Raw genomic sequence first — 57,671 nt, 5'->3', positions numbered from 1 at the left:
TTTCCGTCCAGCTGTCCTTGAGCAGCTTCTAATTGGGCAAGGAGCTGATCAACCTCTTCCTGGGTGAGCTTACTGGTTACGCCTGTTTGGGCATTGGTCAGTGCTAGCTGATAGCCTGCCTTGCGGGATTCGCTGGCATTGTAGAAGGCAGCCGTCTGGAGGACCTTGTCCGCCTGCGTAATCGAAGAGAGCAAGGAAACTTTCGAAACGACCTTTAAGTAGACACGATTGGTTTTTCCTGCTAGGACTGAAATCTGATCGATATCCCCATAGAGCTCATAACCGGTCGGCAAGCTTGCCACCAAGCGGTACACTCCTGTCGCAACAGACTTGCCGAAGGAGTTCTTCCCATATTTTTCACTTGGGAGACTGACAAAGTTGCCATCTTCATCTTCAAGGATCAGTGTGGTGGATTTTGGTACCGCCTGGTCAAATACCACACTGAGGGGAGCTAGGGTAACCTCTTTAACCAAGAATTCAATCGTCTGGAAGCTATTTTCTTCTGTCAAGTTGAGAGGGAGTACCTTGGCACTCTTCAAGCGAAGATCACCTGTATTATAGGTAAACAGTTCAATCTCATACTGACCAAACGGCAAGAAATTGATGGCTTTCGACTTGTCTACTGTTACGTATTGTCCTTGCGCATTTTTGACACGATAGACAAAGGCGGTGTCCACTTGTTCATGCGTATCTGCATCCGCAAGAATGACTTGTACCCGACCACTATGTTGGTCCCCTACCAATTCTGACAAGGATATCAGATCGCTATTGCCTGCATAGTCCTCTACGATATAGTAAAGATCTGCGATTGCGATTCCTTCTGGGAGCGTGAAACCACCGTCAGCATTCGCCGTCACGTAAATCCGTTCTTCATAGGTGTGCACCTGTCCTAATGCGTCTCGTCCTTGGTAAGTATAAGAACCATCCTCTTGTGCCTTGATATAGAAGACTTTTTGGCTCAGCACACCTCCATTTCCTGGATCTTTAGCTGCACGCGCATAGAAGTAGCGTTGCCCATCCTTCTCTGTGATGTAGCCCGTGGTAATGACAGGCTTTTGGGTATCAATCTGGATGGTAAAGCGGGTGACTTGGTCTTCTGCGCCTGGAACAGCAGGAGTCATACGGATGACATACACATACGTCCCGTCAGCCAACAAGCGACCTTGGCTATCTTCTCCTCCCCAAATCGTATTGCTCAAGGCATAGGATTTTGGATTTTGCGGATTGCCATCATAATAATTCGGACGTGCATCCACCGTTGCACTTTCCCAGAGCGGATGCGTCCATTCGGTATCGTCTGCTGCGTAGACTTCTGCCTTCACATTGTAAGCAGTCCGGTAAAAGACACTGCGATAGAAGATTTGATCTTGGTTGTCATCCCCATTTGGTGAGATCGCAAAGCGGACCTGTCCATTCTCATCCAAGGCCAGGAGATAGCGGCCGTCCTCTTGCTCAACAGAGCCCAGCAGGGTCAATCCTTGATAGGAGTTTGTTCCTGTGCTGACCAATCGCTTGCTGACACCAGTCGCCACATAGGAAGCTGGGGCATTGGCTGGGATCTCATGATCTGCAGGAATGGTGTAATAAAAACCATTTTTCCCATCCCGAATCAAATTGTAGATTGGTTGTTCTGCAACAGGTAAATCTTGAAAGGCTCCCCTAAAGCCGATAAATGGTAAACTGACGACATCTCCATCATCTGCAGGGTCGACGAATCGAACAAACCCTTCTAAGAAATAGCCATTTGGCATGAGAGTCGTCAACTCCTCTGCAAAGCGTGAAGCATCTATCTTCACTGTGACCGTCTCGCTAGATCCAGCTTTGATCGTCACTTCCGGCCAAACGGTCTCTGTTAGCTTGCGCGGTGTCAAGGTAAAGCGACCATTTTCGACCTGATCTGTATCTGTATTGACAATCATCTTGAGGGTTCGGTCTTGCTGGCTCACATTGTGCACCACTACATCAAAGCTAAAGCTGTCTCCTACATTTCCCATGGAAACACTCGGATAGCCATCAAGTCCTGTTATATATAGACCTGTTGAGACTGCAGCAGCAACATCTACCACCCCAGCGCCTTGTTGGCGAGGAGAGGTATAGGCTCCCGTCTCCGCATTGACATGAAGTTTGGCAGTAGACATGATCAACCCTTTGACCAAGGCAGAGATTTCCTCTGGCGCCTTATCCGGGTAGGTTTTTTTGACATATTCTGTCACCAAGGCCGCCACACCAGCGACATGAGGAGAGGCCATCGAAGTCCCGTTCATACTACCATAGGTCTCATCGTTTAAGGATGAATAGATATAGCCACCAGGAGCTGTGACATCCGGCTTGAGGGCGCCATCAATGGTGACTCCCCAACTAGAGAAGGCAGACATCTTTTGCGCATCAGTAGCGGTCACATCCGCGACATTTTGATTGAAACTGAGTTTGTAGGGATGATCTTTCAGAGCTTCTCCATAAGCCTTGCTGATAAAGATCGCAGGAGCCTGTGCAGCCTCTCCCGATAAGCCCATGGTCACATTGGCTCCATCGACGTTGTTATAGACAACGACACCCACAGCCCCATGTCGAAGGGCATTGAGCACCTTATCCCCAAAGGTAATCATTCCCCGTTGGACAAGGGCAATCTTCCCCTTCACATCAAGAGACGCGAAATCTCCTTCTTGTCCTAGACCCGCATAAACATAGTCATAGGCTTTCCCTTTTTCGAATCGACCATTTGTCACCGCGTAGGTAAAGTTCCATTTGCCACGATTTTGTTGGACATCGTCTTCTAAGCCGATGACTTCCATCACTTCCGTTGTCAAGACAGAGTTATTGACAGAGGCGACAGAAATGGTCCCCTCCACGGTAGATGGATTCCCGACAGTTCCGTAGTCCGGGTTTTCTGCTAGAGGCTGGCTATAACCATCCCCGTAGACATTACTATTTCCGGCAGAAATGAGAACAGAAACCCCATTTTGTCGTGCATACTCTACCGCTTCTTGGATCATGCTTCCGGCATTTACCTGAGATCCAGTCACGCTTCCCAAACTTAAGTTGATACTATCTGCTCCAAGATCAACAGCATCTCGAATGGCTTTTGCATAGATCGATTCACTGGTCGAACCTGAACGATCAGAGAAGACCCGCATGAACATAACTTGAGCTTCTGGTGCCACCCCGAAGACATACTCTCCGGAGCTGATCGGTTTACTTGGATTCCCAGCAGCGATACCGGTCACATGCATCCCATGAGAGGATTGCTTTTGCTCCTTGATTTGATCATCCGCATCCATGTAGTCGTAAGCAAAAACAACCTTATCACTATACCATTTGCCATAGTCGATTCCAGCCTTTTCTTTCACCGCATCCATCTCTGCCGCAGATTTGTACTTAGCCTTAGCGACATCCGTAATCCGCAAGACATCATGCTCCAAGTCTAGACCAGAGTCAATCACAGCGATGACGGTTCCTTCTCCCTTATAACCCAAATCCCAGGATTGAGAAGCGTGGATGATCTCATTACTGGAAGTACTCTTCGGGGTGACCGCTTCAGTAGGGTTGCTCTTTTCGCTTATTTCAGCAGACTGCTTTTCCGTGCCATCGGATGCTTTCTCACTTGTTTCGCTAGAAGCTATGGCAGCCTGAGGTGTCTGGCCGACCTCTTCTGTCTGAGAAGATTCTGGGCTTGTTTCTTCTGTTCCTTCCTGTGGATTAGTTGCTGCATCTGTCTTCGGAGTGACAGCTGTCTCTTGGCGGCCCCCTTCAGAAGGAGTGATTTCTTCATCCGTGACAGCTGTGGTTGCCCCTTCCGCCTGACCAGTCGCAGACACGACCTGAACCTGATCCGCTGATGAAACCAGTTCATCGGCTTGTGCAACTGCATTTCCAACCACAAATACAGATCCCAACAATACTGAGGCAAGTCCAAATTTGTACTTTCTCAGTGAAAACCGTTCTTTTTTCATCTCTATCTCCTTATTTTAAAATAGTATAAAACCATTATAGTACAAAATTTTCTGAATCTTTCGGCAAGGTTTCATTTGTAACACTTTTGTAATAGTACGATAGTTCGTTTTATAAAAAAATATGCCTTTTAAAACCTTTTAAGCTGATAACTAGACAGATATAACCGAACTTTCTATTTGATTTAACTATAAGTTGTTCCTTCTTTTCCCTATATCTATCCAGCATCTTCATATGAGTACCTCAGCTTTTCTGCCTTCTTTCTAGGACTCGTCAGGAAATCCTCACCCCCACCTCTTTCACACAGCCAGCATTTCCCTGCATAAAAATAAATCAATCTATCCTTTCTGGTAAACAAAAAAGAGATTTTCATCTCCCATGACCTCTCAGATGAGGATTTCAATGGGGATGAAAATCACTTTTATGTTTTAAGACGTGACCAGATATCGTTTCAACTGACCTGAAAATTGAGCGATATTTAAACTTTGAACGTAGATTTCTCCTGTTCCTGTAAAGGTATTTACGACTCCTTCACCGGTCCCGATGGATTGCCAAAAGCCGTTTTCCAGATGGATGTTATAGTCGAGACTAGTACTCCAGGCTACCACATGAGCATTGTCAATCGTGATGGTTTGTTGATTCAGGTCGATCCTCCGGATGGAGCCAAAGGCATTGGCTAAGAGTGTTCCATATCCTTCAGTCGTCATGATGTAAAAGCCACCTTGGCCACCAAACAAGGCCCGACCCACAGATTGGCGTTCCATATGGTATTGGGCTGAGCCATCCATAGCAAGGAAGGCCCCATCATTCAAGCGATACTGCCTGACTCCTAAATCCAGGGAGATAACCTGTCCTGGAACATTGGGTGCAATGGCCAATACACCGGGACCTTGATTCGCAACAGCCTCTGTGATAAACATAGCTTCATCAGAAGTGATCGAGCGGCCAATGGCTCCGACAAACTTCCCAAGACCATTTCCACGACCGTTTAATCGGGTATTAAGGGTGACCGTTGGAGAATGGTAGACCATCGACCCTTGTTGGATATATACATTCTGTCCACCTGCTAGATTGATCTCGACAAGCGGAAACTGCATATTACTATCAATAGTATAGTCCATGCTAAACCTCCTTTTGCTTTTTCGAGTCTATCATATCATATGTTGCACATTTTTTAAACAGCTCTCTTGGTAACGGATTCAAGAAATGCAAAAAAGAGAGCAGAAGGCTAATCTGCTCTCGCCTGTACATCCTTTTTGAGACTTCATCTATCATCCATTCCATCTCTTAAAATGCTTCCTCACAATAGACGGCAGACATCTTCCCCGTGTCCACATCATAGACAGCACCAGAAATTTCCACATCTTCTGGAATCAAGGGCGATTCCTTGAGGAGCCGCATGTCTTCCCGAACACTTTCTTCTACATCTGTAAACGGTAGAAAGTCTTGATGCTGAACGTCCACTCCCAACTCCTGTTGCAAATGTGCGACAAACTCGTGATTCGTAAAGGTTTGAGCCCCACAATCTGTATGATGCAAAATCACGATTTCGCGTGTCCCCATTTGCTGTTGAGAGATGACCAGAGAACGAATCATATCCTCCGTCACGCGCCCACCGGCATTTCGCAAGATATGGGCATCTCCAAGCGCTAAGCCCAAAGCTTGCGCCACATGTAGACGGGAGTCCATACAGGTCACGATGGCAACCCGCATTTTTGGCTTGATAGGTAGGTGAAGATTGCCATGCAATTCCACATAGGCTTGATTGGCCTTCATAAACTGTTCAAAATAAGACACACCTTTTCACCTCGATGGTTTGATATTCAAATATTTCTATCATCATATCACTTTTAAGACAATTTGTCACTTCTTAGGCAAAGACCTTTTTGAGAACTTCCTGAATCGTTGTCACTCCGACCACCTGGATCCCCGAGGGGGGCGTGATGCCGGTCAGCGAATTCTTCGGCACGTAGATCTTAGTAAAGCCAAGCTTTGCGGCTTCATTGATGCGCTGTTCGATCCGATTAACCCGCCGAACTTCTCCCGTCAGGCCCAGCTCCCCTACAAAACATTCCTGCGGATTGGTGGGCTTGTCCTTGTAGCTGGAGGCAATAGCGACGGCTACGGCCAAGTCAATGGCAGGCTCATCGAGCTTAACCCCACCAGCAGACTTGAGATAAGCATCCTGATTTTGCAAGAGCAGTCCAGCCCGTTTTTCCAAAACAGCCATGATGAGACTGGCTCGGTTGAAGTCCAACCCTGTCGTCGTGCGCTTGGCATTTCCAAACATGGTCGGTGTCACCAAGGCCTGAACCTCTGCCAAAATCGGTCGTGTCCCTTCCATAGTCACAACGATTGAGGACCCAGTTGCTCCGTCCAACCGTTCCTCTAGAAAGACCTCACTGGGATTGGTAACCTCCACCAAACCACCTGACTGCATTTCAAAGATGCCAATCTCATTAGTCGAGCCAAACCGGTTTTTAACCGCTCTCAAGATACGGAAGGTATGGTGGCGCTCCCCCTCAAAGTAAAGGACTGTATCCACCATGTGCTCCAGCATCCGCGGACCAGCAAGCGTCCCTTCCTTGGTCACATGTCCCACGATAAAAATGGCAATGTTATTGGTCTTGGCCAACTGCATGAGCTCAGCCGTCACCTCCCGCACCTGAGAAACCGATCCTTGCACCCCAGAAATCTCTGGACTCATAATGGTCTGGATAGAGTCGATGATGAGAAAGTCTGGCTGGATCTTTTCAACTTCTGCTCGTACACTCTGCATATTGGTCTCGGCATAGAGGTAAAACTCACTCTCGATATCGCCCAAGCGCTCTGCTCGAAGCTTAATCTGCTGGGCGGATTCTTCCCCAGAAACATAGAGAACGGTTCCTACTTGAGACAGCTGGGTAGAGACCTGTAAGAGCAAGGTGGACTTCCCAATCCCCGGATCCCCTCCGATAAGGACAAGACTGCCCGGAACTACTCCTCCTCCAAGCACACGGTTGAATTCCTCCATTTCGGTCTTGGTCCGATCGACATAGATGGAGGTCACCTCAGCCAGTTTCATAGGTTTGGTTTTCTCACCTGTCAAGGACACTCGGGCATTTTTGACTTCCGCAACCTCAACCTCCTCGACAAAGGACGACCAGGCGCCACAGTTGGGACAGCGACCTAGGTACTTGGGCGAATGGTAGTCACAATTTTGACAAACAAATGTCGCTTTTTTCTTTGCGATGATACACCTCTTTCTAGATTTCAAACGATCTACTGTCCAGTAGAACCAAATCCACCCGTCCGCACACCGTCGGCTTCATCTCCGTCTGCAATTAAGAAAGGAGCAAAGACAGCTTGGACCACCCGTTCTCCCACTTCTAGAACCACTTCTTGGTCAGTGATATTTTTCATCTGAGCAAAGATATGTCCCTCATTTCCAGGATTTCCATAATAATCCCCATCAATGACCCCAACGGAATTGATCAAAACCAAACCCTTTTTACGAGGGTTGGAGGAGCGATCATAGAGATACAATACTTCTCCTGATTGCATATAGGCCTTGACTCCAGTTGGAACCAGAACGATCTCTCCTGGAGCGATAACGGTGCGGACTGCAACCTTCAGGTCATAACCAGCTGCATGAGCTGTCTCCCGCTTCGGCAATAATTTTTCATCTGTAAACTGTGATACCAGCTCAAATCCTCTGACTTTCATTTCCCCTTCTCCTCTTTTATATTGGGCCACACGCCCATCCTCTATCATTATACTATATCCTCTAGACTCTGATGGGATTTTAAACAAAAATAGCTCATTTATTTATTCGAAAGTCCCTAATCTTACTATCCAATAGAAATTGGAAGAGGAGCTTCTCCTCGGGCGGTCATTCAATAGAAGAGCAATGAAAATCCGACCAATCTATGCTATAATGGGAATGAACCGTTCCCATAAAGAGGAGAAAGATATGGAAAAACAAAAAATTGCCGTTTTAGGACCTGGTTCCTGGGGAACTGCCCTATCACAAGTTCTGAATGACAACGGTCACGAAGTCAGAATCTGGGGAAATATCCCGGAACAGATTGATGAAATCAACGAAAAACACACGAATACACGCTATTTTAAAGAGGTCGTCTTGGACGCTAATATTAGGGCTTACAAGGATCTGACCGAAACCCTGACCGGAGTAGATGCAGTGCTCTTTGTCGTCCCTACCAAAGTCACTCGCTTAGTGGCCAAACAAGTCGCTCAAGTATTGGCTACATTGGACCAAAAAGTAGTGATCATTCACGCCTCCAAAGGGCTAGAACCTGGTACTCATGAGCGCCTTTCTACCATCCTCGAAGAGGAAATTCCTGCTCGCTATCGCTCTGAGATCGTTGTCGTCTCTGGACCAAGCCATGCGGAGGAAGCCATCGTACGCGACATTACCTTGATTACATCTGCATCCCAAAATCTGGAAACTGCAGCCTATGTCCAACGATTATTTAGCAATCAGTATTTCCGTCTTTACACCAATGACGATGTGATTGGCGTCGAGACAGCTGGAGCACTGAAAAACATCATTGCCGTCGGTGCTGGTATCTTACATGGATTGGGCTATGGGGACAACGCTAAAGCCGCAATCATCGCACGTGGTCTGACCGAAATCACTCGGCTAGGTGTCAAAATGGGTGCCAACCCCTTGACCTATAGCGGATTGTCCGGTGTGGGTGACTTGATTGTCACCGGGACCTCTGTTCATTCTCGCAACTGGCGAGCTGGAGATGCACTTGGAAGAGGCGAAAAGCTCGAAGAGATCGAAGCCAATATGGGCATGATCATCGAAGGAATCTCAACTACGAAGGTCGCCCACGAGCTGGCACAAGAATTAAATGTTTACATGCCCATCACAGAGGCGATCTATCAGGTCATCTACCAAGGTGCGGACATCGATAAGACAATCAAGGCCCTTATGGCAGGTGAGGTCCGCCAAGAAAACGAATGGTCTTAAAGGAGAAATACATGGCACAGAAAGTTAGAAAAGCGGTCATCCCGGCAGCTGGTCTTGGAACCCGTTTCCTCCCTGCGACAAAGGCGCTAGCAAAAGAGATGCTCCCCATCGTTGACAAACCAACGATTCAGTTTATCGTAGAAGAAGCTCTAAAATCCGGTATCGAAGATATCCTAGTGGTTACCGGAAAGTCCAAACGTTCGATCGAGGATCACTTCGACTCCAACTTTGAACTCGAATACAATCTAAAAGAAAAAGGGAAAAACGATCTTCTGAAACTAGTCGATGAGACAACAGGGATTCGCTTGCATTTTATCCGTCAAAGTCATCCTCGTGGACTTGGAGATGCCGTTCTTCAAGCCAAGGCTTTTGTGGGCAATGAACCCTTCGTTGTCATGCTAGGGGACGACCTCATGGATATCACAAACGACAAGGCAATCCCTTTGACCAAACAACTCATGAACGACTACGAGCAAACGCACGCATCCACCATCGCTGTCATGCCAGTTCCTCACGAAGACGTCTCTTCTTATGGAGTTATCGCCCCTCAAGGCGAAGGAGTCAACGGTCTCTACAGCGTCGAAACCTTTGTCGAAAAGCCAAAGCCAGAAGATGCTCCAAGTGACTTAGCGATCATTGGACGGTATTTATTAACACCGGAAATCTTTAAAATTTTGGAAACGCAAGAACCTGGTGCCGGCAACGAGATCCAATTAACCGATGCGATTGATACCTTGAACAAAACACAGCGGGTGTTTGCACGGGAATTTACCGGAAGCCGATACGATGTCGGAGACAAATTTGGATTCATGAAAACCTCCATCGACTATGCCCTCAAGCATCCTCAGGTAAAAGACGACTTAAAGCAATACCTCATTAACTTGGGTCACGAGCTCAACCAAGAAGAGGATTGATAAAACACAACAACCCTTTCGGAAATCCGAAAGGGTTGTTTTTTCACTTCAATAGCATTAGCGACCCGATAAGAGAGGAGAAAGACCGATAATCAAAAGAAGAAGATAGACCCCGATGGCTAATACCCGTTCCCTCTGAGTAAAAGCTCTTTCCTCTCCACGAATGGGAATCATCATGGCACAAAGGACTCCACCGATAGCACCTCCCAGGTGACCTGTGACACTGATACCAGGAGCCGTAAAGGTCACGACAATATTGATAATCAGTAAACTGATATAGGAATTGCTCAAATACTGCAAATAGGGACTCCGAGTAAAGAAGCGCAGGGTCGCTGCAAAGGCAAACAAGCCAAAAATAGAGGTAGAAGCCCCTGCTGAGACGACTTCTGGACTAAAGAAGAAGGTTGCCAGATTGCCCATTAAACCAGATAAGAAATATAGCATCAGGAATTTCCACGGTCCCAAAATACCTTCCAACTGGCTTCCCACGTAGTATAGAGCAATGGCATTAAACAAGATATGCTGAAAACCAATGTGGACAAAAACAGGACTGATTAAGCGCCATATCTGACTTGGATCTGCTATCAGGGCCTTTCCAAAGAGTCCACCAAAATCATAAACGGTTCTGGAACTTGCAAAACTACTTGGATGGCTTAGCACCATCAAGATAAAAACAGCAATCGTCACAACAAGTAAGCTATAGGTCACTGGATACCGAATAGTCCCTTTATTCACTCGTCAACACCTCCTGTACTGGGATATCAAACGCTTGGGGAGAAAATATCTGCCGTTGAAAAGGATATACGATACTGATCGTCGCCCCTTGATAATCCGCTAAATAACGATCATAAAAGCCGCCTCCATATCCGATGCGATATCCTTCCGAATTCCAGGCTAAGCCTGGGACTAAAATCAAATCGATTTCTTCCTTGGCACAGGCCTGATCACTATTTGGCTCTAATACGCCAAAGGAAGAAGGCGTTAGCTCCCCTGGCTGATAAGGGAAAAAGGCCATCTTCCCCTTTCCCAATACTTTCGGTAGCACCACCTCTTTTTGGTCCTCTAAAGCCCGGGCTAGCAGGGGGGAAGTATTCACTTCAAAGTCCATGGACATAAAAAGAGCGATTCGTTGACTTTTTTGATAGGCTGTAGACTGCCAAAATTGCTGAGCCAAGACTTCATCCCACTGGCCTTTTTGAATCGGATCCACGGTCTTTAGACTTTGAATCATCTGCTTACGGAACTCTTGCTTCATTCCAAATCGCCTCTTTCCTGTTTATTTACTTTATGCGCTAAAAAGGCACTAATCGTTTCGACCGCAAAGGGAAGGACTGCTTCATCCGGACTCATCTGAGGGTGGTGCAGGGCGTAAGGGGTGTCCACTCCCAGCCAAAACATGACCCCCGGCACCTGATGGAGGAGATAGCCGAAGTCCTCTCCTGTCATTGCGGGTTCAATCTCTATCAGATGCACCGCCTCATCTGCCTCAAAATAGTTCATCAGTTCTGCTGCCAAAGCAGGATCGTTTTCAACTGGTAGATAGCCACCCTGGTTCAACTCGATCACCACTTCCAGCCCAAAAGAAGCCGCCACCCCTTCAGCGATCGTTCGCAGACGATCTTGAACCAAGAGATTCATCTCCTGTGTCAGAGCTCGAATCGTCCCATGCAAGAAAGCTTCATCAGCGATGACATTGTTGGTCGTTCCCGCTCTCATAGCCCCAAAGGTTACGACCGCTCCTTCTATCGGATCCACATTTCGGCTGACCACCGTCTGTACCTGGGTCACAAAGTAGGCTGCTGCTACCAGGGCATCCTTGGTCTTATGCGGAAAGGCTGCATGTCCTCCGATCCCCTTAAAGGTTAGCTTCACTTCACAAGTTCCCGCAAATAGCGTCCCCCGGTTCGTCGCGATGTCGCCCACTTGAAGATCCGGTCTCACATGAAGACCATAAAACTCATCTGGCAACCAGTCGCCAAAAGCTCCATCCTCATACATGAGCATGCCTCCTGCTAGATTTTCCTCCGCTGGTTGAAAGAGGAACAAGAGATTCTCCTTGGGTTGTTGCTGGAGTGCTTGCTCTAACAAACCCAAGGCCGTAGTCATATGGATATCATGTCCACAGGCATGCATCCGACCTTGATGCTGGGAAGAAAAGGGAAGGCCCGTTTGCTCCGTGATCGGAAGACCGTCCATGTCCGTCCGCCAGCCAATTGTCTTTTCTGGATTGGTCCCTTTTAGAAAGACCAAGATCCCTGTTTTCCACGTCTTCTGCTCTACAAAAGGCTTATCCACTGTTAGTTCAGCAATCCGCTCTAAAAGATAAGCCTGGGTTTTGTACTCCTCTAATCCCAGCTCTGGTATCTGGTGAAGATCTCTCCGGATTTGGATTAAATCAAGCGTCATTTTCTAGTCTCCTTAATGAAAGAAGCAAAAACTCTGCAGTTTCTCTTCTCTCTCCTCTTCGTCTATTGATTTAAAAAAAGGAGAAGCCGTCCACATCCTTGGCTACTCAGGGACCGGCTCTACTTCTCCTTTGCTACTTCTTAAAGATGACGTAATGCGTCTTCTAGGGCCGTTTTTTGTTGGGTTTGCGCATCAATGGCTTTAATGATCCGAGCCGGAACGCCTGCCACAACGACATTTTCAGGGACATCCTGAGTCACGATAGCTCCTGCTGCCACGACTGATCCGCTTCCTACTTGCACCCCTTCAATGACAACCGCATTGGCTCCCACTAAGACATTGTCGCCGATACGGACAGGCTCTGCAGAAGCTGGCTCAATCACACCAGCCAAAACAGCCCCTGCGCCAATATGGCTATTTTTGCCCACTGTCGCACGGCCACCTAGGATAGCCCCCATATCAATCATCGTTCCCTCACCGATTTCTGCACCGATGTTGATCACAGCCCCCATCATGATGACGGCATTATCCCCAATGGCAACCTGGTCCCGAATAATCGCACCTGGCTCGATTCGGGCATTTATCTCACGCTTATCCAGCAGAGGAACCGCTGAATTTCGACCGTCTTGCTCTACGACATAGTCTTTGTTTTCTGTCAGTTCTGAAAGCAGAGGGGCAATCTCTGCCCAGTCCCCAAAAAGGACATTGCCTAATTTTGTCACAGTCTCAGGGATCGATCCCTTCAAGTCTCCTTCAAAGGTCACTTTGACGTTGGTTTTTTTCGTTGCATTGCCGATAAAGGCGATAATTTCTTGGGCTGTCATTTTTTGTGCTGTCATGTGGATTCCTCATTCCTTCTAACTTTCTACTAGTATACCAAAAAACGAGAGGGTTTTCGATTAGAAGCCTGGTTCATGCCCTCCTGGGTCATCTGATTGATGTGGATAAGTAAAAAAAAGCCCTCCCAACGGAAGGACTGTCTATTCCCGGACTCCCAAATATTAGCTAAGGGCGTCGTAGGCTTGTTGCAACATCGATGCTGCTGTTTGGTTGGTTGTTTTCAAGGTAGAAGCTAAGCTATCCCGAACTGTAGCAGGGATTTCTGTCGTGTCTGATCCCAGTTGGGACAGGCTACTATCAAAGGTTTGTTTTGAAGAATCAAGTGTTGACTTCATTTGTTCAATTTGCTCATCGTAAGAAGCTTTTGCAGATGCTGGCAATCTCTTTCCAATTTCGTTTGCATGCTTCAGATAGTTGTTGATCATTGTTTCATAGAGTTTTTTATAGTCGCCAACTGTCTTCGCATTGTCAATCTCTGCATCTGTCAACAAGGTTACATCTGTCTCAGTTTTTTCAGAAGCTGATGAAGATGAGCTCTCTGTTGAAGAGCTGTCAACCGTTGAACTTGAGCTACTTGCTTCCGATGAAGAGCTTGATGACTGACTTGCAGAAGATGAAGAAGCTTGCGTTTGGGAACTATTGTTTGAGCAAGCAGCCAAGGCTACTACTGCAAACAAGGCAATACCAGCGGTAAGATATTTTTTCATAATCGTCTCCTAAAAATAATTTTTGATAGGAATAATTCTAACATAATATTATTTTTTTGTCAAAGTATTCCCCGGGGGGAGTCGTTGAGGGAGAATCAGAAAATTTTTCAGGGAAATTTTTAATTTCTATACAAAAAAAGACATCCAAGAAAAAATTCTTGAATGTCTGTAAACGTTGATCTATCACTGATAATTAGCGTTAAGAGGCAACTGACTTTGTCAGCTTGCAGCCGTATTTGTAAGTGGCTAAAGCCACAACAACTACGTCAACTGCACCAATTTAGTCAGAAAGTATAAAAAAAGAACACCTTGAAAGGTGCTATTTGTAAGCATAGTAATTCTCTCGAATTAACGTTTACTAAATTGTGAAGCTTTACGAGCTTTCTTAAGACCAGGTTAATTCTACATCATGATATAAATATGGTAAATTATCACTAAAATCAAGTAATTTTAAGAGATAAATCCTCAATCTTTACATATATAACCCTTTTAAAAATCGAGAGGTTATCAAAGGGTTATCACTTTTTTAGTTTTCGGAGCTTATGTAATTGAGAAATATGAACTACTGTATCATAAAGATGGTGTACAGTTTAGCTACAACTGTACAGTTTCTTCGTGCCAATGCAATTTCATTTTCTATCCTGAAGATATTTAAATATCCCTAGATGTTATTTTCAAAAAAATGAAAACAATTGGACAAATAAAATATTATTTCTAAATATTTGAAAATAATGTCTATTTGTATTATACTATCTTTGAGGTATCTATTTATGAACTATATTAAAAGACCGCATTATTTAGACTTTTTAAGAAGGCATCGTGACCACCAAATCATTAAAGTTGTGAGTGGAGTTCGACGAGCTGGTAAATCTGTTCTCTTTCAACTATATCAAGAGGAGTTACTAGCAACTGGAGTAGACGAGGATCAGATTATATGCATCAATTTCGAAGATTTGAGTTACTATGAACTGCGACATTTTCAAACATTATTTGCTTATATAAAAGAGCGGTTAGTTGAGGAGAAAACATACTATATCTTTTTAGATGAAATTCAACATGTTGAAAAATTTGAACTGGTAGCAGATAGTCTATTCATCTTCCCAAATGTAGACCTCTATTTGACTGGATCTAACGCCTACTTTATGAGTAGTCAATTAGCTACAAACTTGACTGGTCGGTATGTTGAGATAGAGGTCCTTCCTTTGTCATTTGAAGAATACCTATCAGGTCAATCTCTCTCAGAGAATCTGAACACAACAGAAATTTTTAACAATTATCTCTTTAGTGCTTTCCCTTACTTATTGCAAACATCATCTTACGCTGAAAAAATTGACTATCTCAGAGGAATATATAACTCAATACTGTTAAATGATATTGTCACTAGATTGGGAAATCCAAATCCTACTATTATTGAGCGCATTGTCCGAACCCTTCTCAGTAGTACAGGTAGCTTAATATCAACAAATAAGATTCGCAATACCCTTGTCAGCCAAAATGTTTCAATATCCCACAATACTTTGGAAAATTATTTGACAACTTTGACAGATAGTTTACTTTTTTATTCCGTTCCACGTTTTGATGTAAAAGGTCGAGCATTATTGCAACGCTTAGAAAAATATTATCCCGTTGATTTAGGTTTACGACATCTCTTATTACCAGACCACAAAGAAGATATTGGGCATATCTTGGAAAATATTGTGTATTTGGAATTGAGACGTAGATATTCACAAGTATATGTTGGTAATTTAGATAAATATGAAGTTGATTTTGTTGTTGTAACTGATCTGGGTCACTACGCTTATTATCAAGTCAGTGAAACAACACTTGCTCCAGAAACACTAGACAGAGAACTTAGACCACTTGAAGCCATTAAAGATCAATTCCCCAAATATCTATTAACAATGGATACGATTCAGCCAACAGCAAATTACAATGGTATTGAGAAGAAAAATATCATAGATTGGTTACTAGAAAAATAGATATGTACTGAACCTATAAATTGAGACACAAGAAAAACACTCCTGTCAAAATCTAGTGAAACTATGAACAGGAGTGTTTTGTTATGGCCGAAAAAGCTTATTCAGTAGAAACTAATACTAGACTAAAAATCAATGATGGAAACTCTTGATTTCTATACAAAAAAGACATCCAAGAAAGAATTCTTGAATGTCTGTAAACGTTGATTTATCGCTGATAATTAACGTTAAGAGAACTGGCTAGCTTTACGAGCTTTCTTAAGACCTGGTTTGACACGGTTGAATTTCATATACTTTTAGAACCCCTTTAAATCAATCCTGAGCATAGCTGTACTGCTTTTTTATTTTAAAATTTTTGAATATATTTGATTGAATGAGGGGAATTTTTTATTTTATTTCTTAAACCATCTGTTGTACATAATAATATTACTTAATTTATAGTATATAATAGAAGAAAGGAGGTCAATAATGATAGATAAACGTCTGAAATCATCTAGCATCCCTGCTTCAGTAATATTGAATAATTTCGTAACGAATGAACCCGAATCAAATTACGAATATTTCCTATTAGATTTTCTCAATCATTCAAAATACTTCCAGGAGAAAACTAATCATCAAACATATCAAAAACCATTAACTGAAAGCAATTCTGAATGTGACGCAATAAATTCTCGATATAGTATCGATTTTAAACTTCTAGCAACCAATACATATCTTCGAGGACTGAGACTAACTAGTATTAGTGTGTCAAGAATTTCAGATGGATTTATTACGTATGGTGTTCCCAAAAGGCCCAATGAAGATTTTCTTGTAACTGAAATACATAAAGTTTTTAGACCACTATCACTGAAAGACATGACTAGTATTCGTCATAAACGGAATATAATAAAACTTAGTCTTGAAGATGACATCTATAACGTTCTAACAACTATGGAAACTAACAAGAATTTACTTTTATTTTTCCCATATAAATTTCACATTGACGAAAATATAGAATTATCACAGATGACTAAAATAATAAGAGAAGCGCTAGAAAATGATTTTCATAACCTTTCAATTTATAGAGAACAACATGCTTACAAATTTGAAACCTTTTTGATGACTGTCTACAAAAACTATTTTCTTCTCTTTTCCTTTAAAAAATCAGAATTTGATCTTCTAGAAGTATTCGACACCCAAAAATCACATAGATATATTAAGCTTACCGACTACTCCAACCCGTTTAAACGTTTTAACGATAATTAACATTCAGAAAAATAAGTCTTTTTCTGAAAAAAGTGATTGCTCGTTATAGTCCATAGCATATTTTAGTTTTTAAACACTAATTGTGTTATTTTTCATAGGAGGAACAAATGAACGATTTTGAATACGGCTTGCCTGTAACTTGGCTAATAGAATTTACAGAGGCTTTAAACGAAGCTTTAGACTTTAAAAAATTCGATGTAACTTTAGATAGTCTGAATTTAAAACCAAGTCAAGAAAACAATAGACTAGTTGATAAAATTAAGGATGAGCTATCAAACTTCCTTTCTTATGGACAATTGAAAAGTAATAGAAGTCCAATCTATTTTGACTTAAACTATCCAGATGATTGCTTGGGTATAGTATTGTTTAATAGCAGAAACTACATTGATGCCGACTTATTACATGAATACTTTGAAAAAATGGATTTGCTGAAGGAGGATGCACCAAAAAATTATTACAGCGCTCTTATCAAGCAATGGATTAATGATGCTGAAATTATTGAAAGTGAAGTCCAACTACTAGTTCATCAAATCACAAAAAGACATTTGAATCAGTAGAACTTAAGTTCCAATTTTATATTGAAGGAATATAGTTTGTTAAAAAAACAGACTACCTTAGGCCAATAAAAAAGAGGATTCGCATCCTCATTTTTGTTGGTAAAGATAGATAATCATTATTTCCCATATCAATCCCACTTACCTTCTAGTACTTTTTTCAAAAATTTCTTAGGAATCCAAAAAGAGTGCTTTGTGATGTGTCGTCCATCTGGAAGGACATCTGTATCAGACAACTTCCCTTTACCGACAAATTCTCCAGGCTTTAATTCATAAAGTGTGTTCTGAGCATGGATTTTCGTAAAGAGAACTTGATTAATCTTACTCTGTGGGAAGTTTGTTGAAATGCGATGTCCATTTTGAGTTAATTGAAGACCATTCATTAAAATCTGTCTAGTCTCTTTCCATACACGCTGAACTTCATCTAATTGTCTATCAGGAAATCCCCAGAATTTGATATTATCTAAAACAAACTCTTTAGGAGCAACCTCTTTGAATACGACAAATAAGAAACGTTTGTTATAAATTTCTAAATAAGGATGGGATTCTTCCCACTCTTCTACATCAATCAACTCTTGGAAATTATAAGTTTTAAACGGAGAATCTTCCTTTGGTAAATTATTTTCATCTACACGAATAACCCTCAAATTCATATTTGCTTTTTGAAATTCTTTGGTCTTATCCAAATCACCTGTTAAACCTAAAATCTTCCGAATCAGAGTACTATTCTTACCTTTTGCCTTGGGATTCACTTCAAACAGTTCGTACAATTCTTTCTCAGAGAAACCTTTATATGCAAGTATCTTATCTGCAATAACTTCCGTAAAAGCCTTTTTCTCGCCCTTAAAATTAGCTAGAACACTTTCTTGATCTGACTGGTTAAAAATTTTATTGTTGATCAGATAGGTCATATAGCTGGACTTTAATTCCCAAGCTCGTTGTTTTGCCAATTCATTACTGAAAGGTTGTTGTCTTAAATCTTTTCCTTTACCTGTTCCCTTCGTACAAGTGGACAAATAATTTCCATCTGATTCGGATAATTCATGAGCCTTTCCTTGTCTGATTTTTCCTGTTATTCTCTTAAAATCTTCTAGAATGACAGGCATATCCTCTTCAAACCATTCATATAGAAAAATTTTTTCAATCTCATAGTCTGCCATCGTCTGATCAGGAATTAAACCATTGTAGAACAACAACAGAATTTTGGCACATTTTTTCCATAAATGAGTGGAGTAAAAATCCTCTAAATTCTCCTCCATATAGTTTAGTATTGTTAATACAAGTCGTTCTTTAGCACTAAGCGTTCCATTTTTATTTATTTTAAATGGCGTAACTTTTAATTCTACACCTATTTTTCCAAAATCAGCTTCTGAGTCGCTATTAGGTGGGTACCCATAAAAATATTTCTCAATGTAATTACCGTATTGACCTTTCGATTTCATGCTGATTGGCTTATCTGCCACTTCAGAGACAACTTTTTCAACATAATTTTCGTAAGTCTTATAAAGTGAATGATTATATTCTTCCATAATGTCAGAAAATTTTCTATTCAATAATTGAGTAGAATAATCAATAACACTCTGAAGTTCACTGTCATCATAATTAAATAAGTTCTGATCCATTGTTTTCTCCTGTCCGTTATATTATACCAAATTGAACGACAGCAATCATTCAGGCTTGATCAATTGTAGAAAATAGGATATAATGTATTGAGCTGTAAAAAATGAAGGAGAGAGCATGAAAGTATTAGAACTATTTGCAGGAGTTGGAGGATTCCGAATCGGACTCGAAAACTCAGATAAGAAGCTTTTTCAAACAAATTGGTCAAACCAATGGGAACCATCCCGTAAATCTCAAGATGCATTTGAGGTTTATGATTATCACTTCCCTAATAGTGAAAATCTCAATATTAGTATATCTGATATTACAGATGAACAATTTTCAAATATGGATGCTGATATGATTGTTGGGGGATTTCCTTGTCAAGATTACTCAGTTGCTCGAAGTAAGAAAAACGAGAAAGGCATTGAAGGGAAAAAAGGTGTTCTTTTTTGGGAGATTATTCGAGCTACAGAAATTATCAAACCCAAATACCTCATTTTGGAAAATGTGGATAGACTATTAAAAGCACCTTCTAAACAGCGGGGTCGAGATTTTGCGATTATGCTTACAGCTTTTAATAATCTTGGATACTCTGTTGAATGGAGGGTTATTAACGCTGCCGAGTATGGTAGAAGCCAGCGTAGACGTCGTGTCTTTTTCTTCGTTTATCGAAATGATACAAAGTTTGCAAAACTAATTGATAAACAGTTTGAGCAAAATGATTCTGTTTTTGAAGAGCAAAAGTACGATGAGTACTTATTCCATACAGGACTATTTGCAACTCAATTCCCTATTAAAAATTTTCCTGTTAAAAATAGACATGTTTTTTACGAGCTTGGAAATGATATCGTAGAGGTTTCGGATAATTTTACAGGAACTGTCTGGAACACAGGGGTTATGAGGTACGGAAAATACTACTCCATTGATACAGAACCTAATTATAATGGAAATCCAATTACATTAGGTGAAATACTTCAAGACGAAGAGCAAGTACCCGATAAATATTTCATTACAGATCCAGCTAAATTAGAAAAATTTCAGTTCCTGAGAGGACCAAAACGTATAGAGAGAACTTCAGCGGATGGACATACTTATATCTATTCTGAAGGGGGGATGGCACCCTACGATAATTTAGACTTGCCAGGACGTACCATGTTAACCTCGGAAGGTACTGTTAATCGCTCTACTCATTTCTTAAAAATAAACAATAAATACCGTCTAATTACTCCTGTTGAAGCAGAACGCCTTCAAGATTTTCCAGACAATTGGACAGCAAAAAAGAAGCTATCAGATGGTTCTATCGTTGAGGTATCTGATAAAATGCGAATGTTTTTTATGGGAAATGCACTAGTCACTGAAATAGTAAAAGAAATTGGTAATTTCATAAAAGGAATCGATTAAGATTTAGAATAACACCATGAATAAAAAGGTTTAAAATCAATGTTTTGAAACGATGATTTTAAACCTTTTATATTTCTCGATTTTACAGAAAAAACTAGTTCGCTTTACCTATATTTTTATAGCACGCTTATCAAAACATCTGAGAACCAAAGGAATTTTTTTGTTATTGGGAAGCCGGAGCTTGCACCAATTACAGAATCAATGCCACAATATGGGCATAATGCGGTTCCTCTGTCGTCTATTTTTGTATCTTCCACTAGCCATTCATCAATTTCATGTGGAGAAAAAATTTGCATACAATAAAAACAACCACAAATTTCATCCTTTTCCAATTCGGGTTTATTATTACTACAATACGCATGAGCTAAGCTGTAATCATGTTTATTCAAAATCTTTCCCATTTCTCTTTTCTATGATTGAGTCGGAATAATTGTGAGGTCGCTGTGGTCATTTAAAAAACTATACATTGGTACCCCAAAACCCTCTTTCGATATATTCTCACATAGAGTTTTTACAAAAAATTCTATCCACTCACTAGAAGGTTCCACAGCATCATCAGTCTGAGGAGTGAACCACATTTTAGGAATAAGTTCTACTGTGTCTACATCGAATGCAATCCCAATCATCATATCATAGAAATCAAAGGAAGCACAAAAAGCACACATATTATCGCTAACCTTATCAATTCCTAATTCAGGAGGTATTTCCATCATCGTAATCATCATTCGACCAGTTATTTCTCCATTTTCCTCTTCAAACTTATCCAGTATCCCTTGCTCACGGAGGATATTTTCCACATTGAAGAACACTTCTTTATCAGCTAACATAATCTTATCTCCAACAATTTGATCTAACTTTATTATACCATCTATTACCACTATGTTTTGTGCAACTTTCTTTCTATCGGATCGAAAATCAGAATCTTATGCTTTACAGTGGAGACACATAGACTTTTCTAACGGTGAAATTCTCATAGAACAAGCATTAGACCGTTTTGGAAATGTAAAATCTACCAAAGGAAACAAGAAAACACTTTTTAAAGCACCAGCAGAATTAATGGAACTTTTAGCGAATTGGAAAACAAAGCAACGGGAGGAACTAAAACTATTCGGTCTAAGGCAAAGTCAGAAACAGTTTGTTTTCACCTATAATGATCGTTCAAACAATATTAACGTTCCACTCCATACTGACTATCTAAACCATAGGATGAACTCCGTAAGACGAAGACATCCTGAACTAGCCCCAGCTTCTCCCCATAAGCTAAGACATACAGGAGCCACGTTAGCTAAACAAGCTGGAATTTCTCTAGAAACCATTTCCGAAGCCCTAACTCATAGTGATAAAGAGATCACCAAGACCTATGTTAATACTAAAGATACTGTCAATCAGACTGTCGGAGATATTGCATTTCGTAGCTTAAAAAACTGATGGGGTGAATTTTGGGGTGAACTTTCGATTTTTGGGACAAAAAAAGACATCCAAGAAAGAAATCTTGAATGTCTGTAAACGTTGATATATCGCTGATAATTAACGTTTTGAGAATTGTGAAGCTTTACGAGCTTTCTTAAGACCTGGTTTGACACAGTTGGATTTCAGGTACTTTCAGTTTAGCTTTATATCAACCATCATCAAAATCCAACTATTTTCTTATTTTAAAAAATATGAATAAGTTTGATTGAATGAGGGAATTTCTTTAATTTTTTTCTTAGCACCTATAAGTTAATAATACTATTCTTTAAATTATAGTTTATAATTATCTGATGTTTCAATGACCACAAAACAAAGTACAGCGAATCACTTCCTTTAGTCAAACATATAACTGAACAACATTGTTTATCTTCCTGCACTTTCATATTTTTTCAATCCTTTTCTAAAAATTGTACGACTGATAATAATCAAAAAAACTGTAAAAACTATTTGATAGAAAAATAGGTTCAATGTATCTTTCCCTAAAAATATTAATACTGCAGGATTGGCAATTAATAAATTGGGAACAAATAACATAGTGATCAATCTGTTAATACCTGTAAAAATATTATATGGATACTTAGAAATTCCAATATAATTCAAAAATACATCTACTTTTGAAAATTTAGTTGGGAACCAAAATGAACTAATCGTTATTAGAAACCAAATTGAATAATATATAATACAACCACACATTAAAGAAAGGATATAAAATAATATTTTTAATGAATTTAAATGTACATTTAAATTTCCATAACTTATAAAAATAATCGCAAGACCAAAAAAAGTATTCACGAATTGAACTAAATTAAATGATCTAAAAATATAGAACAACTGAGTATCAAACGGCCTCAATAAAATTTGATCCAAGTTACCACTCAAAATATCTGATTCTAAAATTCCCATACTTCTAATTAACAATCCCATCATAACTCCATCTACAATAGTGTAGGAACCTACCAAAAATAAAATTTGATAATAGTCCCAACCATTAAAAGAGTCTATGTTTAAGAAAATCAATCTAAAAAATACAATAGGTAAACCAATCCACAGTATCGACGAAAATAGACCACAAAAGAAGTCAAAATGAAAATTCATATCAGATTTAAAACCAAAATGAAGTAGCCTAAAAATTACTTTTATTCTAAACATTTTATCCTCCCACATTTGAGAAGTGCTCCACTCCTTTTCTCAATATGAATCTTGATATAATATAAAAAATGATGCACCAAATCAATTGAATACAAATAATTCTCAAATAGTCTATTAATTTATATGTATCATTACTAAACATCTGAAGCGGTTCATATACTAAGTATTTAAAAGGTAATACATCTAAAAACAGACGAAAATTATTTGAAAAAAAACTTAAAGGCAATAATATTCCTGATAAAAACTGAATTACTATTTCTTTAACAGTAAGGACAAAAAATATATTTTCTAACCAAAAAGAAAGCATACCTACACAACATGATATTAAAAACCATAGAACCATAGATAGAATAATTGCAATACTTCCTAAAATAAGAATTTCAATGGTTAATAACTCATTCTTGTAATAAACACTGGAAAATAAAATGACAGGAATGATGATAAATAATAAATGAGCAAGCCTATCTCCAAGCATTTTACAAAAATAATACTTATAAAAAGTAACAGGTTTTATTAATATGCTAAAAAAATTTCCTGAATGAACATCGTCATTGATTTCCCAATCAACTGGATAAAAAACAAAATATGAAAAAATTATAGTCCCCAAATAGTATTGAACCATTGAGGTAAAATCATATCCGGCTATATTTATTTGGTTACTCTGATATATATATGTCCATAAAAATACTGATATCATAATTTGTATACTTGCCTGTAACATTAACAATAGTACACTTGATTTATAGTTCAAAATAGATCGAAATGATATCAGAATAATAGACATTTCTTTTTTCAATTGTGCTCCTTTTTTGTAAAATAGTTTTGTAAAATAATTTCTTCTAAAGAAAGATTTGATATTTCAAAATCTTCTATATCTACAAGCTTATTGATTGATTCTAATGTCTCAAAGACAAAATCTCTAGGTATTTTTAGTATACATTCCGATTTTGTTTGAGAAATGACTACTACTCCTTTAACAGAGCATAACTCTGGTACCAAATCTAATGTCATTTTTATCTTTAAATATTTAAAATCAGAAAATTTAGATAAAATAACATCCATTGACTCCTGCAAAATAATTTTTCCTTTGTCAATGACGATTAATTCGTCACAAACAGACGAAATATCATCCATATCATGACTCGTTAAAATAATAGTAGTATGACATTCCTCATTCATTTTCTTTAAAAATGTTCTGATATCTTTTTTAGACTGTATATCTAACCCTATAGTAGGCTCGTCTAAAAATAATATTTCCGGACTTGTTAAAGATGCCGCGATAAACTCCATTTTCATTTTTTGTCCAAGAGAGAGGGTCCGGACCTGCTGGTAAAGCTGATCTTTTACATTCAACAAATTGCTTAACTCCTGAATTCGTTCTTGTAAAATCGCCGGTTCTACCTCATATAAAGTACCAATCAATTGAAAATAATCTATAGCCGAAACATCTTGAAATAACTGTAATTTATTTCCTACTACTATTGAAATTTTTTTTCTAAAATTTATACTTCTTTTAAATGGAATTTCTCCATTCACTTCTAATTTTCCGGAACTAGGATAAAGAGTCCCAGTCAACATTTTAATCGTTGTGGATTTACCAGCTCCATTACTCCCAATAAAGCCAACTATACTCCCTCTCTTAATCGTAAAACTAATATCTTGAACAGCTCGAATCGTTATTTGATTACGTTTCAAAAATCTCTTGATAAATGGGAGTCTTGAATCAAAATTATAAAAATTTTTAGATAAATTCTGAGCATTAATAACTATTTCACTCATATATCTCTCCTTTCGATAAAATATATTTACTTGTACTTTTTCCATACTTTACCAAAATGCTAAAGATTGAGCTAAAATCTTCGGGATGGGTAAAATAATATTTGTCTTTAAAAAGTTTCTCAAAACCTTCAAGGCGATTATTGAAATCATTAAATTTTGTATTGTCTAGCTGGTTGAATGTCTCTTTAATATCCATAAACTTTCTCCGTGATTCTTTATTTCACTTTATAAATAGAAGAGTGTCTATATATTTATAGATCCTCAAGGACTTGCATTTTATCAAGTATAAGTAGAATAGTATGTAAGGGTTTACATATTCATATTATATGATTATTTAAGGAATCCGTCAATTTTCCACATTATTATATGACAAAATGTATTTTTTAAAAATGCAAAAAATCTATGAGCAAGATGTTTGACTTCCTTTTTTAAAGTATATATATTTATATTAACCTTAGAAAAGAAAGAATGTTTGAACAGATATTCAATAATAATTACTTTTTTTAAAATTAAAATTCGAACTTTAAATTTTTATCTTTTTTATATTATTGAGTAACCTAAATTGCCCAATTTGTAAAATTTAGCTAGACAAAAAAAGACATTCAAGAGAAATTTCTTAAATGTCTGTAAACGTTGATATATCGCTGATAATTAACGTTTTGAGTGCAGTGGTTGCCATCCAATCAAACATCGCTTCGCTTGTTTTCTTGGGGCAACTGTGCATAGCATATCTCTACGCGACTAAAGTCGCTAGAGCTATCCTAATTGCGCACCGCCAGTTCTCATACAAAAAAACACCTTGCAAGATGCAAGGTGTTTTCGTTTGTACTCTGCTGTCCAGTAACGAATTAACGTTTAGAGAACTGGCTAGCTTTACGAGCTTTCTTAAGCCCTGGTTTTTTCCGCTCAACCATACGGGCATCACGAGTCAAGAGACCTGCGCGTTTCAATGAATCACGGAAGTCTGGGTCTACTTGAAGAAGAGCACGCGCGATACCATGACGAATCGCACCTGATTGACCACCGTATCCACCACCGTTTACATTGACAAATACGTCGTATGAACCTTCAGTTGAAGTTACAGCGAAAGGTTGGTTGATCACGAGACGAAGATCTGCGTGTGGGATGTACTCTTCTACATCTTTTTTGTTTACTGTAATTTTACCAGTACCTGGTACCAAACGAACGCGTGCAACCGCGTTTTTACGGCGACCAGTACCTGCATATTGTGCTTGTGCCATTATTTCTTGCTCCTTTCCTCTTAGATAAGTCCTGAGATATCTAGTACTTCTGGTTGTTGTGCAGCGTGTGTGTGCTCACCACCTACGAAGACTTTCAATTTCATACCTTGTGCGCGTCCAAGAGTGTTGTGTGGAAGCATTCCCTTCACTGATTTTTCGATCAAACGCACAGCGTTTTTAGAACGAAGTTCACCAGCAGAGATTTGTTTCAATCCACCTGGATACATAGAGTGAGTGTAGTAGATCTTATCTGTTGCTTTTTTACCAGTTAATTTCACTTTTTCAGCATTGATCACGATCACAAAGTCACCTGTATCAGTGTGTGGTGTGAAGGTTGGTTTGTTTTTTCCGCGAAGCACGCTAGCCACTACTGCAGAAAGACGTCCAAGAGGTACATCTGTTGCGTCAACAACGTACCATTTGCGTTCAACTTGGCCTGGTTTAGCCATAAAAGTTGTTTTGTTCATGATTTCTCCTATACGAATTCGTAATATTTGTTTACAAGGTGATGGGTGTTCCGTCCCATCGAAGGTATTTGGAAGGTTCCGGGGCCTTTCAAATGGGGTAAACAATACCGTTTATCATTATAGCAAAGCCCTATGCCAAAGTCAAGAAGGTCTCCTTGAAAATTTAGCCTTTGATCCCTTCTCTCTTTTCTGATCACCATAGACCAGATAGAAGGGCTTGATCAGCGCTCTTGTTGTCCCACTACAAAGAGAGCCAGTGTATCTGGTCCGACATGCGCGGAGATAACAGGTCCAAGGGGCTCCACCACAACCTGCTGGATAGTCCCTTCTTCTAGCAGGAGGTCCCGCATCTGCTCCGCCCCTTTTCGATCATTGGCATAGGCGACCACTGCTGTCTGATCTGCTAAATCTTCCGTGGCATACTTGAGGATTTCAGCTACGCCTTTCTTTCTTCCACGGACTTTTGACAAGGGAAGAATCCGTCCGGCAGCATCAATCCAGAGGATAGGCTTGATATTGACCAAGCTTCCTACCAGGGCGGATGTACGGGACAGGCGACCGCCTCTCATCAGGTGATTGAGATCGTCCACCAAAAAATAAGACCGCAAGCGGGGGGCTTTGTCTAAGACCAGCTCAGCCACCTCATCCAAACTGACTCCAGCATCCCTTGCTTCCACTGCAGTTCTCACTAGATACCCTTCTCCACCAGATACAGCAAGCGTATCGACAATTCGAATCTGGGCTTTAGGATAATCTTCTAAAATCAAGTCACGCGCCATAACAGCTGATTGGTAGGTACCAGATAGGACAGATGAAATCGCGATATAAAGCACCGCCTCGCCAGCCTCTACTTGTTCGCGGAAATACTCTTCAAAGGTCCCCACATTAACTTGACTGGTTTTTGGCTGACTGCCTTTTCTCATCTTCTCCAACAAGTCCTCTGCCACTAATCGGTCAGGACCCACCGTTTCGTAGACTTGACCATCCACTTCTACCGTCAAGCCCATCATGTCCACCTGATGCTCTGATGCCCAGTCCAAATTAAGGTCTGATGTCGAGTCTGTTAGGATTTTAAAACTCATATTTTCTTTTTCTCCGATCATTGCGATTACATTCATTATATCAAGGAAGATGTTCTTCTTTTTTTAAAAAATGATTACATTTTTAAAATCTATCCGTCCTTCCTAGGGAAGTTCCTCTTCTATCCAACCTTTTTCAGAAGGGAATAATGTTGGATAGCGAAGTAGGATAGAAAGAAAGAGTACGAGATATCCCACACTCTTCTAGCCTATAAGCGGTTGCGAAAGACCTCATACATCAGGATCGCCGCAGCCACACTAGCATTGAGACTCTGGACATGTCCTTGCATAGGGATCGTGATCATCTCATCTACTTGTTTCTTGATATTGCTGGAGATGCCCTTTCCTTCATTTCCGATAATCAGCGCTAGCTTTCCAGAAGTATTCCATTGATGGGATGGGGTTCCATTCATGTCTGTCCCAAAAATCCAGAACCCTTCTTCCTTGAGCTTGTCCAGCGTCTGACTCAGGTTGGTTACCCGTGCGATCGGAACATGCTCTACCGCACCCGTCGATGTCTTTGAGACCACAGGTGTGACTCCAACAGAGCGATGTTTCGGAATGATCACGCCGGTCACATTGGTCGCATCAGCAGTTCTCAGAATAGAACCTAGATTGTGGGGGTCAGTCAGTCCATCTAAAATCAAAAGAAGGGGATTTTCCTCTTGACTAGCCCGAGTCAGGATAGTAGCCAGTTCTGCATAGGCAAATGCGGCTACTCGAAGCACAAACCCCTGGTGCACCGCTCCTTCTGTCATTTCCTGCAAGGTCTTTTTGGGCGTCCAGCTGATGGAAACCTTCTTCTCTGTCGCCAACTGTTTTATCTTTTCGACATTTTTCCCACGCAGGTCATTTTGAATGTAGAGCTTATTTCCGGTGTTCGCATGGAGAGCTTCTTCGACTGCATGGACACCATAGACGATATCATTTTTTTCCATGCTTCTAGTATAGCACAAAAGCCTGATGGAAGCGGAAAAATCTTCCTTCTGTGGTATAATAAACGTATTTCGACATCACAAAAATCACTGGTTTACGTTACTACTTGTACAATTAGAAAGGATTCTATGCCACTTCTCCATCGAACGATCAAACTAGCCTTGGTCACTTGTCTGGCTACGGGACTGGCTTCCTTATTGGGGATGAGCTATGCTGTCTCAGCCGGCATCATCGCAATTCTTAGCCTTTCAGATACGAGGCGAAGTACGCTCCGATTAGCCTATGCGCGTACCATGTCGACGATATTGGCTCTCGTGACAGGCAGCCTTGTCTTTCTCCTGCTTGGCTTTCATCTGTGGGCCTTGGGAGCCTTTCTACTTCTTTATGTTCCTCTGGCCTATCTGTGGGGGTGGGAAATTGGCATCACCCCGAGCAGTGTCCTGGTTACCCACCTGTTCCTGGAGCGCTCGACGTCTTGGCTCCTCCTTGGAAATGAATTAGCGATTTTTCTGATCGGTACAGGATTTGCCCTTCTCGCTAATCTCTACATGCCTTCTCAACAAGAAGAAATTGACCATTACCACGAGCTGGTAGAAGACCAACTCAAAAAAATCCTCTACCGCTTTGAGGGATTCTTAGGCAGAGGAGATGGTCGCAACGATGCCCGTTTGATCCGTGAATTGGAGGAGACCTTGGATCAAGCGATCGATCTTGTCTATCAGGACCAGGCCAATCACCTCTTCCATCAGACCAACTACCACATCCACTACTTCGAAATGCGAAAACGCCAAAATGCTATCCTTAAAGACATGGCTCAAAACATCAACGATTGTCAACTAGAGGCCGAGGAAAGTTTGATCTTAGCTCAGTTGTTTTCGAAAACAGCCCAGCAATTGAGCCAGGATAATCCCGCCCATCATCTCCTAGATGAAATCGAAAACTATCTAACCCTCTTTCGAAAGCGGCCCTTGCCCAAGACCCGCACCGAGTTCGAAACTAGAGCAACGCTCTTGCAGTTATTACGGGATTTGAAACAATTTATCCTCGTAAAGGTCGAATTTTACCGAGAATATAAAAGAGAGTGAGACAGAAATCGGTCATTCCTTAGAATTTGATTTCGTCGTCCCACCTCCGCACACTTGAGTCGGTCTGTAAAAGCGGATGAAATCAGCCTAGTAGAGCCCCACTCAACCACTGCGTCTTGCTCGACCATCCAAAAACAATGGAGAGGCTAGGACTTTTGTCCCAGCCTCTTGTTTGTGATTTGTATCAGATGTCTCCCTCGCGGGTCGTCCGCTAACGGGTTTCTTCCGACTTTTCTACGGCATCGATACACCAGCTGATCAACTCTTCTAGGCGGTCTATTTCTTCTGTCATATGCAGATAACCCAAAAGGGCTTCAAATCCGGTTGACATGCGGTAAGTCACCACATCCGCATTCTTGGCCTTGGTGTGGCTATTGGCATTGCGGCCACGTTTATAGATGTCGCGTTCTTTTTCCGTTAGGATATCAGCTTCTAACATTTGGGAAATCAAATCCGCTTGAGAACGTGCTGAGACATAGCGATTCGCTTTTTGATGAAGCTTATTGGGCTTGGTCATTCCTTGAAAAATTAAATGTCTGCGAATATACATCGCATAAACCGCATCCCCTTCAAAGGCCAAGGCAATCCCGTTAATCAAATTGATATCAATCACGCGTCCACCGTACACCTTCTTTTGTATCCAAGAGTTTGATTCCTTGGCTGGCTAGTTGATCACGGATTTCATCCGCACGAGCAAAGTCTTTGGCAACACGCGCTTCCTGGCGTTCTGCAATCAAGGCTTCAATCTCGGCGTCCAGGACTTCCTCAACAAAGACGATCCCAAAGACTTCTAACATGGCAGCAAGGACTTCTTTGACCCTTGCATCATAATTGCCAGAATTGATCCATTTGGCCAACTCAAAAACAACCGTAATCCCATTCGGTGTATTGAAATCCTCATCCATAGCTGAGATAAACCTATCCACAAAGTCCTGCAAACTTGCAGAATCTACCTCTCCTGTAAAAGGTTGCTCATAGGTATTTTTCAAATACTTGAGATTGGTTTCTGCATCTTGGACCCCTTTTTCCGTAAAGTTAATGGGCTTGCGGTAATGCTGGGTCGCAAAGAAGAAACGAAGGACTTGGCCATCAATGGTTTTGAGGGCGTCATGAACCGTGATAAAGTTACCAAGAGATTTGGACATTTTGACATTATCAATATTGACAAAGCCATTGTGCATCCAGTAGTTGGCAAAGGTCTGACCTGTTTTGGCTTCAGACTGGGCAATTTCATTGGTGTGGTGGGGGAACTCAAGGTCTGCCCCACCACCATGAATATCAATGGTATCACCTAAAATCCCCGTCGACATGACCGAACACTCAATGTGCCAGCCAGGACGACCTGCTCCCCAAGGGCTGTCCCAAGAAATCTCGCCTGGTTTAGCTGCCTTCCAAAGGGCAAAGTCCACCGGATTTTCCTTGCGGGCTGTTTCTTCATCGGTTCGACCAGAAGCACCTAGCTCCAAGTCTTCCAGTGTTTTGTTAGCCAACTTAGCATAGTCGTGGGATTTTTCCACCCGAAAATAAACATCGCCTTGACTCTCATAGGCATAGCCTTTTGCGATCAAGTCCGCGACAAAACGGATGATGTCATCCATAAACTCGACCACTCGTGGATGGCGGGTTGCAGGCTTGACACCTAGAGCTGTCACATCCTCCCGAAAGGCTGCGATGTACTTGTCTGCCACTTCCTGCGGCGTGATGCCTTCTTCCTTGGCACGATTGATGATTTTATCGTCTACATCCGTAAAATTGGAAATGTAGTTAACCTCATAGCCGCGATACTCAAAATAGCGACGAATCGTATCAAAAGCTACCGTTGAACGAGCATTCCCGACATGGATATAGTTGTAGACTGTCGGTCCACAGACATACATGCGAACCTTTCCTTCTTCGATGGGGACAAATTCTCGCAAATCACGAGACATGGTGTCGTAAATTTTAATCATACAGCCCACTCCCTTCTCTATTTCTGACTGTTTCGGCTGAAAACCAGCTCTGCAAAAGGGCCAAATTGTCTGAGGCTATCCAGTTGGTAAAAGCGTTGCCCTTCCTCTTGGGTAAAGAGGGGAACCCCCTTTCCTAGGATAAGGGGCGCTATCTGAATAATGAGGTGGTCGAAAAGATCCGCATCCAAGAGCGGTCCTACCAAGGAATTCCCACCAATCACAAAGACATTTTTACTTTTGTCAATCTGGCGAACAAAGTCCACCACATCCCCAGCTACTGGCTGGTAATTGCTGACAGGCAGATGCCTATCATGCGTAAAGACATAGTTTTCCGTAGCTTGATAAAAACTTTCTACATCTTGCAAATCTTGGATTTCCTCAAAGGTCCGCTTGCCCATGATGGTGATGTCCATTTGCCTGTAAAAGTCATCATAGCCTGTATCCTCTACAGAACCAAGCTGATGCAGCCAGTCTATCCTGTGCTGGCTGTCTGCCAAGTAGCCATCCATGGTGATACAGCCATAAAAATATACTGCCATTCTTGTAGTTACCTTTCTAGTTCCTTTGCTATTGTCAAAGCGATAGTAAAAAAAGTCATGGCATCAGCTGTCCGCTCTTCACGGCGGGCATCCTAGGTTCGGTTATGATGATCCACATAATCAGCTGTGTAGAAAAACTGATAGACTTTTGCTTGTCGAAATTGACTCCAAGCCATGATCGCTGAAGCTTCCATGTCCACCACTTGGGCTCCAACAGCCAAGCGACATTTAACCTTATCAGGCGTTTCTCGATAAAAGGCATCCGTCGTCCAAGCCCTGGTCCGAATGTGCTCAATACCAGATTTGTTCAAAGCTTCTTCCATGGTCAAGAGCAAAGTTTCGTCATAAGCTATCTCATCACTTGCAGGAGCATAGTGGTAACTTGTACCTTCATCCCGTAGAGCTGAACTTGGTAGGATCATCTTATCTGCTTGAATAGACTGATCCAGAACGCCACAAGACCCTAAAATGATAACGTTTTTAAACCCTCTCGCTTTGAGCTCTTCTAAGAGTCCTACAGCCATCGGAGCCCCAATCCCAATCATGGCTACTGCAAGTTTACGACCAGCTCCTTCATAGATATATCATGGAAATTTACCTTTTAGATTGATGAGATAGCCAGCTTCATAAACACCTTCATACTGCTTGACAGCCTTCAATCAGCTTTTTGATTGCTGCTCACTCTTTTGTTTCCAGTTTCCGTCTCACGCGAATCATAGCGCTTCCTCCGATTTCTCCATTCACAAACGAATAAACCCAAATTGATCACTGCAAAAATAGACCAGAGGATAATGCGCCCATCTGCATCGTCCTGAACCGCTGACCAAATCCGAAAACCAGACCAGAGGGCTAGCAATAGAAATGAGATTGCTCTTGTCGGTAATTCCTTTTTCACGATATTGACCTCCTATAAGTGCGAAGAATAATAACTCGCCTCACGCGCCGCCTGCAAGTCATGAATGACGGCCTCATCCTTGCGACCATGCACACGAACCACTTTCGCTGGAACGCCAACTACTGTGACATCGGCTGGAACAGAAGTCAACACGACGGATGCCGCTCCTACCTTAGCCCTCTCTCCAATTTCAATCGGACCAATAATTTGCGAATGAGCAGAAATCAAGGCTCCCTTACGAACGGTTGGGTGCCGTTTCCCGGTATCTTTTCCCGTACCTCCAAGAGTCACCCCATGATAGAGGAGAACTCCCTCTTCCACAATAGCCGTCTCTCCGATTACAAGGCCTGAACCATGGTCAATGAAGACCCCTGCTGCAATCTGTGCCCCAGGATGAATCTCAATCTGAGTCCAGAAGCGCCAAAACTGGCTGTGCATACGGGCTAAAAGTTTTAATTTGCGGTTCCACAGCCAATGAGATAGACGATGGGCTGCCAAGGCCTTAATCCCCGGATAGGTCAGTAGAACTTCCAGAGATGTGCGGGCAGCGGGGTCATTTTCTTTAATAATGGCGATTGATTTTTTCCACCATCCCATGAAATTCTCCTTCCTTTCGATGAATGCATCCGAACCGTTCTGACTAGTCACTCCGCAAAGGGAGCCTCTCCTATTTCGAATCTCGTTCTACCTTGTGAATTTTAAATTCGCCAAAGGATTTACTGTCTTTTCGATCATGTGATTTGTGATCATGGCGATGACGTGGACGCTCTTTCTGCTCGTGACGTTCTGGTGCTTGTTCGAAGACCCCTTCTGGTTTTGGTAGGAGAGCCTTCATAGAAGCATCTACGCGTCCCTTCTCATCAATCTTGATAATCTTCACGTCTACTTCATCACCGACTTCCACCAAGTCTTCCACTCGGTTGGTCCGTTGCCAAGCCATTTCTGAAATATGAACCAGGGCGTCTGTTTTTTCAAAGAGGTTGACAAAAGCTCCAAATTTTTCAATCCGAACGACCTTGGCCCGGTAGGTTTCGCCAACCTTGGCTTCCCGGACTAGGTTCGCGATGATCTCTTTCGCACGATTGATCGCCTCTTGATCGGATGAGAAGATCGACACCAAGCCATCTTCATCAATATCTATCTTGACACCTGTTTCTGCGATAATCTTGTCGATGGTTTCGCCACCTTTACCGATCACAACCTTAATCTTGTCCACATCGATGGTGATGGTATCGATTTTTGGTGCTGTTGGAGCCAATTCAGCACGCGGTGCTGCGATCGTACTCTCAATCAAGTCCAAGATTTCAAAACGGGCTTTCTTAGCTTGCGCTAGAGCTTCTTCCAGGATTTGAGGGGTAATTCCTTCAATCTTAATATCCATCTGAAGGGCTGTAATCCCCTCACGCGTTCCTGCCACCTTAAAGTCCATATCCCCGAAGTGATCTTCTAGACCTTGGATGTCCGTCAAGACAGTATAGTTGGTCCCATCCGAGATGAGTCCCATGGCAATTCCAGCTACCGGCGCCTTGATAGGTACACCACCCGCCATAAGGGCCAGGGTTCCAGCGCAGATAGAGGCTTGAGAAGAAGATCCGTTGGATTCCAAGACTTCTGCTACCAAGCGAATGGCATATGGAAACTCTTCTAACGATGGTAAGACTTGCTCTAAAGCCCGCTCACCAAGGGCCCCATGGCCAATCTCCCGGCGACCCGCAGCACCGTAACGGCCAGTCTCCCCTACAGAATATTGAGGGAAATTGTAGTGGTGCAAAAAGCGTTTCTTGTACTCGTCCTCTAAGCCGTCGATGATTTGCGTTTCGCCCATTGGTGCTAGCGTTAAGACAGAGAGAGCCTGGGTTTGCCCCCTCGTAAAGAGACCTGAACCATGGACTTGTGGGAGAAAATCAATCTCCGCATCCAGCGGACGAATCTCGTCTACGCGACGGCCGTCCGGACGGACCTTATCTTCGGTGATGAGGCGACGGACTTCTGCGTGCTCCATTTGCTCAAGGATTTCTGCGACATCTCGCATGATGGTCCCTAGATTTTCATCCTCAGCATAGCGTTCTTCATACGCCGCTTTGACTTGCTCTTTGACCGCTTCGGTCGCTGCTTCGCGGGCTTTTTTCTCTTCTACTTGGACGGCCTTTTGTAGATCTGCATTGTACTTCGCCACAATTTCCGCCTGCAACGTTGCATCCACTTGCAAGAGTTCGACCTCGGCCTTTTCCTTGCCGACGCTCGCTACGATTTCTTCTTGGAAAGCAATCAAGTCTTGAATCGCCTTGTGGCCGACCAAGAGTGCTTCTAACATGATGTCTTCAGAGAGTTCCTTGGCTCCGGATTCCACCATGTTGATCGCTTCCTTGGTTCCTGCGACGGTCAGCTCCAAAGCAGACACTTCTTTTTGTGCCTTATCAGGATTGATGACAAATTCACCATCTACATAGCCCACTTGCACTCCCGCGATAGGTCCATTAAAGGGGATATCTGAGATTGACAAGGCAAGTGAGGAGCCAAACATCGCTGCCATAGGAGCACTGGCATTCTCATCATAAGAGAGAACGGTGTTAATCACCTGCACTTCATTGCGGAAGCCCTCTGCAAACATCGGGCGGATTGGACGGTCAATGAGACGAGCCGTCAAGGTCGCATCCGTAGACGGACGGCCTTCCCGTTTCAACCAGCCTCCTGGGAACTTCCCAGCTGCATACATTTTTTCCTCATAATTGACCTGCAAAGGGAAGAAATCCCCTGTTGCCATCTTTTTGGACATGACTGCAGCCGTAAGGACGGTACTATCCCCATAACGAACTACCGTCGCACCATTTGCTTGCTTGGCCACCTGACCAGTTTCCACGATCAAGTCACGACCAGCAAATTTCATCTTAAAAACTTGTTTTGACATATCAAAACCCCTTTTTTTATTCATTATACGCCTTGCCTACAAAGATCAAGATACCAAGGCCACAAAAAGCAAAGTAAAAATAGGAAACTGACGAAGTCTTCGATGAAGACAAGACGGTTTATCTTTTTTACACAGCTTTTCGGCCGGGTTCAGTTACTCAAGATATTTTGGACGGTTCGGCTTGCCGAACATTTCTGTAGAAAAATAGAAAGGTGACGTTGCACTCGATGAGTGCAAGGAATCTTATCTTTTTTCCTAAGAAATGAGACCAAAATTCAGTTCATCAGGATACAAAGGGCGTGAAGAATCCCGTATGAAAATAGGAGATTGACGCAGTGTGCCACGCACACCAGGAAATCTATCTTTTTCACTAGGGATTTAGCCCGTGTTCAACTATCAAGATACCAAGGCCGCAAAAAGCAAAGTAAAAATAGGAAACTGACGAAGTCTTCGATGAAGACAAGACAGTTTATCTTTTTTACACAGCTTTTCGGCCGGGTTCAGTTACTCAAGATACCAAGCCGTTTAGCAACTCAAAGGAAAATAGGAAATCGAACGACGGAGCGAATGCTCCTAGGCAGATTTATCTTTTTCCACAGAGTTGTAGGCGTGTTCAATTACTCAAGATACCAAGGCCGCAAAAAGCAAAGTAAAAATAGGAAACTGACGAAGTCTTCGATGAAGACAAGACGGTTTATCTTTTTTACACAGCTTTTCGGCCGAGTTCAGTTACTCAAGATACCAAGCCGTTTAGCAACTCAAAGGAAAATAGGAAATCGAACGACGGAGCGAATGCTCCTAGGCAGATTTATCTTTTTCCACAGAGTTGTAGGCGTGTTCAGTTACTCAAGATACCAAGTCCGCAAAAAGCAAAGTAAAAATGATAAAATCCCTTTGAAATAAAGATTTCTTCAGCATTTTCCTACTTTGCACCACAGTTTACGGTTTTTGTATCATATTTTATATCCTCATCTTTGTATCCAAGCACGTATTCCCTTTATTTTACCATAAATCGCATAAAATGGCGGTACTTTCTTTTTAAGAATCCGAGACCTTTCGTTTCTCGTAAGGCTTTTTGGGTCCTCTAGGGTCCTCAGCAGAGCTAGACTTCCCTTTCTTGTTGAATTTTTGCTATACTATGGTCAGTAAATCAGTAAGGAGAACCCTATGGAACAAAAACATCGTTCGGAATTTCCAGAAAATGAACTCTGGGATTTAACCGCCCTTTACCAAGATCAAGAAGATTTTCTACGTGCCATTGAGAAAGCCCGAGAAGATGTTTCACAGTTTGTCTTAGATTACAAGGAAAACCTTAAAACCTTTGAAGACTTCGACCGAGCCTTGACCGAACTGGAACAGATTTACATCCAGTTGAGTCACATCGGAAACTACAGCTTCATGCCGCAAACAACGGACTATGGTGACGAAACCTTCGCAGAAATTGCCCAAGCCGGGACGGACTTTGAAACCTGGGCAAATGTGGAACTAGCCTTCTTTGACGATGCCTTAATCCATGCAGAAGATGCCGTCTTGGATCGTTTGGGTCAAATCACGGCCTACACTGGCCTGATCCGTCAAGTCAAGCTTAAAAAAGCCCATTCTCTGGATGCCGATGTCGAAAAAGCTCTTACCAACCTAAGAGAAGTCTTTTATGCCCCTCAAGATATCTATACTAAGATGCGAGCAGGCGACTTTGCCATGGAAGACTTCGAAGTAGAGGGGACGATTTACAAAAACAGTTTTGTCACCTACGAAAACTTCTATCAAAATCATGAGAACGCCGAAATCCGTGAAAAAGCTTTTCGCTCCTTCTCAAATGGCTTGCGCACCCACCAAAACACAGCTGCTGCTGCCTATCTTGCTCAAGTCAAATCTGAAAAACTGATTGCGGACATGAGAGGCTACGATAGTGTCTTTGACTACCTCCTTGCAGAACAAGAGGTCGACCGCTCTATGTTTGACCGTCAGATCGATCTCATCATGACAGAGTTTGCCCCCGTCGCACAGCGCTACCTCAAGCATGTTGCCAAGATCAATGGACTCGAAAAAATGACGTTTGCCGATTGGAAACTTGACTTAGATAGCGAACTCAATCCTGATGTGACCATCGACGGTGCCTATGACCTCGTGATGAAATCGCTAGCCCCTCTTGGGGAGGAGTACACCCGTGAAGTGGAACGGTACCAAGAGGAACGGTGGGTAGACTTTGCAGCTAATGCTGGTAAAGATTCCGGTGGATATGCAACAGACCCTTACCGCATTCACCCCTATGTCCTCATGAGCTGGACAGGGCGCATGAGCGATGTATACACACTCATCCACGAGATCGGCCATTCTGGTCAATTTATCTTCTCGGACAATCACCAAAGCTATTACAACGCCCATATGTCCACCTACTATGTCGAAGCTCCTTCTACTTTTAATGAGCTTTTGCTCAGTGATTACCTCGAACACCAGTTTGACAATCCGCGTCAAAAACGCTTTGCCCTCGCACACCGTCTCACAGACACCTACTTCCACAACTTTATCACCCACCTATTGGAAGCGGCCTTCCAGCGCAAGGTTTACACCCTTATCGAAGAAGGGGGAACCTTCGGAGCCAGCAAGCTCAATAGTCTGATGAAAGAGGTCTTAACAGAGTTCTGGGGAGATGCTGTCGAAATCGATGACGATGCGGCTCTGACCTGGATGCGTCAAAGTCACTACTATATGGGACTTTACAGCTATACCTACTCAGCTGGACTGGTCATCTCCACAGCAGGTTATCTCCACCTCAAAGAGGATGAAAACGGTGCAAACGATTGGTTAGAACTCCTCAAGTCAGGAGGAAGCCGAACACCTCTTGAATCTGCCCTCCTCATTGGAGCGGATATCTCAACAGACAAACCCCTCCGAGATACGATTCAATTCCTCTCGGATACTGTCGACCAAATCATCACATACAGTAAAGAGTTAGAAAAATAAGCCCTTGAGAAAGAGAGTGGGACAGAAATCGGTCATTCGGTAGAATGCGATTTCGTCGTCCCACCTCCACACAGTTGAGTCGAGCTGTAAAAGCTGATGAAATCAGCCTAGTAGAGCCCACTCAACCACTGCGTCTTACTCGACAATCCAAAAACAATGGAGAGGCTAGGACTTTTGTCCCAGCCTCTTTTTTGCTGGAGTGTATAGATACGTGCTTCCTTTTACAGTCTCTCCGGATGAAACGCATCTGCCTTTCCCTCCTATTATCAAAAAAGACTCGCAAAAGCGAGTCATGAAAGGATCTCTTATAGAAGAGCTTTAAACTGAATGTTGGAATCATGTTCAAAGCAGTCATCAAATCCACGTGGGTGATGGTATTCAATTCTATCCTTGTCTTGTGGATACGTGTACTTACCGCCCACTTCCCAGATAAATGGATGGAATTGATACTGTAACCGTTCTTTCCGCATCTTCCATAATTGGATGATTTCGTCTGTAGAAGCCATAAAGTTAGACCAGATATCATAGTGCACTGGGATAATGACTTTGGCGCGTAGATTTTCAGCCATCCGAAGCAAATCAATAGAGGTCATCTTGTCCTGAATACCGACTGGATTGTCCCCATAGTTGTTGATTGCAACATCGATATTGAAGTCTTTTCCGTGTTTCGCAAAGTAGTTAGAGAAGTGAGAGTCTGCCCCGTGGTAGATGGTTCCACCTGGTGTTTCAAAGACATAGTTGACAGCCTTGCGTGCCATTTCTTCGTCCGTGACAGCCAGCCCTTTCAAATTATCATTATTTTCTTTTGCACCTTCTACAGGAAGGGTTACAAGACAAGTCCGGTCAAAGGATTCCACAGCAGTGACCTTCATGTCCTTGAATTCAAAGCTTTCACCTGGTTTGATGACAACGATCCGCTCTTCAGGCACTCCCCATTTTTTCCAAATTTCACCGCATTCGTAAGGTCCAACGAATTTTACATGGTCTAATTTAGGGTTGTTCACGATCGCAGCAGCTGTGTTGATATCGATATGGTCACTATGGAAGTGAGATACCAAGTAATAGTCCAATTCATTGATCGCAAATGGATCAATGACCATTGGCTGAACACGCAAGTTTGGTTGTAATTTCCGAACACCCGCCATGTTCGCCATTTGGTGTCCCCATACCATGTCTTTCACTTTTTTAGTAGATTTTCCACGGTTAGACCAAAGGTCCATCACCACATTGGCACCACCAGGAGTCTTAATCCAGACACCACAGTTTCCTAGCCACCACATGGAGAAGTTGCCTTCTGGGACCACTTCTTCTTCGATTTCTTCATTGAGCCAAGTTCCCCATTCTGGGAATGTGCTCAAAATCCAAGATTCTCTTGTAATATCTTTTACGTTTGCCATTTTTTTCCTCCTAGAGATGTACATGAACTTTTTATAGTTTCATCATACCGGAAAAGCAGACGCAAAAAAAGACCAAATGAGGCACAGGTTAGTGTTCACATTTGGACCTATTCAAGATTTGATACGGTTTAGAACCGTCTCTAGCGCATCTCATTGGTCAGCAACTGTTGGATTTGACGAGACAGTTCTTTCCTTTCCTCCTCCCCAGTAACATAGGGCTTCAGCAATTGATCCAATTGATTGGACAAGGAGAGTTTCGTATCAAAGATAGCCTCTTGCTTCAGAGCGTGTGAGAGACGCAGGACGTCTTCCTTGCTTAAGATTGGCTGGACAACCACAGTCGGAATACTCGTTTCAACGACATCAGCCGTTTCCACCACCAGATCGACAGAAATAATATCCTGCACACTACGAAATTGCTCCGATGAAAAAACAGCTTCAATCTGGTGCAAGGGGAAGTACTGTTTCAACTGTTTCATCAGTAGTTGCTGCAAAGCAAGGCCATCATCACACACGATACAAATTTTTCGCGTCAAAATATCCATATGATTGTTCTGCGCGGCCCCACCCAAATGAGCTGTCAGATAGGCAATGTCATCATCATTGAGTTCGATATTCCAATTTTTCTCCAAAATACTCGCAGAAACTTTAGCGATTTGGAAGAGCTCGTGGTACTTTTCTTTCATCTGCTCTGTCAATGGATTTCGAAGAAAAATACCATACCGCTTGCGATAAACCAAGGCTTTGCAGTGGATCAACAAGCGATTTCGCAGAATCTCTCGTTCGGGAAAGACAAAGGTCGAATTGGCCTCAATCTGGTTCAAAAACTGATCCAACACAGCGGCCAAATATTGAAAATCATCACTTTCAATATGCTCATCCCCGTCCTTGCGATATGACAAGAGCAAAATCGTCAAAATAGCAATCTCAATAGAAGATAATTGAATGGAGAATTGCTCTTCTAGATTCTGGGCAATTTCTTGTGCGACAGAGTGTTCGATTCGTTCCTGAACAGGGGCTAGTTCTTGTTTAAATTGTTCCAATTCCACAGGGGTCAAGGAAATATTTTGATAAGCCATCATGAGATAAGGAAAAAGCTGAACCATGAGATCAATTTCGTTCAAATTCAGTCGTTTTCCCCATAAGTGACGAAGGTTTTTGAGGCAGGTAATAAAACTTTCTCGAAACTCCTGAGAAAAATAAATAGCCCCTCCAGGTAATGCACCTGCCATGCTTTCGACAATGGAGATAAAACTTTCATTTTCTTCCGTTAAAATCTGATGCATCAACGAGTGAACATACTGGATTTTTTCCATCGGATAGCTCTTTAAGAAATAGCCTTCCGATTTCGTTGCATAAAGTGTAATTCGATAGTGACTCGATTCTAATATGTGTCGAATTTCATTGAGATCATTCAAAACGGTATTTCGCGAGACGTCCGTCAAGGTCATCAACTTATCAATCGTAATGCGTTGAGGATCGATTGCGATACAAACTAGCATCAGCTCCATTCTTTCTTGCATACTCAAGATATACGAAAGGCTATCCATGCCTTTCATCATCTTTTCGCATGCCTCTCGCTGTTGTGGAGTCAGCAGGAGGCCAATCCGTGGTTTACTAACGATTGGTTCCGTATCAGCTGGCAGGGCTTCGTTTATTTTTTCGAGATGGTAGTAGACTTTACGACGTGATTGGTTCAGGGTTTTAGAGATGGCCATGATGGTTTCTGGTTGCTCTAATTGCAACAGATACTGCATCAACTCATAACTATCCTTATCTAAGAAAATCATAGTTTCTCCTGTTCATATGGCTACCTTTATTATATAACAAATACGAATATCTGACCACACAACAAAAAGCGGGACAAGCAATCCGGTACTCATCCCACTTTTAAAATGGCAAAATAAGTTTTTAATGTTGGTCCCCTTTTTGGCCATAATAGGCATTTGGTCCATGTTTCCGAAGATAGTGTTTATCCAGGATATATTGTGGAGCAGGCGTTACACGTGGATTGATTTGTTCCGTGAAACGATTCATTTTGGCCACTTCTTCAAGGACAACCGAGTGATAAACAGCTTGCGCTGGATCCTTGCCCCAGGTGAATGGACCATGATTACGGACGACAATTCCTGGTACGGCGACAGGGTCTAGGCCACGACGGGCAAACTCTTCGATAATGACTGTCCCTGTCTCTTTTTCATAAGCACTAGTGACTTCTTCCTCTGAAAGCGAGCGAGCACAAGGAACCGGTCCATAAAAGTAATCCGCATGCGTCGTTCCATAAAATGGAATGTCCCGCCCTGCTTGCGCCCAACCGACAGCTTCTGTCGAATGAGTGTGGACAATTCCTCCGATTTCAGGCCAAGCCTTATAGAGTTCTACGTGTGTTGGCAAGTCAGAAGAAGGATTGAGATCCCCTTCTAACACCTTTCCATCCAAGTCTGTTACGACCATATTTTCAGGAGTTAAGTCTTCATAAGGAACGCCTGAAGGTTTGATAACGATGACCCCCCTTCCCGGTCAATCTCAGAGACATTCCCCCAAGTAAATTTAACCAGACCATGTGCTGGCAATGATTGATTGGCGTCACATACCCGTTGACGCATTTCTGCTAATGATTTTCCCATTTTACTTCAATCCTGCTTTCTCAATTAATGGATACAAGAAGGCTTGTGCTTCTTGGATGGCTGCTTTGGTTTCTTCTACCGTCTCACAGTTTTCAGACCACATTTCAATTAAAAATGGTCCATTATAATTGGTTTCTTTCAGGACATCAAACACCTGTTCCCAATCCACACATCCTTGTCCAAAGGGTACATCTCGAAACTGTCCCTTAGAACTTTCCGTCACCGCATAGGTATCCTTCAGGTGAAGCGCCGCAATCGAACGATGCCCTAGGTAAAATTCACTCCAGAGGTCATTGTGCCAAGCAGAGACATTTCCTGTATCAGGATAGACAAAGAGATAAGGAGAGTCGATTTCCTTTTCGATGGCTAAATATTTCTCAATCGAATTGATAAAAGGGTCATCCATAATCTCGATAGAAAGGATGACTTGAGCCTCTTCAGCCCAATCACACGCCTTCCGGAGATTCTTAAGGAAACGTGCTCGCGTCTCTGGAGATTTTTCTTCATAGTAGACGTCATAGCCAGCCAGCTGGATGTTGCGAACTCCCAAATCTTGCGCTAACTCGATACACTCCTTCATCATCTCTAAAGACTGAGCCTCCGTAGCAGGATCATTCGATCCAAGTGGAAAACGACGGTGTCCTGAGAAGCAAATCGTCGGAATGCGTACACCTGTTTCATAGATCGCTTTGACTACATCTAGCCGCTCTTCCTTTGTCCATTTCAAACGAGCCAATCTAGCATCACTTTCATCCACAGACATTTCCACAAAATCAAAGCCTAGATCTTTAGCAAAGTTTAATCGTTCCAACCAAGTGAAGTGTTTGGGTGTTGCTTTTTCATAAATCCCGATTGGTCTAGCCATGTCCCTCACCCCCAAATGCGTCTAATTTCGTCTTTGAATTCACGCGCTGCAGCGGCAGGATCCGGTGCTTCTGTAATACCACGACCTGCGATAAAGGTAAAGACATCTACTCCTTCAAAGAGTTTCAAGGTGTCCACACTAAGCCCACCCGTAACAGATACGCGGAAGCCCATGTCGATTAATTTCTTAACCTTATTCAGGTCCTTTTCACCCCAAGTTTCACCCGCAAGGAGGGCGTCCCGTGATTGGTGGTAGATGGCTTGGGAAATACCCGCATCTAACCAAGTTTGGGCTTGTTCAAAGGTCCAATCTCCGTAAAGTTCGATTTGGATTTCTCCGCGTTCACCACGTTCTTCGGTGATGGCTTTGAGAGCTGCTTTCATCGTTGGAATGGTCGCACAGCAGATACAAGTCATCCAGTCTGCACCTCGTACGGCATTGTTTTTAGCTACAGTCCCCCCAGCATCGGCACATTTGGTGTCCGCAACGATGATTTTGTCTGGGAAAAGGCTACGTAATACTTCTACGAGTTCGCTTCCCACCTGCAATAAGCAGACCGTCCCTGCTTCGATGACGTCTACTTCGTGACCCACTGACACAGCAGCTTTGATCGCTCCTTGAAGATCTGAATGGTCCAGGGCAACTTGTAAGTTTGGTATCGTTTTTGTCATGCGTTTTTCCTTCTTTCCTTCGTAAAATGCTTATCCTTCTAAATCTAAACCTTCCAGATACGGGCTATCCTTTGATTCATCAACCATTGCAAGGACTTCTTCTGGCGACTGGCAGTCTACCAGACGTTGGATCGAATTTTCCAATTCAAACAGGGCAATGATTTGTGGAATCGCAACGGAAGTGTGGATTGCCGAGCTGGTTGCAGCCAATGTCAAGAGAACCGACACATCTGTTCCATCTGGAAACTGCACTGGTTCTTTTAACGTGATCAAAGCAAATGAATCCCGATGAACTCCTGCTTCTGGACGAGCATGGGGCATCGCCATACCTGGCATCAAGATATAATAAGGACCATGCTCTTCTGTCGAGGCGATAATGGCATCATAATATTCTGGACCAACGGCTCCAGATTCAATCAGTGGATCCACTGCCAATTGAACCGCTTCTTTCCAGTCTTTCGCTTCTAATCCTAAGCGAATCGAGTTGTTTTCTTTAAATGCTCTTGTTAAATTCATCTTTTGCGTCCTTTCTCCCAATCAGTATAAGCAGAGGCTGAGAAATTCTCATTTCCCAACCTCCTGAGATTGTTATCTTTTACAATACAGCTTGTAATTTTGTTTTGATTTCGTTATCATCCATTAGGTTATCGAGACCCACCAAATGTCCTTTTGTCCGTCCCTCTAATTCGCCAATCAAGTGATTTGATGCAACGACGATATCATAACCTGCTGCCAAACCTTTCGCTTCTCCAACAGAGCAAGAAGCAGATTCGACATTGGTCACTCCAAGCTGACGCAAGGCATTTTCCACTTTCATCTTGATCACCATAGATGATCCCATACCATTTCCACATGCTGTTAATACTTTAACCATTTTTTCTTTCCTCCATTTTACTCATTCGATATGCTTAATCTTCCAATTGAACTTCCCCACGATAGTAAGCTTCTTTGTCTTTTGCTTTCCAGTATTGAAGTTGAGGAATCAAGAGTAGGAAGAGAGCGATAAGAACATATCCTGCGATACCAAGATACTTGAAGATGTATCCAAATGGCAACCAAGGGAGTACCAAGTCGATATTTCCATGATATCCACCTGTCAATCCTAACAATCCTACTGCGAGTGCTCCAAGAGCTACCTGAAGGACACCGGAGATAAAGGATAGGATGACAGCTGCTTTCCACCCTCCGCGTTTATCTGCATAAACAGCGATGGCTGCATTGTCAAAGAATACTGGAACGAATCCGGTAATGATCAAGATTGGACTCTTGAAGATAACCAACAAGGCAATTGTGATCAACTGACCAATCAAACCAATTGAGAACCCGAATAGAACTGCGTTTGGTGATCCAAAGCCATAAGAAGCCGCTACGTCCACTGCTGGGAATGAACCAGGCAAGAGTTTACTTGAAATACCTTGGAAGGCGTTCGTCAATTCACCAACGAACATCCGTACCCCTTGCATCAACACAAAGAGATAAACTGAGAAGGTGAAGGCTGTTTGAATGATGTACATGAAGAAGGCTTGTTTAGCAGGATTGTAAGCTGCTGCACCGAAGTCTTTATTCGCCATCATATCTGGGCCGAGCAATAAGAGAATCGCACCAAAGAAGAAGAGCATCAATGTACCAGAAGCTACTACTGTATCATGGAAAATATTGAGGAACTTAGGCAATTTCAAATCATCCAAGTTGTCTTCTTTCTTTCCAAAGAATGGAGCTACTTTATCTACGAACCAAATCGCAAATTGCTGTTGGTGACCAATGGCAAATCCACCATTTTTCGTCAACCGTTGGGTTGGCTCAACCGTCATGTTGGAGCTGACTGCCCAGTAAAGTCCACAGATGATTCCGACAGCTAAAGCACCGTATCCATTCCGGAATTGAGGAATCAAGAGCAAAACAAATACAGAAATCGTTGCGGCTTGTTGCACCATGATGTGACCGGTGATGAACAAAGTCCGAACCTTCGTTACCTTCCGCAAGGCAACCAACAAAATGTTAATGAAGAATCCGATCAAGAGAGCTGTTGCCGCAACTTCAATGAACCCCATTTCCTCTAACTTGGCATTGGCTGCCCCAAGACCAAAGTAAGGGTCAATAACAGCTGCATTCAAATTGAACTTATCCCGAAGTGCTACTAAGATTGGGCGGAAGGTACTCACCAACCCACCAGCACCGACGTTCAAAATCATATAACCGACTGTTGCTTTGACAAACCCTGCAAAGATTTCATGCACTGGTTTTTTCAGTAGGGCATACCCGATAAGGACAATCAACCCAACGAAGAAGGCCGGCTGTTGCAAAATATTTAACGAGAAAAAGTTTAGGATATTTTGTAGAATTTCCATCTTTTCTCCTCCTTTGTTTTCTTTTCGTTATTATTATATGAGATTAAGCGCTTACATAAAAGACCAAGAAGTACACATCTATCTGTTCACGATTGGACTCTTTTGCTTCCCGTGAGATTCTTGACTCCCCATTCCTGCCTATTCCTGCCAAGACAAGGCTTCCTAGCAGTTTCAAAGGCAACCAAAAAGAGCCTGGGCCATTGCTCAAGCTCTTGTTATTTCCTTATTTCTCTTAGAGACGTGCATTTAACTCTGCTGCCAAGTCTTCAAAACCTGGTTTTCCTAAAAGAGCAAACATATTTTTCTTATAGGCTTCCACACCTGGTTGGTCAAATGGATTGATCCCGTTGAGGTAACCAGATAAGGCAATTGCTAATTCGAAGAAGTAGATCACATAGCCAAGAGTGTACTCATCTTGTTCTGGCAAGGTCACGAACATATTTGGCACTCCACCATCTGTATGAGCTAGGAGGACACCGTCTGTTGCTTTTTTATTGACAAAGTCCACATCTTTTCCTTCTAAGTAGCCAAGACCATCCATATCTTCAGCCATTTCAGGAATCAAGATATTTTTAACTGGTTTTTCCACACGAAGGACGGTTTCAAATAAATCTCTTCGACCTTCTTGAATAATTTGACCGATGGAGTGGAGGTCTGTTGAAAAGTTTGCAGATGTTGGATAGATTCCTTTATTATCTTTTCCTTCAGACTCTCCTGCTAACTGTTTCCACCATTCTGCAAAATATTGGAGAGATGGTTCATAGTTGGCCAGGATTTCAGTCGTGTACCCTTTTCTATAGAGGATATTGCGGACAACTGCATATTGATAAGACTCATTTGTTTTTAAATCCGCCGTAGCATAAGCTTCACGCGCTGCAGCCGCTCCTGCCATCAATTGATCCACATCTGCCCCTGAAGCCGCGATTGGAAGGAGTCCAACTGCTGTCAAGACAGTGAATCGGCCTCCGACACTATCTGGTACCACGAAGGTTTCCCAACCATTGGCATCCGCTTCGACTTTTACCGCCCCTCGAACCTTATCTGTTGTGGCATAAATCCGCTTGTTCGCTTCTTCTTGACCGTATTTTTTCACTAACAATTCTTTGAAAACACGGAAAGCGATAGCCGGTTCAGTGGTAGTCCCTGATTTTGAAATAACATTGACAGAAAAATCTTTATCCGCTACATAATCCACCAAGTCTGCCAAGTAAGAAGAAGAGATCGAATTCCCAGCGTATAAGATTTGTGGTGCTTTGCGCTCTTCTTTGGTCTTTAGATTCACAAAGGATGAGTTCAAGAAATCAATGGCTGCCTTCGCACCAAGGTAGGAGCCTCCAATCCCAATGACTACCAATACCTCACTGTCAGCTTTAATTTTAGCCGCCGCTTGTTTAATACGAGTAAATTCTTCTTTATCGTAGTCTTTCGGAAGATTCAACCAGCCCCGCATCTCAGCGCCAGCACCTGTCCCATTCCGAAGGTCACTATCAACTGCTGTTACTTGACTTTGAAGATAGTCCAATTCATGCGGTTGAAGATAGTCCCCTAAAAGTTTTGAGTAATCAAATTTAATATGTGCCATGGTGTTCCTCCAATTTTTTATACTTCTCTATCATACCGTTTTGTGAGTTTTTTTTCAAGAATTTATAGCCAATAGACCAACTTTTTCAATCGGCTTGAAATCGCTCTCTTCCCTACTGTAAAGCAACTTCTGCCGATTCTTCCTCCGTAAGATGGACCAGATTCACCGTGTTTTTCGATAAACAATCCTTCTACCCTACAACTGACCTTGTCTACCTGTCAAGGAATAAATCTCTGTTCTGCACCGATTCATAATGGACTAAAAAGCCCTTCGAAACTTTGATTTCAAAGGGGTTTTTAACGACATAAAAAGAGCACACACCTGACTTCGCTTAGGGCTGCTGGATTCCTCCCCTGACCCGCTTCACGCACAGATGTTGCTCCATTACTTATTATACCATAAATCCTCCCTTTGACAAGTTAGAGCTTCAAGAAAGACCGATGAATCGTCCAAGTAAAAAGACGCTCTTCGTTACATAACGAAAAGCGATTTTATTTAGGGCCATCGGGGTATTCAATCTTTTTTAATCGTTATAATGACTGTAAAAATCACAGCATTCAATCGTATGGTTAATCCCAATGACAACCTCCCTTCATGCGGAGATAAGAGAGCTACTATACCACTGCGTCTTGCTCGACAATTCAAAAACAAACAAGAGGCTAGGACTTTTGTCCTAGCCTCTTATAATTTTTGAGATAAGAGAAAACCTGGAACCTTGTGGATGATACTAGACATACGTCGTTCCCTCAGAAGAGTTTTCCCAAAACTCCTTTTTGTTGGTTCACCTAGCAGGACCGCCTCCTCCAAATCTAGGTAATTCGAGAAGACTCCATTTAATCCCGTCGTCTAGTGGAACTGCTACTAAACGAGCTACTGGACGAAGATGAATTCGATCGATTCGAATTGTTGTTATTGTTACTATTGCTAGTGGAATTGTTGTTGAGACTCGCCCAAGCTTGCGCTTTATCGCTACTAGTTCCACCAATCATAAAGTCATATCGAGCCGCAGGCGCTCCCCCTTTCGCCCAGTAACTTTGAGTCGTTGGACCCGTCATATTATAGGTCCGACCATTGTATTGATAGTTACCTGGACGAAGACCCGTGGCAGCCACCACCGTAGAGGTTACTACGCTTGAATCCATCTGGAAGGAACCATCTGTAAAGAGCTGAGGGTTGACTTTAGAGATCTCATTTACCAGGTTGGCCACATACTGACTATTATTGTTATAGCCACTCATATCAGACATCCCTGTATTATCATCGTGCCCAGACCAGGTTCCCAAGGTCACATTTGGACTCGCAATCATCAGCCAGACGTCCGCAAAGTTATTACTAGTCCCGGTCTTTCCAATGATATTGTTGGAGTTGGCCAACGTCGGATTAAGACCTTGCATCCGTCTTTGGAAGGTAGTCGTCACATTGGAAGTTAAAACCTCTCTCAGCATGCGGTTCATAATACTCGAAGTCGCTGCCGAATAGACTTGGACCGGTTTTGCTTCATGCTGGTAGATAACTGTTCCATCCGCCGCTGTGATCGATTCTACAATGTACTTTTCATTATACACTCCGCCATTGACCAAGGTTTGGTAGGCGTTCGTATTTTCAGCTACTGTCACATCGATTCCCCCACCTAAAGGCAAAGATTCGATATTGTACACGTCTGGGAGCGGATAGTTCATTTTATCCATGTAGTCCTTAACATCCACACCGGCATTTTGAATCGCTTTATAAGTCCAAAAGGCTGGGATGTTAGCAGAATAGTTTAGAGCCCGTTGTAAACTGATGAGCCCCATCCCCCTGTCTGCTCCGTGCATGATTTGAGTCCCGTCTGCATAAGTCGTAGGATAATCTGACACCATAGAAGCAGACCCCATCAAGCCTTGATCAATGGCGATTCCATAGACGAGATACGGTTTAACAGTGGATCCGGGATTTCGTCGGCTTACCAAGGCATGATTGTTCTGGTTGGTTTGGTAGTTCCGCCCCCCAATAAAACCTAAAATAGCCCCTGTTTTGTTATCCATGAGGACGCTTCCGGTCTCTACTTCTCCAGAAGAGTCGTTCAAGGCTGATCCGTAGGTTGCTACAGCCTGTTGCATCGCTGCATAGATGCTCTTGTTCACTGTACTCTTGACAGTATAGCCTCCTTGACTGAGCTCTTGTTTGGCTAAATCCCGGTAGGATTGCACCGTTGCATCGTTTTTCAGATCGGCTGCTGATACATTGTCTCGTTTCAGCAGGTATTCATACATCTTTTCTTCCGCTTCATTGACAACCGCATAGTAAAGGTAATCTTTGCTGTCCGTATCTACCTTTCCAGAAGGTTTAAATTCTTTATAGATGTCATAGTCGCTATATTCCTTATATTGCTCCTCTGTTAGGTAGCCTTCCCGACGCATATTGTAAATGACATTTTTGTAGCGTAAAAGCCCTAAATTTTCCATCTCTTCTCGAGACTTTAGTCGACCCGTCCCATCATAAGGAGAGTAGACAACCGGGCTCTGAGGAAGACCAGCGATAAATGCTGCTTGAGGAATGGATAAATCCTTAGCCGACACTCCAAAAATCCCTTGGGCAGCTTCTTCCACCCCAGCAATGTTTTGGCCATTATTATTAAAACCAAATTGGGTAACATTCAAATAAGCCGTGAGAATCTCTTCTTTGCTCATTTTTCGTTCCAATTCCATCGCCGCCACAATTTCATTAAATTTCCGCTTTAGAGTGGGAGCATCCCCAACATACTGCTGTTTTACTAACTGCTGGGTAATCGTTGAGCCTCCGCTACTTGAGCCAGCCCCAGCCGTTCCCGCAGCCGCTCGGATCACTGCTTTTGGAACCACTCCATTATGGCTATAGAAGCTCGCATCCTCCGTTGCAATAAGAGCCTGTTTGACATAGTCCGAAATAGCATCCCCACTAACAGGCCTCCTCAAAAGATCGGAAGATACTTCAGAAATCAGACTATTGTCTGAATAGGTCACTTTCGAAATGGTTGAAACAGTGGTCACCTTGCTCACCAATTGCGCACTATCGGGCTTTGTCACTTGATCAAATTGACTTCCGACATACCCCAAGCCCAATCCTATCCCGAAGACAACTGCTGCTACAATGACAATCGAGACAAAATTCGCAACTAATTTCAGCGTCCGCAATACAACCAAAGCAAGCTCTTTGGGGGTCAAGTGCTCTTTCCTCATTTTCTTAGAGGTAGACCCCTTTTTCCGTATTTTTTCTAACATTCAAAACACCTCATCTTCTTATTTTACCATAATTCAATTTGGTTTGAAAAAAGAAACTATTCCGTGTATAATAAGGAAGATACATTTTTTACAAATGCCGTCAACATTTTCTGGTTTCTGTCTCCCCTTTGGTGGATAGATCCTTTATTAATCTAGTCGGCAACCATTCGAATACCTGGAGATCCTTATGAACATTTTTGAAGAACTAAAAGCTCGTGGGCTGGTCTTTCAAACCACCGACGAAGAAGCCTTGGTTAAAGCACTTACTGAAGGGCAAGTTTCCTACTACACTGGCTACGACCCAACCGCAGATTCCCTCCATCTAGGACATCTGGTAGCTATCTTGACGAGTCGCCGCCTACAGTTAGCCGGTCACAAACCCTATGCACTGGTAGGTGGTGCAACCGGCCTCATCGGAGATCCATCCTTTAAGGATGCCGAGCGAAGCCTCCAAACCAAGGATACCGTTGATGGCTGGGTAGCTAAAATCCAAGGCCAACTCTCCCGGTTCCTTGATTTTGACAAGGGACCTAACAAGGCCGAGATGGTCAACAACTACGACTGGTTTAGCTCGATTAGCTTCATTGATTTTTTACGTGATGTCGGCAAATACTATACCGTCAACTATATGATGAGCAAGGACTCCGTGAAAAAACGGATCGAGACTGGTATCTCCTATACCGAGTTTGCTTATCAAATCATGCAGGGATATGACTTCTATGAGCTAAATGACAAGCACAATGTAACCCTACAAATCGGTGGTTCGGACCAATGGGGAAACATGACCGCTGGGACTGAATTACTCCGCAGAAAAGCTGATAAGACAGGACATGTGATGACCGTTCCCCTCATCACAGATTCAACCGGAAAAAAATTCGGAAAATCCGAAGGAAATGCGGTTTGGCTAGATGCCAGCAAGACATCCCCTTACGAAATGTACCAATTCTGGCTCAATGTCATGGACGATGATGCAGTCCGTTTCCTCAAGATATTCACTTTCTTATCTCTCGACGAAATTGCAGAGATTGAAAGCCAGTTCGATGTCGCGCGCCATGAACGTCTAGCGCAAAAAATCCTGGCAAAAGAGGTCGTGACACTGGTTCACGGAGAAGAGGCTTACCAGCAAGCCCTCAACATCACGGAACAACTCTTTGCCGGAAACATCAAAGCCTTGTCCGCACATGACCTCAAGCAGGCCCTTAATGGAGTTCCGACCTATGCTGTCCAAACAGATGACCCCCTCACTATTGTGGACATTTTGGTCACCGCTGGCGTCTCTCCATCTAAACGCCAAGCTCGGGAAGATGTTCAAAACGGGGCCATCTATCTCAACGGCGAGCGGATACAAGATTTGAACTACACCTTATCAGAGACCGACCAGATTGACGGCGAATTAACCGTCATCCGTCGTGGGAAGAAAAAATATTCTATCCTCACCTACTAACACTAAAGCTCCACGGAGCTTTTTTATTTGTTCCATTATATTTTCTTGCATGAATCGGTCAGACTAGAATTGCTAATTACTCCCGGGAGGGATAAATAGAAAAGACAGAATGTCCTGGACCGTTGCTTTTGTGATCAAACTAAACCACCTTACGAAGCAATCTCGGACTCAAACCAACCTGATTCTAAGACATTTTTGGACTAAAAGAAACGGATCTAAAAATTTTAAAAATAGAAGAACAAAACCAAAAATAGAGTGGGACAGAAATCGGTCATTCCTTAGAATTCGATTTCGTCGTCCCACCTCCGCACAGTTGAGTAGGACTGTAAAAGCTGATGAAATCAGCCTAGTAGAGTCCACTCAACCACTCGTCTTGCTCGACAATCCAAAAACAATTGAGAGGCTAGGACTTTTGTCCCAGCCTCCTATTCATTAGTGAGCCATCATCTCTTGAGCAATTTCAAATCCAGTCATCCCACTTGGATAGTAGGTTGGCCAATTCTCTAATTGCTGGTATAGAGCGTCTTGACTTTCCCCTCCCATAAATATGTGAAAATGAGCGGCTTTGGATGGTGCGATTTGATGATCGCTAAATTGAATATATTTGTATTCTCCAGCATCCGCCTCCGTCGCTTCAAATAAGTAGCGAACGCCACGGTTGCCTTTCTTATAGGTCAACGTATGTTTCCCTGCATATTTATAGTGATAAGTTTTTTTCTCCCCGTTGACTATAAAGGTCATGGCATCCCCTTTTATATCAATTTCAGAGATAGCTGTTTGGTACCCTTTTTGATAGTATGCTTTGTACTCCGCTGCGGTCTTATCTTTCTTTAATTTTGCTTTATAATCAAACACCTGATCTAAAGTTCCATTTTCAAGCAAAGGATAGACAGACTGCCATTTTCCTTCGTAATCGCTCAAGCTCCGATCTTTGACATCTTCATCTTTGAAATAACCATTCGCAACTGTCTGAGTATTTTCTTCCACTTCTTGCTTGACATCCCCACCAGCTTGACTCGTCGTCTTTTCTAAAGCCACTAGATTGGATTTCATAATGGAGAGATAATCTTCACCCGCCTTAGTTTGTTCTTCCGTTAGACTCTCAATCGGATTCAAAACATCCAACGTCACCCCTGTCTCTTTAGACAAGGTAGAAGCAACAGCAGGAGACGCATTCTCCTCAAAATAAATATATTTAATCTGGTTATCCTTAATATACTTTGTCAGCTCAGCCAATCGGGAAGCAGAAGGCTCTTTATCCGGAGACAAACCGGAAATTGAGATTTGATTCAGTCCATAATCCAAGGCTAGATAACGAAAAGCTGCATGTTGCGTGATAAAATTCTTTTGTTTTGCATTGGCAAATGCATTCTGATAACTTTTATCCAGCTCATCCAATTTAGCCATATAATCCGATGCCTGCTTTTCAAATTTTTCCTTCTTATCTGGATATTGAGCTACCAAAGAATCCCGGATATTCGCTAGCATGACCTTGGCCCTTTGGGGAGACAACCACACATGGGGATCATAGGCATGATGATGATCTTCTCCCCCCTCATGATCATGGTCTTCTTCCTCACTACCAGGTAGCAAGACCATATTTTCAGTCGCCTTCACTACATGGACCTTATTCGTATTCACATTCTTAAGCGTATTGGGAACCCAAGTTTCCATATTTTCATTCTCGTAGACAAAGACATCCGCATCTTGGATATTCGCGACAGCTTTAGCGGATGGCTCATAATCATGAACTTCTGTCCCAGCAGCCACTAAGAGTTGCACATCTGCTTCATCTCCAACAATCTGCTTTGTAAACTCGTATACTGGATAAAATGTTGTCACAATTTGTAACTTATCTCCATTTTGCTGACTCTTGCAAGCAACCAGTAGACTTGAAAACAAGGCCAGACACAGGACAACTAACTTTTTCATTGACTCCTCCTATTTGTAAAATGATTTAAAACATTGACACTCAAAAAGATTGCTATAAAAATCAAGGTGATACTAGCACTAGCCGGCGTTTCTGCATAAAAAGATAAAAACAGTCCGAAAAACATCCCGATAAACCCTAGACACACCCCGAATAACAATACTGTCTTGAAACTCTTCCCTAGACGCAATGCGATAGCAGCTGGCAAAACCATAATTGTAGAGACCAACAAGGCCCCTGCTGCGGGAATCATCAAGGCAATAGCAACCCCGGTCACAACATTGAAAAGAATCGACATCAAGCGAACGGGTAAGCCGTCCACCAAAGCTGTATCCTCATCAAATGTCAAAATATACATCGGGCGTATAAAGAAAATAGCTAGAATAAGCACGATAGCCGCAATGGCAAACAACCAATAAACCTGCTCTTGACTAATCGTCACAATACTTCCAAATAAGTATTGGTCCAAGGATAGATTTGACTTCCCTCCAGCTTGATTCATGACAACTAAGGAAACAGCCAATCCTGTTGACATTAAAATAGCTGTTCCAATTTCCATGAAATCCTTATAGATTGTTCTAAGATATTCTAAAAAAACAGCTGCAATCATCACAATAAGAATGGTTGATAAGCTTGTATTCCAACCTAGAACAATCCCGAATGCCACACCTGCCAAGGAAACATGACTCAGCGTATCACTCATCAAACTTTGACGCCGCAAGATCAGAAAGACTCCTAGTATGGGAGAAAATAAGCTCATTGCTGCAATCGCTAAGAAAGCCCGTTGCATAAATTCATAATTAAAAATGGAAAAATCAATCATTCGCTTCTTCCTCCCCGTCATGAACATTGAAACACCGCCAAGGAGAAGTTTGATCTCTCACCAAATAAACGTTTCTATTTGCAAACTCCTTCACTTCATCCGGATCATGGGTTATCATTAGCACCGATTTCTGATGGTGTTGCACATTATGGTTCATGAGCTTATAAAACTCCTCTTTGGTTCCCCGGTCCATACCCGTCGTTGGTTCATCGAGAACAAATATATCTGGATCAGAGGCAAACATCCGTGCAATGACCGCACGTTGCTTTTGTCCGCCACTCAAAGAGCCTAAGCGGCTATTCCGCTGCTCCCATAAGCCGACAGATTCTAGACTCTTTTGAATATGCTCCTCATCATGCTTTGTAATCCGTCGAAACCACCCTTTTCTTGGATAGCGACCCGATTTAACAAACTCATAAACCGTACTTGGAAAGCCTGTGTTAAAGGCTGCAATTTGTTGAGGTAGGTAGGCAATCCGGAGCTTCTTTCCTCTCACAGATTGATCAGCAATCTCAACACTTCCACTTAGTGGTTTCAAAATCCCTAAGGTTACCTTTATCAATGTCGATTTAGCAGCCCCATTTTCTCCCGTCAAGGTAACAAATTCTCCGCTATCCAAAAAATAATGAATATGTTCCAAGACTGGTTCATTATTGTATTGAAAAGAAACATCAGAAACAGTGATATACCTCATCTTATCGGACGACCCCCTCTAACTTATTTAAAAACCGCTCAATCACAAGCTGCTCCGATTCTGGGAAACTATCCAGTATCTCTTGATAACACTGCAGAGTTTTTTCATGGTGATGAGCATGTTCCGCAGCTATTTCTTTCGAAGTAGAGGTAAGCCGATAGTGAATCATTCGCCCATCCCGCTCATCTCGGTAAGATTCAAGTAAATTCTGATTCAATAAGCCCTTAATCGCCTTCGTAACAGCAGCCTGACTAATTCCAAGAACTTTAGCTATTTCAGAATTCGTATAATGATATCGCTCAATCAACATTAAAATGTGTTCTTGTGTATTCGTTAATTGAAAGCCACTTTCGCAATCCCCAATTAAAAATTCTAACTGGTTTTCAGAACTTAAAATCAATCTCTGAAACAACTCGTCTAACTTTTGAGTAAGCTTTTCCATTTCACCCTCATTTCATTAACTAGTTAACTATTCATCAAAAGAAAATCAAGGAGAACCCTTGATTTTTATCTATACCGGCGGCCGGGGTCGAACCGGCACGTCCTTGCGGACACTGGATTTTGAGTCCAGCGCGTCTGCCAATTCCGCCACGCCGGCAAAGATAACTGGGGTAGCTGGATTCGAACCAACGCATGAGGGAGTCAAAGTCCCTTGCCTTACCGCTTGGCTATACCCCAATATTAATAATAGGCGAGTGATGGGGATCGAACCCACGCATGCCAGAGCCACAATCTGGTGTGTTAACCACTTCACCACACCCGCCACATTATAACACGGGCAGTAGGAATTGAACCCACACTGAAGGTTTTGGAGACCTTAGTTCTACCTTTAAACTATGCCCGTAAAGGTATGGAAGGGGAGGGATTCGAACCCCCGAACCCGAAGGAGCGGATTTACAGTCCGCCGCGTTTAGCCTCTTCGCTACCCTTCCAATTTCAAATTAATGGCGCGAGACGGAATCGAACCGCCGACACATGGAGCTTCAATCCATTGCTCTACCAACTGAGCTACCGAGCCT

49 protein-coding genes, 6 tRNA genes, 1 other RNA gene and 3 pseudogenes (1 of these 59 running past the window's edge) are annotated in these 57,671 nt (G+C 42.5%); 10 read left to right on the top strand and 49 right to left on the bottom strand.

The annotated features are described in order from the left end of the window. The 5 genes from STRDD13_RS06580 to STRDD13_RS06560 all read right to left on the bottom strand — a co-directional run. Window positions 1-3,950, bottom strand: partial view of a S8 family serine peptidase gene (locus STRDD13_RS06580; RefSeq protein WP_067103295.1) — the 5' portion only. 469 nt of this gene lie to the left of the window's left edge; only the first 3,950 of its 4,419 coding nucleotides appear in the window; its start codon is at window positions 3,948-3,950; the stop codon falls past the left edge of the window. 426 nt (window positions 3,951-4,376) lie between these two features. After that, the gene (locus STRDD13_RS06575) at window positions 4,377-5,069 is read right to left on the bottom strand and encodes a TIGR00266 family protein (RefSeq protein WP_067103294.1); all 693 of its coding nucleotides are present in this window, start codon (window positions 5,067-5,069) and stop codon (window positions 4,377-4,379) included. Between the two features lie 166 nt (window positions 5,070-5,235). After that, window positions 5,236-5,745 carry a beta-class carbonic anhydrase gene (locus STRDD13_RS06570; protein WP_067103292.1) on the bottom strand — a complete coding sequence of 170 codons (510 nt, stop codon included), beginning with the start codon at window positions 5,743-5,745 and terminating at the stop codon, window positions 5,236-5,238. A 73-nt stretch (window positions 5,746-5,818) separates the two neighbouring features. Then, on the bottom strand, window positions 5,819-7,204 hold the full coding sequence (radA, locus tag STRDD13_RS06565) for a DNA repair protein RadA (RefSeq protein WP_082781212.1): 1,386 nt from the start codon (window positions 7,202-7,204) through the stop codon (window positions 5,819-5,821). Between the two features lie 5 nt (window positions 7,205-7,209). Continuing rightward, on the bottom strand, window positions 7,210-7,653 hold the full coding sequence (locus tag STRDD13_RS06560) for a dUTP diphosphatase (protein WP_067103523.1): 444 nt from the start codon (window positions 7,651-7,653) through the stop codon (window positions 7,210-7,212). Window positions 7,654-7,900: 247 nt separating this feature from the next. Between STRDD13_RS06560 and STRDD13_RS06555 the strand changes: the two genes are divergently transcribed. Further along, window positions 7,901-8,926, top strand: a complete 1,026-nt coding sequence (locus tag STRDD13_RS06555; RefSeq protein ID WP_067103521.1) for an NAD(P)H-dependent glycerol-3-phosphate dehydrogenase — start codon at window positions 7,901-7,903, stop codon at window positions 8,924-8,926. A gap of 11 nt (window positions 8,927-8,937) precedes the next feature. After that, window positions 8,938-9,840: a UTP--glucose-1-phosphate uridylyltransferase GalU gene (galU, locus tag STRDD13_RS06550; protein ID WP_067103288.1), complete on the top strand. Its 903-nt coding sequence runs from the start codon at window positions 8,938-8,940 to the stop codon at window positions 9,838-9,840. A gap of 57 nt (window positions 9,841-9,897) precedes the next feature. On the opposite strand, the gene STRDD13_RS06545 is transcribed toward galU, so the two are convergent. The 5 genes from STRDD13_RS06545 to STRDD13_RS06525 all read right to left on the bottom strand — a co-directional run bounded on the left by STRDD13_RS06545 (window position 9,898) and on the right by STRDD13_RS06525 (window position 13,793). Then, complete coding sequence (locus STRDD13_RS06545; RefSeq protein ID WP_067103287.1) at window positions 9,898-10,575, bottom strand: rhomboid family intramembrane serine protease; 678 nt, start codon at window positions 10,573-10,575, stop codon at window positions 9,898-9,900. Next, the gene (locus STRDD13_RS06540; RefSeq protein WP_067103285.1) at window positions 10,568-11,095 is read right to left on the bottom strand and encodes a 5-formyltetrahydrofolate cyclo-ligase; all 528 of its coding nucleotides are present in this window, start codon (window positions 11,093-11,095) and stop codon (window positions 10,568-10,570) included. The genes STRDD13_RS06545 and STRDD13_RS06540 overlap by 8 nt, the downstream gene beginning before the upstream one ends. After that, window positions 11,092-12,246 carry an N-acetyldiaminopimelate deacetylase gene (locus tag STRDD13_RS06535; protein ID WP_067103284.1) on the bottom strand — a complete coding sequence of 385 codons (1,155 nt, stop codon included), beginning with the start codon at window positions 12,244-12,246 and terminating at the stop codon, window positions 11,092-11,094. Before STRDD13_RS06535 ends, STRDD13_RS06540 begins: the two co-directional genes overlap by 4 nt. A gap of 140 nt (window positions 12,247-12,386) precedes the next feature. Continuing rightward, a complete protein-coding gene (gene dapD / locus STRDD13_RS06530) occupies window positions 12,387-13,085 on the bottom strand; it encodes a 2,3,4,5-tetrahydropyridine-2,6-dicarboxylate N-acetyltransferase (protein ID WP_067103282.1) in 699 nt (232 codons plus the stop codon). Window positions 13,086-13,247: 162 nt separating this feature from the next. After that, window positions 13,248-13,793 (bottom strand): hypothetical protein, encoded by a 546-nt coding sequence (locus STRDD13_RS06525; RefSeq protein ID WP_067103280.1) that lies wholly within the window; start codon window positions 13,791-13,793, stop codon window positions 13,248-13,250. 770 nt (window positions 13,794-14,563) lie between these two features. Between STRDD13_RS06525 and STRDD13_RS06520 the strand changes: the two genes are divergently transcribed. The 3 genes from STRDD13_RS06520 to STRDD13_RS06510 all read left to right on the top strand — a co-directional run bounded on the left by STRDD13_RS06520 (window position 14,564) and on the right by STRDD13_RS06510 (window position 17,571). Next, a complete protein-coding gene (locus STRDD13_RS06520; protein WP_067103279.1) occupies window positions 14,564-15,772 on the top strand; it encodes an ATP-binding protein in 1,209 nt (402 codons plus the stop codon). A 465-nt stretch (window positions 15,773-16,237) separates the two neighbouring features. Next, window positions 16,238-17,014: a hypothetical protein gene (locus STRDD13_RS06515; RefSeq protein WP_067103277.1), complete on the top strand. Its 777-nt coding sequence runs from the start codon at window positions 16,238-16,240 to the stop codon at window positions 17,012-17,014. 107 nt (window positions 17,015-17,121) lie between these two features. Next, window positions 17,122-17,571 carry a hypothetical protein gene (locus STRDD13_RS06510; RefSeq protein ID WP_067103275.1) on the top strand — a complete coding sequence of 150 codons (450 nt, stop codon included), beginning with the start codon at window positions 17,122-17,124 and terminating at the stop codon, window positions 17,569-17,571. A 128-nt stretch (window positions 17,572-17,699) separates the two neighbouring features. On the opposite strand, the gene STRDD13_RS06505 is transcribed toward STRDD13_RS06510, so the two are convergent. Next, window positions 17,700-19,190, bottom strand: a complete 1,491-nt coding sequence (locus STRDD13_RS06505) for a Sau3AI family type II restriction endonuclease (protein WP_067103274.1) — start codon at window positions 19,188-19,190, stop codon at window positions 17,700-17,702. 115 nt (window positions 19,191-19,305) lie between these two features. On the opposite strand from STRDD13_RS06505, the gene STRDD13_RS06500 reads away from it, so the two are divergent. Next, complete coding sequence (locus tag STRDD13_RS06500) at window positions 19,306-20,571, top strand: DNA cytosine methyltransferase (RefSeq protein ID WP_067103272.1); 1,266 nt, start codon at window positions 19,306-19,308, stop codon at window positions 20,569-20,571. Window positions 20,572-20,687: 116 nt separating this feature from the next. On the opposite strand, the gene STRDD13_RS06495 is transcribed toward STRDD13_RS06500, so the two are convergent. After that, window positions 20,688-20,972, bottom strand: coding sequence for a hypothetical protein (locus tag STRDD13_RS06495; protein ID WP_082781211.1), 285 nt, complete (start codon window positions 20,970-20,972; stop codon window positions 20,688-20,690). A 9-nt stretch (window positions 20,973-20,981) separates the two neighbouring features. Continuing rightward, a complete protein-coding gene (locus tag STRDD13_RS06490; protein ID WP_067103518.1) occupies window positions 20,982-21,398 on the bottom strand; it encodes a hypothetical protein in 417 nt (138 codons plus the stop codon). A gap of 49 nt (window positions 21,399-21,447) precedes the next feature. On the opposite strand from STRDD13_RS06490, the pseudogene STRDD13_RS06485 reads away from it, so the two are divergent. After that, window positions 21,448-21,999, top strand: a pseudogene (locus STRDD13_RS06485) (tyrosine-type recombinase/integrase); the annotation flags it as partial. A gap of 405 nt (window positions 22,000-22,404) precedes the next feature. On the opposite strand, the gene STRDD13_RS06480 reads toward STRDD13_RS06485, so the two are convergent. The 8 genes from STRDD13_RS06480 to rlmB form a co-directional block, all read right to left on the bottom strand. Continuing rightward, window positions 22,405-23,190 carry an ABC transporter permease gene (locus STRDD13_RS06480; RefSeq protein WP_003013947.1) on the bottom strand — a complete coding sequence of 262 codons (786 nt, stop codon included), beginning with the start codon at window positions 23,188-23,190 and terminating at the stop codon, window positions 22,405-22,407. Between the two features lies 1 nt (window position 23,191). Then, window positions 23,192-23,986, bottom strand: coding sequence for an ABC transporter permease (locus tag STRDD13_RS06475; protein WP_003013825.1), 795 nt, complete (start codon window positions 23,984-23,986; stop codon window positions 23,192-23,194). Beyond that, the gene (locus tag STRDD13_RS06470; RefSeq protein ID WP_048690691.1) at window positions 23,983-24,969 is read right to left on the bottom strand and encodes an ABC transporter ATP-binding protein; all 987 of its coding nucleotides are present in this window, start codon (window positions 24,967-24,969) and stop codon (window positions 23,983-23,985) included. Before STRDD13_RS06470 ends, STRDD13_RS06475 begins: the two co-directional genes overlap by 4 nt. After that, a complete protein-coding gene (locus STRDD13_RS06465; protein WP_003010127.1) occupies window positions 24,962-25,165 on the bottom strand; it encodes a hypothetical protein in 204 nt (67 codons plus the stop codon). Before STRDD13_RS06465 ends, STRDD13_RS06470 begins: the two co-directional genes overlap by 8 nt. A 652-nt stretch (window positions 25,166-25,817) precedes the next feature. Beyond that, the gene (gene rpsI / locus STRDD13_RS06460; protein WP_003100732.1) at window positions 25,818-26,210 is read right to left on the bottom strand and encodes a 30S ribosomal protein S9; all 393 of its coding nucleotides are present in this window, start codon (window positions 26,208-26,210) and stop codon (window positions 25,818-25,820) included. Window positions 26,211-26,230: 20 nt separating this feature from the next. Then, on the bottom strand, window positions 26,231-26,677 hold the full coding sequence (gene rplM / locus STRDD13_RS06455) for a 50S ribosomal protein L13 (RefSeq protein WP_002886374.1): 447 nt from the start codon (window positions 26,675-26,677) through the stop codon (window positions 26,231-26,233). A 221-nt stretch (window positions 26,678-26,898) separates the two neighbouring features. Then, window positions 26,899-27,759, bottom strand: a complete 861-nt coding sequence (locus STRDD13_RS06450) for a DegV family protein (RefSeq protein ID WP_067103516.1) — start codon at window positions 27,757-27,759, stop codon at window positions 26,899-26,901. Window positions 27,760-27,965: 206 nt separating this feature from the next. After that, window positions 27,966-28,694, bottom strand: coding sequence for a 23S rRNA (guanosine(2251)-2'-O)-methyltransferase RlmB (rlmB, locus tag STRDD13_RS06445; protein ID WP_067103270.1), 729 nt, complete (start codon window positions 28,692-28,694; stop codon window positions 27,966-27,968). Window positions 28,695-28,820: 126 nt separating this feature from the next. On the opposite strand from rlmB, the gene STRDD13_RS06440 reads away from it, so the two are divergent. Next, the gene (locus STRDD13_RS06440) at window positions 28,821-29,777 is read left to right on the top strand and encodes an aromatic acid exporter family protein (RefSeq protein WP_067103268.1); all 957 of its coding nucleotides are present in this window, start codon (window positions 28,821-28,823) and stop codon (window positions 29,775-29,777) included. 211 nt (window positions 29,778-29,988) lie between these two features. Here the strand turns inward: STRDD13_RS06440 and STRDD13_RS06435 are convergent, their stop codons facing one another. The 7 genes and pseudogenes from STRDD13_RS06435 to pnp all read right to left on the bottom strand — a co-directional run bounded on the left by STRDD13_RS06435 (window position 29,989) and on the right by pnp (window position 36,068). After that, window positions 29,989-30,390, bottom strand: coding sequence for a Mini-ribonuclease 3 (locus STRDD13_RS06435; RefSeq protein ID WP_067103267.1), 402 nt, complete (start codon window positions 30,388-30,390; stop codon window positions 29,989-29,991). Further along, window positions 30,383-31,726: a cysteine--tRNA ligase gene (gene cysS, locus STRDD13_RS06430; RefSeq protein WP_067103265.1), complete on the bottom strand. Its 1,344-nt coding sequence runs from the start codon at window positions 31,724-31,726 to the stop codon at window positions 30,383-30,385. Before cysS ends, STRDD13_RS06435 begins: the two co-directional genes overlap by 8 nt. Before the next feature lie 17 nt (window positions 31,727-31,743). Next, window positions 31,744-32,265: a dihydrofolate reductase family protein gene (locus tag STRDD13_RS06425; protein ID WP_067103263.1), complete on the bottom strand. Its 522-nt coding sequence runs from the start codon at window positions 32,263-32,265 to the stop codon at window positions 31,744-31,746. Between the two features lie 8 nt (window positions 32,266-32,273). Next, a pseudogene (locus STRDD13_RS06420) lies at window positions 32,274-32,903 on the bottom strand (nucleoside phosphorylase); the annotation flags it as partial. 17 nt (window positions 32,904-32,920) lie between these two features. After that, window positions 32,921-33,160: a hypothetical protein gene (locus tag STRDD13_RS06415; RefSeq protein ID WP_067103261.1), complete on the bottom strand. Its 240-nt coding sequence runs from the start codon at window positions 33,158-33,160 to the stop codon at window positions 32,921-32,923. 12 nt (window positions 33,161-33,172) lie between these two features. Then, complete coding sequence (gene cysE, locus STRDD13_RS06410) at window positions 33,173-33,757, bottom strand: serine O-acetyltransferase (protein ID WP_067103259.1); 585 nt, start codon at window positions 33,755-33,757, stop codon at window positions 33,173-33,175. 70 nt (window positions 33,758-33,827) lie between these two features. Continuing rightward, window positions 33,828-36,068 (bottom strand): polyribonucleotide nucleotidyltransferase, encoded by a 2,241-nt coding sequence (gene pnp / locus STRDD13_RS06405; protein WP_067103257.1) that lies wholly within the window; start codon window positions 36,066-36,068, stop codon window positions 33,828-33,830. A gap of 1,167 nt (window positions 36,069-37,235) precedes the next feature. Between pnp and pepF the strand changes: the two genes are divergently transcribed. After that, the gene (gene pepF, locus STRDD13_RS06390; RefSeq protein ID WP_067103255.1) at window positions 37,236-39,032 is read left to right on the top strand and encodes an oligoendopeptidase F; all 1,797 of its coding nucleotides are present in this window, start codon (window positions 37,236-37,238) and stop codon (window positions 39,030-39,032) included. A gap of 305 nt (window positions 39,033-39,337) precedes the next feature. Here the strand turns inward: pepF and ulaG are convergent, their stop codons facing one another. From ulaG to STRDD13_RS06335, 11 genes and pseudogenes are all read right to left on the bottom strand, one after another. Continuing rightward, window positions 39,338-40,429 (bottom strand): L-ascorbate 6-phosphate lactonase, encoded by a 1,092-nt coding sequence (gene ulaG / locus STRDD13_RS06385; protein ID WP_067103253.1) that lies wholly within the window; start codon window positions 40,427-40,429, stop codon window positions 39,338-39,340. A gap of 140 nt (window positions 40,430-40,569) precedes the next feature. Beyond that, a complete protein-coding gene (locus STRDD13_RS06380; protein ID WP_067103251.1) occupies window positions 40,570-42,219 on the bottom strand; it encodes a BglG family transcription antiterminator in 1,650 nt (549 codons plus the stop codon). Window positions 42,220-42,340: 121 nt separating this feature from the next. After that, window positions 42,341-43,056: pseudogene (locus tag STRDD13_RS06375) on the bottom strand (L-ribulose-5-phosphate 4-epimerase). Between the two features lies 1 nt (window position 43,057). Then, the gene (locus tag STRDD13_RS06370; protein WP_067103249.1) at window positions 43,058-43,921 is read right to left on the bottom strand and encodes an L-ribulose-5-phosphate 3-epimerase; all 864 of its coding nucleotides are present in this window, start codon (window positions 43,919-43,921) and stop codon (window positions 43,058-43,060) included. A 5-nt stretch (window positions 43,922-43,926) separates the two neighbouring features. Further along, on the bottom strand, window positions 43,927-44,592 hold the full coding sequence (locus tag STRDD13_RS06365; RefSeq protein ID WP_067103247.1) for a 3-keto-L-gulonate-6-phosphate decarboxylase UlaD: 666 nt from the start codon (window positions 44,590-44,592) through the stop codon (window positions 43,927-43,929). Window positions 44,593-44,622: 30 nt separating this feature from the next. Continuing rightward, window positions 44,623-45,108: a PTS sugar transporter subunit IIA gene (locus tag STRDD13_RS06360; RefSeq protein WP_067103245.1), complete on the bottom strand. Its 486-nt coding sequence runs from the start codon at window positions 45,106-45,108 to the stop codon at window positions 44,623-44,625. Between the two features lie 79 nt (window positions 45,109-45,187). Beyond that, entirely contained in the window at window positions 45,188-45,466 is a 279-nt protein-coding gene (locus tag STRDD13_RS06355) for a PTS sugar transporter subunit IIB (protein WP_067103243.1), read from the bottom strand. Window positions 45,467-45,500: 34 nt separating this feature from the next. Continuing rightward, window positions 45,501-46,940 carry a PTS sugar transporter subunit IIC gene (locus STRDD13_RS06350; RefSeq protein ID WP_067103241.1) on the bottom strand — a complete coding sequence of 480 codons (1,440 nt, stop codon included), beginning with the start codon at window positions 46,938-46,940 and terminating at the stop codon, window positions 45,501-45,503. A 232-nt stretch (window positions 46,941-47,172) separates the two neighbouring features. Then, entirely contained in the window at window positions 47,173-48,522 is a 1,350-nt protein-coding gene (locus STRDD13_RS06345; protein WP_067103239.1) for a glucose-6-phosphate isomerase, read from the bottom strand. 296 nt (window positions 48,523-48,818) lie between these two features. Further along, window positions 48,819-48,915: signal recognition particle sRNA small type (gene ffs, locus STRDD13_RS06340), an RNA gene on the bottom strand. A gap of 440 nt (window positions 48,916-49,355) precedes the next feature. Next, window positions 49,356-51,719: a transglycosylase domain-containing protein gene (locus STRDD13_RS06335; RefSeq protein ID WP_443031071.1), complete on the bottom strand. Its 2,364-nt coding sequence runs from the start codon at window positions 51,717-51,719 to the stop codon at window positions 49,356-49,358. 229 nt (window positions 51,720-51,948) lie between these two features. On the opposite strand from STRDD13_RS06335, the gene tyrS reads away from it, so the two are divergent. Then, the gene (gene tyrS / locus STRDD13_RS06330; RefSeq protein WP_067103236.1) at window positions 51,949-53,205 is read left to right on the top strand and encodes a tyrosine--tRNA ligase; all 1,257 of its coding nucleotides are present in this window, start codon (window positions 51,949-51,951) and stop codon (window positions 53,203-53,205) included. Window positions 53,206-53,637: 432 nt separating this feature from the next. Here tyrS and STRDD13_RS06320 read toward each other — a convergent pair whose 3' ends face one another. The 10 genes from STRDD13_RS06320 to STRDD13_RS06275 all read right to left on the bottom strand — a co-directional run bounded on the left by STRDD13_RS06320 (window position 53,638) and on the right by STRDD13_RS06275 (window position 57,670). Then, a complete protein-coding gene (locus STRDD13_RS06320) occupies window positions 53,638-55,137 on the bottom strand; it encodes a metal ABC transporter solute-binding protein, Zn/Mn family (RefSeq protein ID WP_067103233.1) in 1,500 nt (499 codons plus the stop codon). Further along, window positions 55,134-55,958 (bottom strand): metal ABC transporter permease, encoded by an 825-nt coding sequence (locus STRDD13_RS06315; protein WP_067103231.1) that lies wholly within the window; start codon window positions 55,956-55,958, stop codon window positions 55,134-55,136. The genes STRDD13_RS06320 and STRDD13_RS06315 overlap by 4 nt, the downstream gene beginning before the upstream one ends. Then, window positions 55,951-56,652: a metal ABC transporter ATP-binding protein gene (locus STRDD13_RS06310; protein ID WP_067103230.1), complete on the bottom strand. Its 702-nt coding sequence runs from the start codon at window positions 56,650-56,652 to the stop codon at window positions 55,951-55,953. The genes STRDD13_RS06315 and STRDD13_RS06310 overlap by 8 nt, the downstream gene beginning before the upstream one ends. 1 nt (window position 56,653) lies before the next feature. Continuing rightward, window positions 56,654-57,094, bottom strand: coding sequence for a zinc-dependent MarR family transcriptional regulator (locus STRDD13_RS06305; RefSeq protein WP_067103228.1), 441 nt, complete (start codon window positions 57,092-57,094; stop codon window positions 56,654-56,656). Window positions 57,095-57,166: 72 nt separating this feature from the next. Next, a tRNA-Leu gene (locus tag STRDD13_RS06300) sits at window positions 57,167-57,250 on the bottom strand. Window positions 57,251-57,258: 8 nt separating this feature from the next. Further along, window positions 57,259-57,330, bottom strand: a tRNA-Gln gene (locus STRDD13_RS06295). Window positions 57,331-57,342: 12 nt separating this feature from the next. Beyond that, a tRNA-His gene (locus STRDD13_RS06290) sits at window positions 57,343-57,415 on the bottom strand. Between the two features lie 10 nt (window positions 57,416-57,425). After that, window positions 57,426-57,496 (bottom strand) — tRNA-Trp (locus STRDD13_RS06285). 7 nt (window positions 57,497-57,503) lie between these two features. Beyond that, window positions 57,504-57,584: transfer RNA gene (locus tag STRDD13_RS06280), tRNA-Tyr, on the bottom strand. Window positions 57,585-57,597: 13 nt separating this feature from the next. Beyond that, window positions 57,598-57,670: transfer RNA gene (locus STRDD13_RS06275), tRNA-Phe, on the bottom strand. Window position 57,671: the final 1 nt, after the last annotated feature.

This window comes from Streptococcus sp. DD13, from assembly GCF_001578875.1.
In the GTDB taxonomy this organism is placed as follows: Bacteria; Bacillota; Bacilli; order Lactobacillales; family Streptococcaceae; genus Streptococcus.
The sequence above is the reverse complement of the archived record's forward strand: the minus strand, read 5'-3'. Positions and strand labels throughout refer to the sequence as shown.

Coding starts and splice junctions, on each gene's coding strand:
- STRDD13_RS06305 (WP_067103228.1), bottom strand. CDS start 57,094: ATGGAAAAGCTTACTCAAAAGTTAGACGAGTTGTTTCAGAGATTGATT.
- STRDD13_RS06365 (WP_067103247.1), bottom strand. CDS start 44,592: ATGACAAAAACGATACCAAACTTACAAGTTGCCCTGGACCATTCAGAT.
- STRDD13_RS06540 (WP_067103285.1), bottom strand. CDS start 11,095: ATGAAGCAAGAGTTCCGTAAGCAGATGATTCAAAGTCTAAAGACCGTG.
- STRDD13_RS06450 (WP_067103516.1), bottom strand. CDS start 27,759: ATGAGTTTTAAAATCCTAACAGACTCGACATCAGACCTTAATTTGGAC.
- STRDD13_RS06350 (WP_067103241.1), bottom strand. CDS start 46,940: ATGGAAATTCTACAAAATATCCTAAACTTTTTCTCGTTAAATATTTTG.
- rpsI (WP_003100732.1), bottom strand. CDS start 26,210: ATGGCACAAGCACAATATGCAGGTACTGGTCGCCGTAAAAACGCGGTT.
- STRDD13_RS06525 (WP_067103280.1), bottom strand. CDS start 13,793: ATGAAAAAATATCTTACCGCTGGTATTGCCTTGTTTGCAGTAGTAGCC.
- STRDD13_RS06575 (WP_067103294.1), bottom strand. CDS start 5,069: ATGGACTATACTATTGATAGTAATATGCAGTTTCCGCTTGTCGAGATC.
- STRDD13_RS06500 (WP_067103272.1), top strand. CDS start 19,306: ATGAAAGTATTAGAACTATTTGCAGGAGTTGGAGGATTCCGAATCGGA.
- STRDD13_RS06370 (WP_067103249.1), bottom strand. CDS start 43,921: ATGGCTAGACCAATCGGGATTTATGAAAAAGCAACACCCAAACACTTC.
- STRDD13_RS06345 (WP_067103239.1), bottom strand. CDS start 48,522: ATGGCACATATTAAATTTGATTACTCAAAACTTTTAGGGGACTATCTT.
- STRDD13_RS06335 (WP_443031071.1), bottom strand. CDS start 51,719: ATGAGGAAAGAGCACTTGACCCCCAAAGAGCTTGCTTTGGTTGTATTG.
- STRDD13_RS06520 (WP_067103279.1), top strand. CDS start 14,564: ATGAACTATATTAAAAGACCGCATTATTTAGACTTTTTAAGAAGGCAT.
- STRDD13_RS06440 (WP_067103268.1), top strand. CDS start 28,821: ATGCCACTTCTCCATCGAACGATCAAACTAGCCTTGGTCACTTGTCTG.
- pepF (WP_067103255.1), top strand. CDS start 37,236: ATGGAACAAAAACATCGTTCGGAATTTCCAGAAAATGAACTCTGGGAT.
- STRDD13_RS06315 (WP_067103231.1), bottom strand. CDS start 55,958: ATGATTGATTTTTCCATTTTTAATTATGAATTTATGCAACGGGCTTTC.
- STRDD13_RS06555 (WP_067103521.1), top strand. CDS start 7,901: ATGGAAAAACAAAAAATTGCCGTTTTAGGACCTGGTTCCTGGGGAACT.
- STRDD13_RS06490 (WP_067103518.1), bottom strand. CDS start 21,398: ATGTTAGCTGATAAAGAAGTGTTCTTCAATGTGGAAAATATCCTCCGT.
- STRDD13_RS06510 (WP_067103275.1), top strand. CDS start 17,122: ATGAACGATTTTGAATACGGCTTGCCTGTAACTTGGCTAATAGAATTT.
- STRDD13_RS06505 (WP_067103274.1), bottom strand. CDS start 19,190: ATGGATCAGAACTTATTTAATTATGATGACAGTGAACTTCAGAGTGTT.
- dapD (WP_067103282.1), bottom strand. CDS start 13,085: ATGACAGCACAAAAAATGACAGCCCAAGAAATTATCGCCTTTATCGGC.
- STRDD13_RS06470 (WP_048690691.1), bottom strand. CDS start 24,969: ATGAGTGAAATAGTTATTAATGCTCAGAATTTATCTAAAAATTTTTAT.
- ulaG (WP_067103253.1), bottom strand. CDS start 40,429: ATGGCAAACGTAAAAGATATTACAAGAGAATCTTGGATTTTGAGCACA.
- STRDD13_RS06310 (WP_067103230.1), bottom strand. CDS start 56,652: ATGAGGTATATCACTGTTTCTGATGTTTCTTTTCAATACAATAATGAA.
- cysS (WP_067103265.1), bottom strand. CDS start 31,726: ATGATTAAAATTTACGACACCATGTCTCGTGATTTGCGAGAATTTGTC.
- cysE (WP_067103259.1), bottom strand. CDS start 33,757: ATGGGATGGTGGAAAAAATCAATCGCCATTATTAAAGAAAATGACCCC.
- STRDD13_RS06320 (WP_067103233.1), bottom strand. CDS start 55,137: ATGAAAAAGTTAGTTGTCCTGTGTCTGGCCTTGTTTTCAAGTCTACTG.
- rplM (WP_002886374.1), bottom strand. CDS start 26,677: ATGAACAAAACAACTTTTATGGCTAAACCAGGCCAAGTTGAACGCAAA.
- STRDD13_RS06360 (WP_067103245.1), bottom strand. CDS start 45,108: ATGAATTTAACAAGAGCATTTAAAGAAAACAACTCGATTCGCTTAGGA.
- STRDD13_RS06380 (WP_067103251.1), bottom strand. CDS start 42,219: ATGATTTTCTTAGATAAGGATAGTTATGAGTTGATGCAGTATCTGTTG.
- STRDD13_RS06465 (WP_003010127.1), bottom strand. CDS start 25,165: ATGGATATTAAAGAGACATTCAACCAGCTAGACAATACAAAATTTAAT.
- rlmB (WP_067103270.1), bottom strand. CDS start 28,694: ATGGAAAAAAATGATATCGTCTATGGTGTCCATGCAGTCGAAGAAGCT.
- STRDD13_RS06560 (WP_067103523.1), bottom strand. CDS start 7,653: ATGAAAGTCAGAGGATTTGAGCTGGTATCACAGTTTACAGATGAAAAA.
- STRDD13_RS06480 (WP_003013947.1), bottom strand. CDS start 23,190: ATGTTTAGAATAAAAGTAATTTTTAGGCTACTTCATTTTGGTTTTAAA.
- STRDD13_RS06495 (WP_082781211.1), bottom strand. CDS start 20,972: ATGGGAAAGATTTTGAATAAACATGATTACAGCTTAGCTCATGCGTAT.
- STRDD13_RS06515 (WP_067103277.1), top strand. CDS start 16,238: ATGATAGATAAACGTCTGAAATCATCTAGCATCCCTGCTTCAGTAATA.
- galU (WP_067103288.1), top strand. CDS start 8,938: ATGGCACAGAAAGTTAGAAAAGCGGTCATCCCGGCAGCTGGTCTTGGA.
- STRDD13_RS06425 (WP_067103263.1), bottom strand. CDS start 32,265: ATGGCAGTATATTTTTATGGCTGTATCACCATGGATGGCTACTTGGCA.
- STRDD13_RS06355 (WP_067103243.1), bottom strand. CDS start 45,466: ATGGTTAAAGTATTAACAGCATGTGGAAATGGTATGGGATCATCTATG.
- pnp (WP_067103257.1), bottom strand. CDS start 36,068: ATGTCAAAACAAGTTTTTAAGATGAAATTTGCTGGTCGTGACTTGATC.
- tyrS (WP_067103236.1), top strand. CDS start 51,949: ATGAACATTTTTGAAGAACTAAAAGCTCGTGGGCTGGTCTTTCAAACC.
- STRDD13_RS06535 (WP_067103284.1), bottom strand. CDS start 12,246: ATGACGCTTGATTTAATCCAAATCCGGAGAGATCTTCACCAGATACCA.